Origin of the sequence: Psychrobacter sp. FME13 (genome assembly GCF_014861395.1) — a bacterium.
GTDB lineage: Bacteria > Pseudomonadota > Gammaproteobacteria > Pseudomonadales > Moraxellaceae > Psychrobacter.
Window position 1 is genome coordinate 1 of sequence record NZ_RRYV01000008.1, and the last position, 50,251, is coordinate 50,251.

The 50,251-nt window shown below is 41.2% G+C and carries 40 protein-coding genes; 34 read left to right on the forward strand and 6 right to left on the reverse strand.

All coding sequences use genetic code 11. The features are described from left to right. The first annotated feature begins 158 nt into the window (after positions 1-158). From EI164_RS02205 to EI164_RS02225, 5 genes are all read left to right on the forward strand, one after another. Complete coding sequence (locus EI164_RS02205; protein ID WP_192518369.1) at positions 159-896, forward strand: LytR/AlgR family response regulator transcription factor; 738 nt, start codon at positions 159-161, stop codon at positions 894-896. A gap of 324 nt (positions 897-1,220) precedes the next feature. Then, the gene (gene hemC, locus EI164_RS02210) at positions 1,221-2,255 is read left to right on the forward strand and encodes a hydroxymethylbilane synthase (RefSeq protein ID WP_192518370.1); all 1,035 of its coding nucleotides are present in this window, start codon (positions 1,221-1,223) and stop codon (positions 2,253-2,255) included. 96 nt (positions 2,256-2,351) lie between these two features. Next, positions 2,352-3,305, forward strand: a complete 954-nt coding sequence (locus EI164_RS02215; protein ID WP_225739069.1) for a uroporphyrinogen-III synthase — start codon at positions 2,352-2,354, stop codon at positions 3,303-3,305. 180 nt (positions 3,306-3,485) lie between these two features. After that, positions 3,486-4,421, forward strand: a complete 936-nt coding sequence (locus EI164_RS02220; RefSeq protein WP_192518371.1) for a hypothetical protein — start codon at positions 3,486-3,488, stop codon at positions 4,419-4,421. 68 nt (positions 4,422-4,489) lie between these two features. Beyond that, positions 4,490-4,981, forward strand: coding sequence for an acyl-CoA thioesterase (locus EI164_RS02225; protein ID WP_192518372.1), 492 nt, complete (start codon positions 4,490-4,492; stop codon positions 4,979-4,981). Between the two features lie 142 nt (positions 4,982-5,123). On the opposite strand, the gene ribBA is transcribed toward EI164_RS02225, so the two are convergent. Next, the gene (gene ribBA, locus EI164_RS02230; protein ID WP_192518373.1) at positions 5,124-6,236 is read right to left on the reverse strand and encodes a bifunctional 3,4-dihydroxy-2-butanone-4-phosphate synthase/GTP cyclohydrolase II; all 1,113 of its coding nucleotides are present in this window, start codon (positions 6,234-6,236) and stop codon (positions 5,124-5,126) included. A 328-nt stretch (positions 6,237-6,564) separates the two neighbouring features. Continuing rightward, the gene (locus tag EI164_RS02235; protein WP_192518374.1) at positions 6,565-7,854 is read right to left on the reverse strand and encodes a replication-associated recombination protein A; all 1,290 of its coding nucleotides are present in this window, start codon (positions 7,852-7,854) and stop codon (positions 6,565-6,567) included. 290 nt (positions 7,855-8,144) lie between these two features. On the opposite strand from EI164_RS02235, the gene EI164_RS02240 reads away from it, so the two are divergent. After that, complete coding sequence (locus tag EI164_RS02240) at positions 8,145-8,675, forward strand: type IV secretion protein Rhs (RefSeq protein WP_192518407.1); 531 nt, start codon at positions 8,145-8,147, stop codon at positions 8,673-8,675. Positions 8,676-8,712: 37 nt separating this feature from the next. Beyond that, positions 8,713-9,627, forward strand: a complete 915-nt coding sequence (locus EI164_RS02245; protein WP_192518375.1) for a hypothetical protein — start codon at positions 8,713-8,715, stop codon at positions 9,625-9,627. 85 nt (positions 9,628-9,712) lie between these two features. Here EI164_RS02245 and gltA read toward each other — a convergent pair whose 3' ends face one another. Next, positions 9,713-10,993, reverse strand: a complete 1,281-nt coding sequence (gene gltA / locus EI164_RS02250) for a citrate synthase (protein ID WP_192518376.1) — start codon at positions 10,991-10,993, stop codon at positions 9,713-9,715. Between the two features lie 1,051 nt (positions 10,994-12,044). On the opposite strand from gltA, the gene sdhC reads away from it, so the two are divergent. From sdhC to EI164_RS02325, 15 genes are all read left to right on the forward strand, one after another. Then, entirely contained in the window at positions 12,045-12,431 is a 387-nt protein-coding gene (gene sdhC, locus EI164_RS02255) for a succinate dehydrogenase, cytochrome b556 subunit (protein WP_075101402.1), read from the forward strand. Positions 12,432-12,433: 2 nt separating this feature from the next. Then, entirely contained in the window at positions 12,434-12,838 is a 405-nt protein-coding gene (gene sdhD, locus EI164_RS02260) for a succinate dehydrogenase, hydrophobic membrane anchor protein (protein ID WP_318779507.1), read from the forward strand. Positions 12,839-13,189: 351 nt separating this feature from the next. After that, positions 13,190-15,040: a succinate dehydrogenase flavoprotein subunit gene (gene sdhA, locus EI164_RS02265; protein WP_192518378.1), complete on the forward strand. Its 1,851-nt coding sequence runs from the start codon at positions 13,190-13,192 to the stop codon at positions 15,038-15,040. Positions 15,041-15,252: 212 nt separating this feature from the next. Then, on the forward strand, positions 15,253-15,963 hold the full coding sequence (locus tag EI164_RS02270) for a succinate dehydrogenase iron-sulfur subunit (RefSeq protein ID WP_192518379.1): 711 nt from the start codon (positions 15,253-15,255) through the stop codon (positions 15,961-15,963). Positions 15,964-16,757: 794 nt separating this feature from the next. Next, complete coding sequence (locus tag EI164_RS02275) at positions 16,758-19,634, forward strand: 2-oxoglutarate dehydrogenase E1 component (protein WP_192518380.1); 2,877 nt, start codon at positions 16,758-16,760, stop codon at positions 19,632-19,634. Positions 19,635-19,787: 153 nt separating this feature from the next. Beyond that, positions 19,788-21,017, forward strand: a complete 1,230-nt coding sequence (gene odhB, locus EI164_RS02280) for a 2-oxoglutarate dehydrogenase complex dihydrolipoyllysine-residue succinyltransferase (protein WP_192518381.1) — start codon at positions 19,788-19,790, stop codon at positions 21,015-21,017. A gap of 142 nt (positions 21,018-21,159) precedes the next feature. Next, positions 21,160-22,614 carry a dihydrolipoyl dehydrogenase gene (gene lpdA, locus EI164_RS02285; protein ID WP_192518382.1) on the forward strand — a complete coding sequence of 485 codons (1,455 nt, stop codon included), beginning with the start codon at positions 21,160-21,162 and terminating at the stop codon, positions 22,612-22,614. A gap of 156 nt (positions 22,615-22,770) precedes the next feature. Beyond that, positions 22,771-23,937: an ADP-forming succinate--CoA ligase subunit beta gene (gene sucC / locus EI164_RS02290; RefSeq protein WP_192518383.1), complete on the forward strand. Its 1,167-nt coding sequence runs from the start codon at positions 22,771-22,773 to the stop codon at positions 23,935-23,937. Between the two features lie 147 nt (positions 23,938-24,084). Then, entirely contained in the window at positions 24,085-24,960 is an 876-nt protein-coding gene (sucD, locus tag EI164_RS02295) for a succinate--CoA ligase subunit alpha (protein ID WP_192518384.1), read from the forward strand. Between the two features lie 99 nt (positions 24,961-25,059). Then, positions 25,060-26,082, forward strand: coding sequence for a UDP-glucose 4-epimerase GalE (gene galE / locus EI164_RS02300; protein WP_192518385.1), 1,023 nt, complete (start codon positions 25,060-25,062; stop codon positions 26,080-26,082). A 41-nt stretch (positions 26,083-26,123) separates the two neighbouring features. Further along, a complete protein-coding gene (gene tagD / locus EI164_RS02305; protein WP_192518386.1) occupies positions 26,124-26,519 on the forward strand; it encodes a glycerol-3-phosphate cytidylyltransferase in 396 nt (131 codons plus the stop codon). 129 nt (positions 26,520-26,648) lie between these two features. Then, positions 26,649-30,131 (forward strand): CDP-glycerol glycerophosphotransferase family protein, encoded by a 3,483-nt coding sequence (locus EI164_RS02310; protein WP_192518387.1) that lies wholly within the window; start codon positions 26,649-26,651, stop codon positions 30,129-30,131. Between the two features lie 19 nt (positions 30,132-30,150). Beyond that, positions 30,151-31,191 (forward strand): XcbB/CpsF family capsular polysaccharide biosynthesis protein, encoded by a 1,041-nt coding sequence (locus EI164_RS02315; RefSeq protein WP_192518388.1) that lies wholly within the window; start codon positions 30,151-30,153, stop codon positions 31,189-31,191. Between the two features lie 75 nt (positions 31,192-31,266). Beyond that, on the forward strand, positions 31,267-32,460 hold the full coding sequence (locus EI164_RS02320) for a CDP-glycerol glycerophosphotransferase family protein (protein ID WP_192518389.1): 1,194 nt from the start codon (positions 31,267-31,269) through the stop codon (positions 32,458-32,460). 31 nt (positions 32,461-32,491) lie between these two features. After that, positions 32,492-33,214: a DUF6270 domain-containing protein gene (locus EI164_RS02325; protein WP_192518390.1), complete on the forward strand. Its 723-nt coding sequence runs from the start codon at positions 32,492-32,494 to the stop codon at positions 33,212-33,214. Between the two features lie 23 nt (positions 33,215-33,237). Here EI164_RS02325 and EI164_RS02330 read toward each other — a convergent pair whose 3' ends face one another. Then, on the reverse strand, positions 33,238-34,221 hold the full coding sequence (locus tag EI164_RS02330; protein WP_192518391.1) for a capsular polysaccharide biosynthesis protein: 984 nt from the start codon (positions 34,219-34,221) through the stop codon (positions 33,238-33,240). A 201-nt stretch (positions 34,222-34,422) separates the two neighbouring features. Here EI164_RS02330 and galE (EI164_RS02335) point away from each other — a divergent pair, with 201 nt between their 5' ends. From galE (EI164_RS02335) to EI164_RS02350, 4 genes are all read left to right on the forward strand, one after another. Then, positions 34,423-35,511, forward strand: a complete 1,089-nt coding sequence (gene galE, locus EI164_RS02335; protein ID WP_192518392.1) for a UDP-glucose 4-epimerase GalE — start codon at positions 34,423-34,425, stop codon at positions 35,509-35,511. A gap of 83 nt (positions 35,512-35,594) precedes the next feature. After that, a complete protein-coding gene (locus tag EI164_RS02340) occupies positions 35,595-36,476 on the forward strand; it encodes a UTP--glucose-1-phosphate uridylyltransferase (protein ID WP_192518393.1) in 882 nt (293 codons plus the stop codon). A gap of 3 nt (positions 36,477-36,479) precedes the next feature. Further along, entirely contained in the window at positions 36,480-38,141 is a 1,662-nt protein-coding gene (gene pgi / locus EI164_RS02345; protein WP_192518394.1) for a glucose-6-phosphate isomerase, read from the forward strand. Positions 38,142-38,221: 80 nt separating this feature from the next. After that, positions 38,222-39,568, forward strand: coding sequence for a UDP-glucose/GDP-mannose dehydrogenase family protein (locus tag EI164_RS02350; protein ID WP_413038423.1), 1,347 nt, complete (start codon positions 38,222-38,224; stop codon positions 39,566-39,568). A 294-nt stretch (positions 39,569-39,862) separates the two neighbouring features. Here the strand turns inward: EI164_RS02350 and EI164_RS02355 are convergent, their stop codons facing one another. Beyond that, complete coding sequence (locus tag EI164_RS02355; RefSeq protein ID WP_192518396.1) at positions 39,863-41,353, reverse strand: phosphomannomutase CpsG; 1,491 nt, start codon at positions 41,351-41,353, stop codon at positions 39,863-39,865. A 139-nt stretch (positions 41,354-41,492) separates the two neighbouring features. On the opposite strand from EI164_RS02355, the gene mazG reads away from it, so the two are divergent. From mazG to yjgA, 8 genes are all read left to right on the forward strand, one after another. Then, the gene (mazG, locus tag EI164_RS02360) at positions 41,493-42,359 is read left to right on the forward strand and encodes a nucleoside triphosphate pyrophosphohydrolase (protein WP_192518397.1); all 867 of its coding nucleotides are present in this window, start codon (positions 41,493-41,495) and stop codon (positions 42,357-42,359) included. After that, positions 42,343-42,732: a ComEA family DNA-binding protein gene (locus EI164_RS02365; protein WP_192518398.1), complete on the forward strand. Its 390-nt coding sequence runs from the start codon at positions 42,343-42,345 to the stop codon at positions 42,730-42,732. The genes mazG and EI164_RS02365 overlap by 17 nt, the downstream gene beginning before the upstream one ends. Positions 42,733-42,898: 166 nt before the next feature. After that, positions 42,899-45,061 (forward strand): polynucleotide adenylyltransferase PcnB, encoded by a 2,163-nt coding sequence (pcnB, locus tag EI164_RS02370; protein ID WP_192518399.1) that lies wholly within the window; start codon positions 42,899-42,901, stop codon positions 45,059-45,061. Between the two features lies 1 nt (position 45,062). Then, positions 45,063-45,587, forward strand: coding sequence for a 2-amino-4-hydroxy-6-hydroxymethyldihydropteridine diphosphokinase (gene folK, locus EI164_RS02375; RefSeq protein ID WP_192518400.1), 525 nt, complete (start codon positions 45,063-45,065; stop codon positions 45,585-45,587). Between the two features lie 217 nt (positions 45,588-45,804). Beyond that, on the forward strand, positions 45,805-46,605 hold the full coding sequence (gene panB / locus EI164_RS02380) for a 3-methyl-2-oxobutanoate hydroxymethyltransferase (protein WP_192518401.1): 801 nt from the start codon (positions 45,805-45,807) through the stop codon (positions 46,603-46,605). A 36-nt stretch (positions 46,606-46,641) separates the two neighbouring features. Beyond that, complete coding sequence (panC, locus tag EI164_RS02385) at positions 46,642-47,541, forward strand: pantoate--beta-alanine ligase (protein WP_192518402.1); 900 nt, start codon at positions 46,642-46,644, stop codon at positions 47,539-47,541. Positions 47,542-47,595: 54 nt separating this feature from the next. Next, complete coding sequence (rapZ, locus tag EI164_RS02390; RefSeq protein WP_192518403.1) at positions 47,596-48,561, forward strand: RNase adapter RapZ; 966 nt, start codon at positions 47,596-47,598, stop codon at positions 48,559-48,561. A 59-nt stretch (positions 48,562-48,620) separates the two neighbouring features. Continuing rightward, positions 48,621-49,133, forward strand: coding sequence for a ribosome biogenesis factor YjgA (yjgA, locus tag EI164_RS02395; RefSeq protein WP_192518404.1), 513 nt, complete (start codon positions 48,621-48,623; stop codon positions 49,131-49,133). 151 nt (positions 49,134-49,284) lie between these two features. Here yjgA and EI164_RS02400 read toward each other — a convergent pair whose 3' ends face one another. After that, the gene (locus EI164_RS02400) at positions 49,285-49,908 is read right to left on the reverse strand and encodes a thiol:disulfide interchange protein DsbA/DsbL (RefSeq protein WP_192518405.1); all 624 of its coding nucleotides are present in this window, start codon (positions 49,906-49,908) and stop codon (positions 49,285-49,287) included. Between the last annotated feature and the right edge of the window lie 343 nt (positions 49,909-50,251).

A 50,251-nucleotide genomic window follows, 5' to 3' on the forward strand; every position in this document is an offset into this window, starting at 1 on the left:
GGTACTACGCTATGCTTTAGGTTGGCAATATATCTCTGGTTTTGCGTAAGTCCTATATAACTGTATTTAATATAATAATGCTAGGTAAGTGACGATGAATGATAATATGTATGTGACATCTATTAAAATATCCAGTTTGTCTCAAGATGGGAGTTTAAATGCGTATTGTAGTTTGTGATGATGAGCCACTAGCACGTGAGCGTTTGGTCCGCATTGTAAAAGAATCAGGTCATCAGGTGGTTGCTCAAGCAACAACAGGTACGGAAGCCATTATCGCCGTCAAAACTGAGCAGCCTGATATTATATTGTTAGATATTCGTATGCCTGAGATGGATGGAGTTCGCTGCGCGCAAGAGCTTGCGAGACTTGAACATCCGCCAGCGATTATATTCGTCACCGCTTATGATCATTATGCGATTGCAGCGCTAAAGGCCAATGCTATTGGTTATTTATTGAAACCAGCCAATAAAGACGAGTTGATAGAGGCGCTCGACAAAGCAAAAAATCTAAATGCGGCCCAATTGAATGAAATTCGTAAGCTCGAAGACCCAACTACGCGGCCAGTACGTGAGCATATCGCTGCTCGTACCCACCGAGGCGTTGAACTGATCAAAATCAAAGATATTTATTATTTTACTGCTGACCAAAAGTATGTCAAAGTACGCCACAAGGGCGGTATTGTACTTATTGATGAGACACTCAAAGAGCTGGAACAAGAGTTTGAAGATCGTTTATTTCGGGTGCATCGTAATGCCATTATCAACCTTAGCTATTTAGACTACTTAGAAACCTTGGATGCGGGGCAGTATCAGATACGCTTTAAAGGTATCGATGAAACATTGGCAGTGGGCCGTCGTCACTTGCCAGCGTTACGTGACAAGATTCAAAGTATGTAATTTATAAAAAAGTAAAATCGCAAGTTGGACTGGTACAGAGATGAAACCTATGTAAATCAAACCACTTGGCGCTAATGGCAAACCTTAGCTATTTTAGGCTATTTAGATCACTATTGATCGAATTGAGAACACAGCTTAATCACACCATATCATCAAACCCTTATTTATGCTTAAATAGGGGTGTTTTTTTGCGTCAGCAATTACTATAACTGGTTTATACCGTTCATCTTTGGTAGGAAATCTGCAGTAGGGTTTAGCACCGACATGGTTGGAACTAATATAAACAGCACCAAGATTATAGTATCTAACTTATTGAGGCCTTTTATGAGCAATTCACAGAAACCTGCATTGACCACATTAAATATTGCCACACGTCAGAGCCCTTTAGCACTATGGCAGGCTGAGCATATTCGTGATCGTCTATTAGAGATGTATCCTAATTTGACTGTTAACTTGCTAAAAATTGTCACTAAAGGTGATAAAATTTTGGATACACCATTGGCCAAAATTGGTGGCAAAGGTTTGTTTGTTAAAGAGCTTGAGCAAGCACTGTATAATAAACAAGCCGATATTGCTGTACATTCATTAAAAGACGTACCGATGCAACTTCCTGAAGGCTTGACACTCGGGGTTTATTGTAAACGAGCCTCACCAACGGACGCTTTTGTTTCTAATACTTATCATAATATTGATGAGTTACCACAAGGTGCTATTGTTGGTACATCAAGTTTGCGTCGTCAGTGTCAAATTAAAGCTTATCGCCCAGATTTGCAGATCAAAACCTTACGCGGTAACGTGGGTACTCGCCTGGGTAAACTAGATGCTGGTGAGTATGATGCTATTATACTCGCGACCAGTGGCTTGCAGCGTATTGAGTTGAACGAGCGCATACGCGGGGAGCTTGAGATTGATGCTTGCTTACCTGCAGTTGGCCAAGGCGCGCTGGCGATTGAGTGTCGTGAAGGCGATGAAGAGGTACTTAAACTACTTGCACCGTTGAATGATGACAAAGCCCGTATTCGCCTCATCGCTGAGCGTGCGTTAAACCGTCACCTAGAAGGTGGTTGCCAAGTTCCGATTGCAGCTTACGCTGTTTTACAGATGGCTGATGAAACCGATGCTAACAACGATGACAACGGTGATGATGGCAATAATGACGATGGTAATGTATTGTGGCTACGTGGTCGAGTAGGTCAAGCAGATGGTAGTGAACTGTTAAGAGCAGAAAAACGGGTCACATTAGTCGGCAGCCAAGAAGCACAAGAAACACAAGCCAATCAACTGGGTATTGATGTTGCAAAGCTATTGCTTGCTGATGGAGCTGGTGACATTTTGTCAGCGATTTATCACCCTGAATAACACGTCAATATTTTATTACCTTCACTATAGTTTCAGCATCAATAATGGTGAAACTATAGTCAGGTAAACTTCTTCACCGTTTGCCATGGTACGTCTATGTCATCAATGTTAAATCACGCCAATCCCACCTCTAATACTCAACCGTATAACAAGTCATCGCTACCGCAAATAATCATCAATACGCGGCCAGTAGAGCGTGCGGCAGCGCTGACGGAGCACCTAAAGACGGCAGGATTTAGTGTGATTGAGATACCAATGTTGGCGCTACAGTCACGGCCGATAACTGACCATGATATGGTACGGATGCGGCAATGGCTAGCAGGTGAGTATCAGGCATTGGTGATTGTCAGTCCAACTGCGGCAGCTTCGGGCCTAGCGGTTTGGCAAGCACTTGAATGTGAATACCATGTTCAGCAATCTCAGGAGAGTGGAGATGAGCGCAAAGAGGCAGAGCTTCAGGATTTAAGAGCGCCAAGCCATTTGATTGCTGTCGGTGAAGCAACTGCGACTGTATTAAATGATACCAATATTCGTGCATCAAATTATCAGGTGTTACAGCCTAGCGTTGCCAATAATGAGGGTATGTTAGCGATGCCTGAGATTGATCGTTTACAAGCAGGTGATAAACTGTTGATATGGCGTGGACTCGGTGGACGACGACTATTGGTGGATACGTTACAAGCGCGTGGTGTGCATATCGATAGTATCGCTTGGTATGAGCGCAAGATGCCTGTTGAGGCAAGCAGACAGTATCAGCAGTGGTTACAAGAATTTTCGACATATTGTTCAAGTCAAAACATAGCTCTATCGGAGCCGCCCAAGCCAATCGTTGTGATTAGCAGTGGCGCTGCTTTTGAGCATTGGACCGGTATTGTGCAAGATGCTCGCGACGAAGCGATCACGCTAGAGCTATCAGACTTTGAGTATGTCGTATTAGGTGAGCGCTTAGCCAATATGGTCGCAGCACAACAATTAAGCTATTGGCGTGTGGAAAACTTGGCGCCAGAAACTATTCTCGCTGCTATCAAGGTGCAGCCTCAATTTACTTAATGGTGACCTAAATTGCGAATTTTTTCAAATAGTTGGTTAATATTGCAATATTATCGACACTGTTTATCTGCTTTGGCTGTCATTTATCACTATCTTTAAAAGAAGATCACGGCTTAACAACAACATTTTATATTTATTTGCTTCACATGTATTTGAATTTATCAATAAAGGCACTGCCTGATGTCATTTAATCCTCAATCGTTACCTGATGAACCCTCCGCCACTCAACAGCGACAACAAGCGAACATGTTGTTGGTACGATTACAATGGCTGCTGATTTTGTTGCTTATCGCTGCATCATTTTGGTTATATATCAGTCAACAGCGTTTTCAGCAGAACATTAATGAGCGCCTACAAAGCAATGAGCAAATCGTTAGCCGTCTAAATGAGATGGATGATCGCTTATTTTCGATGAGTCAGCAGACGTTGCCAGAGGTTAGTAACAACGGTAGCAACCAAGCTCAAAATCAGTTGGATTTACTACGTATTCAACTCCGAGCTGTTGATAGACTATTGGTAGATAGTAACGATAGTGCCGCAATTGAGTTATTGCGAGGTCTACATTGGCAGCTCTCACAAAGCAGTAATGAAATTGCGCCAGCATTGACCATCGTTATCAAGCAAAACTTGATGAAAGATATCGAGCGTTTACAGGCAAGCAGTGCTCAACCCAACCCTTGGCAGCTACAAAACTTAGCCATCCAAAATATTCAAGATTTTTTGCAAAGCCGTGAACGTGTATCTAATACCTCCATGCAGACGAAGATTACCGATAATAATATAGGTCTCACGCGTACGCAGCTTACGATTCATGAAGTGATTATGACCCTGAATTTAGCGACTCAAGCCAGCAATATGCGTGAGCATGATCAACTTATAAGTTATTTGACGCAAGCGCGAACGCAGTTGCAGTTTTTAGTTCCTAGAAAACCAGCCGCACAAACTTCAGCCGTGCAAGGGTCAATAGATACAATAAAAACACCTAACGAAAATGATTTACAAACCAAATCAGCTCCTACGGATATTTCAGAAGTTTTAGACTGGTTGGATCAATTGATTGCCAAAGCACCGAAACCAACACCATTATTGACCACGCAAGTTTTGGACAACCCTTAGCACCGATAGGCGTTGTGTCCTTTTAAAAAGATGTATGGCTAATAATATAGAATTAAAAGTGAGCTATTATGACCAATACTAAAGAAACAGTGCCATCAACAGTCAGTAAGCGAGCAAAAAACATCCCTGCTGAGTTGGCACATTATTCGATTATTCATCATCAACCCATTCATTGGGGTGAAATGGATGCCTTTAATCATTTAAATAATGTCACTTATTATCGTTACTCTGAGTCAGCACGTATTGCTTATTTACAGGCATTGGGCATGTTTGACGGCAGTATGGTCACAGTATTAGCTCAGTCTAGCTGTCAATACTTGCGTCCAGTGACTTATCCAGATACTTTGCTCTTAGGCGTACGTTGTCAGCGCTTGGGTAGAACCAGTATCGTAATGGAATACAGCTATTACAGCACAGCCCAACAGGCAATCGTTGCCATTGCTGAAGCAGTTGTGGTACGTCTAGATAGTAATGGAAAGGATAAGTTGCCATGGACAGCCGAGGAGCGTGCGCGGCTATTAGCCTTAGAAGAAAAGGTGGGCCATACACCTGAGACTTAAAAGCATTAAAATATTGCTCTGTATAAGTACATGAGTTGAAATAATAAATAAAATCATCGAATACGAAAAAGGCATGCTAACGTTGGAGTAGCATGCCTTTTTATTTAAGCTTAAATGCTTGCATCAATGATGCAAACACATATTAGTCTTGCTGCGGTGCATGAACAAAATCAACCACATTTAAATCAAAACCTGATAATGCAAAAAACTTCATTGGTGATGACAATAGACGCATGTCACGAACACCTAAATGACGCAGTATCTGAGCGCCAACACCGATACTACGGTATGGTTGTTGCGTGATGGTAGATTGCGACTCATTGTCTGCAGCTTTATCTAATGCATCGCCGAGATCAACGGGTTGATTGTTACCAATCCAAACTAACACACCGCGCTCTGATGCATTAATCTCTTTTAGTGCCGACTGTACGCTCCAGCCACTACGACCAGTCATGTCATTTTTAGCGGCGAATAAATCACGCAATGGATGGAAGCCATGAACACGTACGGTGCTGACGCCTTCGCTGACATCGCCTTTTACCAACGCTAAATGTGTCTCTTCAGCACCAAACTCACGGAAACGATGCAAGGTAAAAGTACCGTGCTCAGTTTCAAACGGATATGACTCTACTTCTTCTACGGTTTGTTCATTTGCGATACGGTAGTTGATGAGTTCAGCAATTGTACCTATTTTGATGTCGTGTTCTTTTGCAAATACCTCTAGATCGTCACGGCGTGCCATCGTACCGTCGGCATTGATAATTTCTACAATAACTGCTGCTGGTTCAAGACCTGCCAATCGTGCCAAATCACAACCTGCTTCTGTGTGGCCAGCACGATGCAGAACGCCACCATTTTGTGCCATGATTGGAAAGATATGACCAGGTTGGACGATGTCTTCAGGTTTTGCTGAAGAAGAAACAGCCGCTTGAACCGTACGAGCACGGTCACCTGCCGAAATACCTGTGGTAACACCTTCTGCGGCCTCAATTGAGACGGTAAAGTTGGTGCTAAATTTTGCTTCATTGCGATCTGACATCAATGGCAGTGCCAACTGTTGGCAACGTGCTTGTGATAAGGTTAAGCAAACTAAGCCACGCGCATGGGTAATCATAAAGTTGATATCTTCAGGACGAACATGGGTCGCTGCCATGATGATATCGCCTTCATTTTCGCGGTCTTCATCATCCATCAAGATGACCATTTTTCCAGCACGAATATCTTCGATAATCTCAGGAATCGTATTTAAACTCATAGTAAATCTCAATATTTTATTATTTATAGATAGGTGTGATTTGGAATCTAAAGCATTATCTATCTATTAGAGCAGTAGATAATACAAAGCGCTGTTACGGTCAAGCAAAGCGCGCTATAAGCAATATCATTTGATATAAAGGTGACTCACTTAATTGCTTGTATAGTTCATTATGAGGTTATTTTAACGCTTTTCATCACAACGTGCTGAGGCATCTTCCCACTATATCGTTCAGTCTATCAAAAATAGTCATAAGTATTATCAATAATCACTACTATTCAGGCATTAAAGAGCACGTTACATAATAAGATGGCACGTCTATACGTGGTTAGTCATTACTTGCTGCTTGGCTTTTTAGCCAATCCATAAATTGTTTGCTATGTTGTTCTCGCTGATTGTCTGCAAACTCGTAAAAGCTTGTGCCCATTAATTTCTCTGGCAAATAAGATTGCGGATAATAATGATGGGGATAGTCATGGGGATAGACGTAATCTTGACCATAGCCTTGATTACGCATCAGCTTGGTCACACCATTGCGTAGATGGAGCGGCACAGGAGAGGAATCATTTTCTGCCAACGCCATCGCTGCATTGATAGCTTTATAAGTGCTATTGCTTTTGGCACTGGTTGCCAGATAAACCACCACTTGGCCCAATATAATACGTGATTCTGGCATACCAATTGATTGCACACTGCGCAATGCTGCATCAGCAAGGAGGAGGGCATTAGGATTGGCATTACCGATATCTTCACTGGCCAAAATAACTAAGCGCCGTGCGATAAAGTCAGCAGGCTCGCCACCTACCAGCATCCGCGCCATCCAGTATAAGGCAGCATCTGGATCTGAGCCGCGTATAGATTTTATCATCGCTGAGACGATATCGTAATGTTGCTCGCCATCTTTGTCGTAGCGTACTAGCGCGGTCTGAGCGACACGAGCGACCAACTCATCATCGATGATGACGGTTGACTGATTGGTATCCGCTGTTTGAGTGGCAAGCTCTAATAAGTTTAATGCCTTTCGAGCATCACCATGTGCCAGTTGGCTGATCGTATCTTGTGCCCGCAAATCAATCGTTAGTTCTTTAAGGATAGTATCTTCTGAAATAGCCCGCTGTAATACCGCACTTATTTGCTCTGGTGTCAGTGGTTCCAAACGATACACTTGGCAACGTGATAACAGCGCATTATTGACACTGAACGAGGGGTTTTCAGTGGTAGCGCCAATCAAGGTGATGTCACCGGCCTCTACGGCACCTAGCAATGCATCTTGTTGAGCTTTATTAAAACGATGAATTTCATCAATAAATACTACAGGAGACTCAAAGCCGAGCGAGTCTTTGTTATCTAATACCTCACGTAACTGTTTAACACCAGTATTTAGCGCAGATAATGCATGAAAAGGTCTACCTACAGCATTCGCCAATAGCATGGCAATAGTAGTTTTACCAATACCTGCTTCGCCATGCAAAATAATCGATGGCAGATGTCCTTGTTCGACCAAACATCGTAATGGTGCCCCTACCGCTAGTAAATGCTCTTGACCAATAATAGCAGTAAGGCGACTAGGACGCATGCGCTGGGCAAGTGGTGTGTCGGCGTGAAAGTTAGGTGGCATAAGGCTCTCTATTACAAAGGAATGTTTGAATGACTATATAACGATCGGTTTTTCAAGATGCTAGCGGTTTGGAAAATGATATTTGGCACGTATCGTGCACGCTACAAGCTATCATAGGCTAATGTTAATGAAAGCTCGCTAAGTGTACAGCTTATGTCCCAAACGCTTTGGTTTTTAGAGTTTATCCCTATTAACAGCTTAGCCACATTGATGAGCAGAATTAATAAATACTGTTCATCAAGCATAATTTATTAGAAATAGCCTATCAAGCATAAGGTATTAGATTAATGATGTCTCAATCGATATTTAAGCGTTTTTCAAATCGATATTTAGCTAGCAGTGCAAAACAGTCTTCACGTCTATTGACCGTTAGTGAGGTAGCACTGGCCCGTTCGGTTTTTGGTAACAGTATCAATCTCGATGAGGTTCAGCTTAAGACCGCGTGGTGGGTACTAAAGAACTATGCCGTCAGTCCCAATGGCAATATTTATTTTCATCCAGCAGATTGGATTACGGATTTTAGCAAGGCTTCATTGGGTAAGCAAAGCTGGTTGATACACGAGTTAACCCATGTATGGCAGTTACAGCAAGGTATAAAAGTAGTGCGTGGAGCGCTTATTGATCGTCGTTATGATTATGTACTTGAGATAGGCAAGCCTTTTTTTAAGTATGGTATCGAACAGCAGGCGCGTATGGTGCAGGATTATTTTATTCGTCATCAGCGTAAACAGGACTGCCAAGCATTAGAAGCCTGTATTCCATTTTTGACCGTAAACCCTATCGCACAAAAACCTCGTACCGATAGTTCATTGATAGTTTAGCTTTTAATATTTTGTGCTAATAAGGATGTCTCATCTCATGATCAATTTTTTTCCAGCAAAGCTTGCTATTAATGCTCGCCCTCCTACGACTTTACTTATGGCGACACTAACGGGAATGCTGTTTTTGGCAGGTTGTCAGCAGCAGTCGGAAACTCAGCCTATATTGGAGGACGGTCAGACCAGTGCACAGGAAAATGCCAAAGACAATGAACCCATGCCGCAGAGTGAGTCAGCTGCTGCCAGAATAGCGCAATATCAGCCCATTTACGTGACACAAATGCAGGGGTTACAGCGCCGCTTACAGGCGGAGTATGAGTCATTACAAGCGGCTGATGCCTCAGAAAATCCAGACTCGCTACTAAATCCTGACACCAGTTCTGCTAAGGCCAACGATACCGTTGATGATAGTAAAAATAAAGTGGCCAGTGTAGATATAGTAGAGACAACACCTACTAAGTCGGTAGATTCTACTGTAGGAGATAGCGAGACTGCGCCGCTTGCTGATATTAATACCAGTACCGAGGTGGGTGAGCGTGACTTAACGGTTTTAAAGCGTATCAGTCTCGAACCGCGCAAGCCTGTATTGCTAACAGAAGAGCAAATCATTGAAAGCTATCAACAAGCGATGGATACGCTTTACCAACCTGTGACCACATCACTGAACGCAGAAGATGTGAATACACTCATCAATATTGCGACATTGGTGCCACAGTTGTTTGAAAGCGCAGAAATTGCGGGGCGAGTCAGTGCAAAGAGTCCTGCGTTGGCACGTCTGATCATTCAGCATCAGGTGTGGGAACAGATAGAGGCCCAGCAGGTCATTGATATGCAGCAGATGAAAGCTGATCAGCAAGAGGAGTTTGAAACACTCATGACCAAATTCAACGAAACGATTGAAGGCTATGATGAGCAAATTGCCAAATATGAGCAAACATTAGAATCATTTAAATAAAAGTTGCTAGCCATTCAGAAAAGTCCTAAAGCATAAAAAATCCCGCACGATGGCGGGATTTTTTATGCAATAAAGAGGCCTTTACTTATTTACGGTCTGCAACTTCAACGAAGTCACGATGCGTTTCACCAGTGTATAACTGACGTGGACGACCGATTTTGAACGGAGTGCTGTGCATCTCTAACCAATGGCTGATCCAACCAGAAGTACGAGCTAGTGAGAAGATCACTGTAAACATTGACGTTGGAATACCAATGGCTTTTAAGATAATGCCAGAGTAAAAATCAACGTTTGGATATAGGTTACGCTCAACGAAGAACGGATCTTCTAATGCAATTTTTTCAAGCGCCATTGCTAGTTCAAGCTTAGGATCGTTGATACCAAGCGCGCCTAATACTTCATCACAAGTCTCTTTCATAACCTGTGCACGTGGATCAAAGTTTTTGTAGACACGATGGCCAAAGCCCATAAGCTTCACTTCACGGCTCTTCACTTTTTCCATGAATGCAGGTACATTTTCAACAGTACCGATTTCATCTAGCATCTCAAGAACAGCTTCGTTGGCGCCGCCATGTGATGGTCCCCAAAGAGCAGCGATACCAGCAGCGATACAAGCATAAGGGTTTGCACCAGTAGAACCTGCTAGACGTACAGTAGATGTTGACGCATTTTGTTCGTGGTCAGCATGCAATGTAAAGATCTTGTCCATGGCGCGAGTGATGACATCGTTGGTTTGATAGTCAACATCCGCAGGTGTTGCAAACATCATGTACAAGAAGTTTTCAGCGTAGTTAAAGTCGTTACGCGGATACATAAACGGTTCGCCCTGTGAGTATTTATAACTCATTGCGGCAAGCGTTGGCATCTTAGCGATTAGACGGATAGCTGTGATTTCGCGGTGCTCTTCGTTGCTCACGTCTAAGTTGTCGTGATAGAACGCAGATAAGGCACCAACGACACCTACCATAATAGCCATTGGATGCGCATCACGGCGGAAACCTTCAAAGAACTTACGTAGTTGATCGTGAACGCCTGTATGTTTACGGATTTTTTCAAAAAAATCTGCTTTTTGTTCAGCGTTCGGTAGGTCGCCATGAATTAAGGCGTAAGCAACTTCTAGATATTCAGCATTGTTTGCTAACTGATCGATAGGGTAGCCGCGGTGTAATAACTCGCCTTTGCCACCATCAATATAAGTAATCTTTGATTCAACAGGGGCAGTTACTTTAAAACCAGGGTCATAAGACCAAAATTCTGAGCCTTGTAGAGCAGCAATGTCGATAACTGGGCGCCCTAAAGTACCTTTAATAATAGGCAGTTCGTATTCGTCATCATTGACGGTTAGTTTGGCATTGTTGTCAGCCATAAATTGCTCTCCATTGTTTTAGCTTGTTAGAATAAAATTATTACGGACGCATACCCTCGCGTCATCGTCAGTCAAATGCTCAAAATACATCTAACTCATTTAATACGCAGAGTATATTAGCAGTAATTCCCTGTGATTTGAAAAGACTTTTACTATCAATACTGCTCATTCGTACCGTTTAGCCGCGTTTATCCCCTGTAATTTTTGTATCAAAATATGTCCAATAAGTAATTTGGTGTCAAAAACCCTTTTTTATAAAAAGCAATAATTCTCATTAACATTATAATATTAAAGCGTTTTTGGCAAGATTACTGACCAAAAAAATTAGGTCTATTGACTATAAAACAGACAGAGTATGAACGAACGACTATTGAGTTTGAGTTTTTGGTGCATAAGAAGTGAGTAATATTAATGAATTCATATTGCAAATAGCCAGCTTTTTGTTAATTCATCACTAATAATCAGTATTTAGGGGATAAATTTGTAATTAGTGCTCAGGCATTTTATAATTAGAGGGATTTAACTGGCACTAGCTTTGCGCAGATTAAGCGATAATCTTAGTTGAGTAATCTGTAAAGTTTTGCTTTACTCATGCTTTATTACGATTGGATAACCAGCTTATAGACCAAAACCAGCCTGTCGTTTGGATATTTTTGTTAATTGTTCTATCTTTAAACAGCCAATAATAAAGTTTATCTTAACAAAAGTGATACCATAGAGATGACACAATGGCGTTATCTTTTTTTTGTTAATGGCAATCAGTAAAAATAGAATAGTTAATCGATTTATCAAACGCCTCATCTTTACTGTCAGAACGTCAGTAAAAATTTTATTGATGAGGGGATGCATTAGCTCAATGAGCTATGTTGGATCGTCTATATAGTATAAAACGTATTATAGTATAAGACGTATTCGCCTTCTAACTTTAGCGCAAATTAAACTACGTCAGCTAGCCCTTCCTTACTTTATTCGTCTCATGTGTTGCTCGTTGCTTTATATAATATTTATATAAAGCATTGATAGCAGATACAGGAGTATAACCGCAAAAAGGATGCCCGCTGTGAAAAGCAACCGACCTATTGATCTGCCTTTAAGCCAAGTGATTAGCGTTAATCGCTCACCGATCGCAATTGCTTCAATCTTGCATCGTATATCTGGCATTATTTTATTTTTATTGATTCCCGTCATGCTATGGCTCCTGCAGAACTCACTGGCATCGCCTGAGAGTTTTGAGACCGTATTTGACAACGTACTCGTGCGCTTTTTAGCATGGATATTTGTTGCCGCGATTGCTTATCACTTTGTGATGGGCATCAAACACTTATTCGCTGACATGGGCATGAACGAAGAGCTAAAATCTGGCCGTGCCGCTTCTAAGGTCAGTTTTGTGATTGCAGCGATTCTAATTGTCGCGTCATTTGTATGGGTGATGTTCTAATGATTAAAAATGATTCAGGAATAAAAAGTGCTACTGGTCTGACCGGCTCAGGCTCACGTGATTGGATTATCCAGCGTATCAGCGCTGTTGTTTTAGCCGTTTATAGTGTGGTGTTGTTGGGCTTCTTTTTGACCCATGGCGATGTCACTTATCTTGAGTGGTCATCATTTATGACTAGCTTGCCTATGCGTTTATTCAGCTTAGTTGCTGTACTTGCATTGGCTGGTCATGCTTGGGTAGGTATGTGGACAGTATTTACTGACTATATTACCACTGGCAAATTAGGCTCAGGCGCAGCAAGTTTACGTTTAGTGCTACAGTCATTAATGATTATCGCTATTTTAGTCTTTCTATTTTGGGGTATCATGATTTTTTGGGGTAGTGGATTCGGTGTAGTCGCCGTTTAACCCAATAATTTATACCTTTACTATCTATAACAATAGCGGGTGTGCTCAGCAACACTATTGGCTGCTGAATGATTTAAAAGCCATCCGTTATAGCCAATAATAGTCATAGCATTGGGCAGTTTCTGACTTAAGCGGTCATTTAAAGACAGCCAATCAATTTGAAAGTAAAAGAAACTAGCCTAATATAACGATAGATATGCAAATTAAGTGGCCAAAAGTTGTTTGCGTCATCCTATTAAGTAATCGCATTTAATGGCTGAATAAATATGACATTCAGCCCTGTAATAAGATGATGCTTGATACAGCTTTTTTATTTAATTCTAAGCATTAACAGGCATTAGGAAAACCGTAATGGCAACTAGACAAGATAATACCATTAGTAACATTAAGACCCTAAACTACGATGCAGTCATCGTTGGTGGGGGCGGCTCAGGTATGCGTGCTTCACTACATTTGGCTGAAGCAGGTATGAAGGTTGCAGTCTTGACCAAAGTATTCCCAACCCGTTCGCACACTGTTGCGGCTCAGGGCGGTATTGGTGCAAGCTTGGGTAACATGAGCAACGACAACTGGCACTTTCACTTTTATGACACCGTCAAAGGGTCAGATTGGTTAGGTGACCAAGACGCGATTGAGTACATGTGCCGTGAGGCGCCAAAAGTCGTTTATGAGCTTGAGCACATGGGTATGCCGTTTGACCGTAACGAAGATGGCACGATTTATCAGCGTCCATTTGGCGGTCATACGTCGAATTATGGCGAAAAAGCCGTTCAACGTGCATGTGCTGCTGCTGACCGTACAGGTCACGCGCTACTACATACTTTGTATCAAAAAAACCTAGAGCAAGGTACTGAGTTTTTCATTGAGTGGATTGCGCTTGATTTGATCAAAGATGAAGCTGGTAACATCAATGGTGTTATCGCACTTGAGCAAGAAACAGGTACTATCGCTGTATTCCAGTCACCGATTACTGTTCTAGCGACAGGTGGTGCAGGTCGTATCTTTGCCGCTTCTACCAACGCTTATATTAATACTGGCGACGGTATTGGCATGGCGGTTCGTGCAGGTATTCCATTACAAGATATGGAGTTCTGGCAGTTCCATCCAACGGGTGTTCATGGTGCAGGTGTACTATTGACTGAAGGTTGCCGTGGTGAAGGGGCTATCTTGCGTAACAAAGATGGCGAAGCCTTTATGGAGCGTTATGCACCTACTGTAAAAGATTTGGCGCCACGTGATCTCGTATCACGCTCTATGGACCAAGAAATCAAAGAAGGCCGTGGTTGTGGTCCTAATGCTGACCATATCGTCATGGATATGACGCATTTAGGGGTAGATACCATCATGAAACGTCTACCATCTGTATTTGAAATTGGCAGAAACTTCGCCAACGTAGACATCACTAAAGAGCCTATCCCAGTTATTCCAACTATTCACTACATGATGGGCGGTATTCCAACGACGATTCATGGTCAAGTAGTTACACCTGACTTAGAAGCTGGTACTGATGAAGAAGGCTTGTATACGAAAGGCAATGTCGTTAAGGGTCTTTACGCAATCGGTGAGTGTGCTTGTGTGAGTGTGCACGGTGCCAACCGTTTAGGTACTAACTCTTTACTTGATTTAGTTGTATTTGGTCGTGCTGCTGGTAAGCACATCGTTGATGAGTTCCACCATGCAGACCATAACTACAAACCATTAGATCCACGTGTGCTTGATTTCACTATGCGTCGTCTAGACAAGTTGCAGCAATCTACTGAAGGTTATAACGCGCAAGAAGTGGCTGATGAGATTCGTGCAACAATGCAAACACATGCTAGCGTATTCCGTACGCAAGCTATTATGGACGAAGGCGTTAAAAAGATTTTAGCGCTAGGTGATAAAATCGACCAAATTCATTTGGCTGATAAATCACAAGTCTTTAATACCGCTCGTATCGAGGCGTTTGAAGTCGCTAACTTGTATGAAGTAGCAAAAGCAACAATGATATCAGCAGCGATGCGCCACGAAAGCCGCGGTGCTCATAGTGTGTCTGATTATGATCGTCCAGAAGATGATGATTATGCGCCAAATGGTCGTAATGATCATGACTGGATGAAGCATACCTTGTGGTATTCTGAAGGCAATCGTGTTGTTTATAAGCCAGTCCGCAAAGTACCATTAACCGTTGACTATATCGAGCCAAAGGTCCGTGTCTATTAATTTTAGATATGACGTATGATATAACGCAGCAGCGTTAATGTTTTATTCTTTATTAACTTATTAAAAAGGTGACCGCTAGCTACATGCACCTGCCAGCGCTATTAGGCTATTAATCGATATTTGATATTACATATCATTATAGATTGATAGCTAGTGTTATTATGTTGCAACCTATGTATGCCCGCCATCACCTATGTGTGGAGTTTAGCATTATGAGCCGAGGTACTCGCACCATCGAAATCTATCGCTACGATCCTGATGTGGACGCAGCGCCACGCATGCAAACTTATACGATTGAGTTACTAGACTCAGATCGCATGTTGCTTGACGTGTTATTACGTCTTAAAAAGGAAGATGAGACTATTACCTTCCGTCGCTCTTGCCGTGAAGGCATTTGTGGCTCTGATGGCATGAACATCAACGGCAAAAATGGTTTAGCATGTCTAATTAACATGAATACTTTGCCAGAAAAAGTAACGGTTCGTCCTTTACCTGGTTTGCCGGTAGTTCGTGATTTGGTTGTTGATATGAACCAATTCTATGAGCAATATGAAAAAGTACATCCGTACTTAATCAATGATCAGCCAGCACCGCCGACAGAGCGTTTGCAGTCACCTGAACAGCGTGAAAAACTAAACGGCTTATACGAATGTATCCTATGTGCTTGCTGCTCAACCAGTTGCCCATCATTTTGGTGGAATCCTGATAAATTCCTAGGTCCATCAGCACTATTGCATGCTTATCGTTTCGTGGCTGATAGTCGTGATGGTGATACTCAAGCTCGTTTGGCTCGTTTAGATGATCCATTCAGTTTATTCCGTTGCCGTGGCATCATGAACTGTGTGTCAGTTTGTCCAAAAGGATTGAATCCTACCAAAGCAATTGGTCATCTACGTAATATGTTGATTGACCAAGCAGGTTAATCGTTTATAATTGCATGGTTTTTTGCAGATACTGCATAAAAAACACCACCTAATGATTAGGTGGTGTTTTTTATGCGTATAGTTTAGAGATGGTTTGATATTTCATACTCAGATTTAGGGCAGGGCCTAGAGCTGAGAAAATGATAAATTACTAAAGGTAAGGCTGTGCTAACAATACGTTGGCTGTGTGTAAGAAATCATGATATATACATAGGCAAACTATATAATTAGCGTTATCGGTAAGCACTCATTAAGAGATATTGGTTAATTTAGATGTTAGAATAGTGCATGGTTATATACGGACGATATTGTGATGAACAAATATCAGTCATGCATGCTTTCCGGTGCTAGGACAAGCCCTAGTAATAAAGTACCAAAACATCTTAAAAATCATGATAAAGTTATTATCAGGTGGCTGAAGTGATAATAGTTATTCATTACCTAAATACCTAGTATTGAACAAACAAACTATGTCATAAAATACAGTCATGTTACTCTATACAGCAGTGTATGTTGGGCAGAAAATTTGTAATATCTTAGACATAGCGAATAACAGTGGTGAAAATAGCTAGGTGCTGCATTGATGATTTATAGATAACTGGTTATCAATAAATTGGTTATGGCTAGTAGTATATATAAATTAATATTGTGAAACGAGTTGGATAAGAAAACCGGACGTTCACAAATAATTATATTTTTCATATAGATATTATAGGCGTTAGCATCTAACGTACGACAGATTACACAATAATAAGCACGATTCCATTCATTTATCTATCAAATAGACGATTATTATGAATAGTATAACTAAAGAAGCAAAAGGCTCAGGCCATACAGAACTGGCGGCTGATAACGGCCAGTATATAGAAGCTCTTTATGAGCAATACCTTAATGATCCTGATAGCGTTGACAGCGATTGGCAAGCATACTTTGAACAGTACAAATCGCCAAACGATGCTCAACACAATGCTATTAAAGAACAGTTTTTGTTGCTCGCACGCAACCAGACAGCAGGCAAGAGTAGTAGTCAATCAACCACTAATAATACAGTGGACTGTACAAACCCCAAGCAAATGGGTGTGCAGCAGTTGATTTCAGCATATCGTCGCCGTGGTCATCGCCGCGCCAATCTTGACCCATTAAATCTAGAACCACGTGCCGAAGTGGAAGATTTGACCCTCGCTTATCACAACCTTTCAGAAGCCGACCTTGATACCGTATTTCCTACCAATGATTTAAATATTGGCAAAGATGAAGCACCTTTACGCGAAATTATTGAAATCATGGAGCGTGTCTATTGCCGTCACATTGGTGTCGAATATATGCACGTAACCACCAGTGTAGAAAAACGCTGGATGGAAAAGTATCTAGAAAGCAATTTAGGTCATATCGAGTTCGATAAAGAAACACGCATCTCTATTCTTAAGCGTTTGACAGCAGCCGAAGGGTTAGAAAAGTATTTATCACGTAAATATACGGGTGTGAAACGCTTTGGTCTTGAAGGTGGTGAAAGCTTTATCCCTGCTGTCAATGAAATCATCCAGCGTGCTGGTAGTTACGGTACCAAAGAGATGGTCATTGGTATGGCGCACCGTGGACGCCTAAACTTATTGGTCAATATCTTGGGAAAAAATCCTGCAGACTTATTTGATGAGTTCGATGGTAAGGTTCAGCCAGAAAAAGGCTCAGGTGATGTGAAATACCACAACGGTTTCTCATCTAATGTGATGACACCAGGTGGTGAGGCTCATTTGGCCTTAGCATTTAATCCATCGCATCTTGAAATCGTCGCGCCAGTGTTACAAGGCTCAGTACGTGCCCGTCAGATTCGCCGTAGTGATCAATCACTTGGAGACAATCAAGTTGGTAACTCGGTATTGCCAATCGTCGTACATGGTGATGCTGCTTTTGCTGGTCAGGGTGTGGTCCAAGAAACTTTCCAAATGTCACAAACTCGTGCTTATACCACTGGTGGTACAGTACACATTGTCATCAACAACCAAGTAGGCTTTACCACTAGCCGTCAAGAAGATGTTCGTTCAACTGAATACTGTACTGACGTCGCAAAAATGGTACATGCACCTATTTTACATGTGAACGGTGATGATCCTGAAGCTGTAGTGTTTGCTGCCCAATTGGCATTAGATTACCGTCATGAGTTTGATAAAGATATTATTATTGACCTGTTCTGCTATCGCCGTAACGGTCATAACGAAGCAGATGAGCCATCGGCCACTCAGCCTCTCATGTATGCTGTTATCAAAAAGCTACCAACCACTCGCACACTTTATGCACAGAAGCTTATCAAAGCTGGTATTTTAAGTGCCGACGAAGAAAAGCAGTATGAAGATGAGTATCGTGAGTCTTTAGATCGTGGTGACTATGTTGCTAGTTCACTAGTCAATGAGCCAAACGAAGAGCTGTTTGTAGATTGGACGCCTTATTTGGGTCATGATTTGGTTGATGAATGGGACACTAGTGTCGATATCGAAACCCTAAAAGGTTATGGTCGTCGCATGGCACAAATGCCAGAAGGCTATAAGCTACAACGTCAAGTTCAAAAAGTAGTTGACCAACGCTTGGCAATGCAAACAGGCGAAGAGCCATTGAACTGGGGTGCAGCTGAAACATTGGCTTATGCTTCATTGGTTGATAATGATGATGTCTTGGTACGTATTACCGGAGAAGATGTCGGTCGTGGTACATTCTCCCATCGTCATAGTGAGATTTATAACGTCAATGACGGTAGCATGTATGTGCCACTGGCTCATATCAGTGAAAAACAAGCCCGTTTTGCGACTTATAATTCATTACTATCAGAAGAAGCCGTATTGGCTTTTGAGTATGGTTATGCAACAACAGTACCAAACGCTTTGATCGTTTGGGAAGCGCAATTTGGTGATTTTGTTAACGGTGCACAGGTTGTTATCGATCAGTTTATCTCAAGTGGTGAAACCAAGTGGCAGCGCGTCTGTGGTCTAACCATGTTGTTACCACATGGCTTTGAAGGTCAGGGCCCAGAACATTCATCTGCGCGTCTAGAGCGTTTTTTACAGTTATGTGCTGAAGACAACATGCAAGTCATCACACCTACGACGCCTGCGCAAATCTATCATGCCTTACGCCGTCAAGCGATACGCCCAATCCGTAAACCAATGATCGTTATGTCACCGAAGAGCTTGCTACGTCATAAGCTTGCGACTTCAAATCTAGAAGAGCTTGCTAATGGTAAGTTTGAAACTGTAATTTCAGAGATCGACGATCACAACGCTGATAAAGTGACGCGTATGGTGATATGTGGCGGCAAAGTCTATTATGATTTGCTTGAGCAGCGCCGTGCATTAGGTTTAGATCATGTGGCTATCGTTCGTATCGAACAGCTCTACCCATTACCAGAGCAACGCTTGATTGCTGAGATTGAAAAATACAGTAACTTGGCTGAGATCGTATGGACGCAAGAAGAGCCTCTTAACCAAGGCGCTTGGTATTACTTAGCACCGCATATGTTCCGTATCGTGGTACCGCACCCAACCAAGGCAAAAGTCATGGAGCCAGTGGCACGTCCTGCGAGTGCAGCACCTGCAACAGGCTCACCAAAACTGCACGCTCAGCAGCAACAAGCGTTGATCGCTGGTGGTCTTGGTATCAGTGTCGATGAGTTGTCTAAGTAACAGATTATTGAAGATAAATGAATCAGGCGATAACAGTCAGCATGCTGTAACACAATCTAGATAGTATTATCTAAGAAGGCTATCCAAGATGGCGCTGACTGCTTATCACGACTTAATAACAAATATGAATATCCAAATCTAAGGAGTATATCGATGGCTGATATCAAAGCCCCCGTTTTTCCAGAATCTGTTGCTGACGGTACAATCGTTGAGTGGCATGTTGCTGAAGGTCAACAAGTTAGCCGTGATGACCTACTGGCCGAAATCGAAACTGACAAAGTGGTACTAGAAGTTGTGGCACCAGATGATGGTGTTGTCACTCAAATCGTCAAACAAGTTGATGATACTGTTTTGTCTGATGAGCTTATTGCTCAGTTTGAAGCCGGTGCTAGTGCAGCTGCGGCTCCTGCTGCAGAAGAAGCACCAGCTGAATCAGCTCAAGCGGCAGATGGTGGCGAGCCGGCACAAGCGCCTGCTCAAAATGCGAGCAATGATGCGGATCATAAAGATCAGAGCCCAGCCGTTCGTAAAGCAGCGAAAGAGAGTGGTGTAGACCCTAAAGATGTTGAAGGTACTGGTCGTGGCGGTCGTGTGACCAAAACTGACATGGCAAACCCAACATTGAAAGCGGACAGCAGCATCAAGTCTGATAGCGGCCGTCCAGTAGCTGAATCAGTGGGTGAGCGTACTGAAAAACGTGTTCCAATGACACGTCTGCGTAAACGCGTGGCTGAACGTCTGTTGTCAGCATCACAAGACACGGCTATGTTGACTACGTTTAACGAAGTGAACATGAAACCATTGATGGACATGCGTGCTAAGTACAAAGAACAGTTCGAAAAACGTCATGGCGTACGTTTAGGCTTTATGTCATTGTTCGTAAAAGCAGCGACAGAAGCATTGAAACGTTTCCCAGCAGTCAACGCATCACTAGACGGTGATGACATCGTTTATCATGGTTTCTATGATATTGGTGTTGCAGTATCTTCAGACCGTGGTTTGGTAGTTCCAGTATTGCGTGATACCGATCGCATGAGCATGGCTGATGTTGAAAGCCGTATTCGTGAGCTTGGTGGCCTTGCACAGAAAGGTAAGCTGGGTCTAGATGATATGACTGGCGGTACGTTCACTATCTCAAACGGTGGCGTATTTGGTTCATTGATGTCTACACCTATCCTGAATCCACCACAAACTGCGATCTTAGGTATGCACGCTATCAATGAACGCCCAATGGCCGTTAATGGTAAAGTGGAAATCCTACCAATGATGTATCTTGCACTGTCTTATGACCATCGTATGATTGATGGTAAAGAAGCAGTACAGTTCTTAGTTACTATCAAAGAGTTGGTTGAAGATCCAGCCATGTTACTATTAGACCTGTAAGCGCTTAAGCTTGTATCGGCAACCACTGATACAAGCTTTTTAACTTTAGTCTAGACAGTGGTACTAGCTGTTTATTAACGAAATAATCCTCAGTTTAAATGATATTTATAATTAAAATGATAATTAAAAATAGGAACCTACTATGAAAGACAGTTATGATTTAGTCGTCATCGGCGGCGGTCCTGGTGGTTATGAAGCTGCTATCCGTGCAGGTCAGTTAGGTATGAGCGTTGCTTGTATCGAAAAGCGTGTTTATAAAGGTGAGCCAGCACTTGGCGGCACTTGCTTAAACGTTGGTTGCATCCCATCAAAAGCATTACTTGATAGCTCGCATCGTTATGAAGCGACTAAGCATGATCTTGCTGAACATGGTATCAGCACTGGTGACGTTGCCATCGATGTTGAGCAAATGATTGCGCGTAAAGAAGGCATCGTTAAGCAATTGACGGGCGGCGTTGCTGCACTATTAAAAGGCAACGGCGTTGACTGGCTACAAGGCTGGGGTACGTTGGTTGACGGCAAAGGCGCTGATAAGCAAGTTAAATTTATCGCCCTTGCTGATGAAGCAGAAACGACTATCACTGCTAAGAACGTGATTCTTGCGGCGGGTTCTGTGCCGATCGATATCCCAGTGGCTAAAACTGATGGCGATCGTATCGTTGACTCTACTGGTGCTCTTGATTTCACCGAAGTTCCTAAGCGTCTAGGCGTTATTGGTGCCGGTGTTATCGGTCTTGAGCTTGGTTCAGTATGGCGTCGCCTAGGTGCTGAAGTGGTTGTTTATGAAGCATTGCCAAGTTTCTTAGCAGCCGCCGATAAAGACATCGCTAAAGAAGCGGGCAAAATACTGAAGAAGCAAGGTCTTGAGATCCGTGTTGATACCAAAGTAACCAATGCTGAAGTACAAGGTGACCAAGTTGTCGTCACTAGCGAAAGCAAAGGCGAGTCATCTGAAGAAAGCTTTGACAAACTGATCGTTTGTGTCGGTCGCCGTGCTTACTCTGAAAAACTATTGGGCGAAGACAGTGGTATCACATTGACTGAACGTGGTCTTATCGACGTCAACGATCAATGTAAAACCAATCTTGATGGTGTTTATGCCATCGGTGATTTGGTTCGTGGTCCAATGCTTGCGCATAAAGCGATGGAAGAAGGCATGATGGCCGTTGAGCGCATTCATGGCGAAAAAGCCCAAGTTAATTATGACACGATCATTAACGTCATCTATACCCATCCAGAAATCGCATGGGTTGGTTTGACTGAGCAAGAAGCTGAAGCAGCTGGCTACGAAGTTAAAACAGGTTCATTCAATCTAGCAGCCAACGGTCGTGCATTGGCTCAAAGCGAAGCAGAAGGCTCTATCAAAGTCGTGGCTGATGCTAAGACAGATCGCCTATTAGGTATGCATGCTATCTCTGCTGGTGCTGGTGATATCGTCCATCAAGGTATGATCGCGATGGAGTTTGTCTCTAGTATCGAAGATCTGCAATTGATGACCTTTGCACATCCAACCATTTCAGAAGCCGTGCATGAAGCTGCTCTGTCTGCTGATGGTCGTGCTATTCACGCCATTCAGCGTAAAAAGCGTAAGAAATAAGTAGTTAGTTTGATAAGTACCGACTTATAACCTGATCGCGGTGGGGTTGTTATGACTTCCACCACGATCATAAGTGCGCCATATACATATCCAATATGTATATATGTGCCCTTGTTTTCACTTTTTATTAATTGTAAAAAATAAAGGATACAATCAATGAATTTACATGAGTATCAAGCAAAAGAGCTATTAAAAAGCTACGGTTTGCCGATTCAAGAAGGCATCATTGCCCATAACGGCGACGAAGCTGCTGCTGCTTTTGATAAAACGCCAACTGACATTGCGGTTATCAAAGCGCAAGTACATGCTGGTGGTCGCGGTAAAGCGGGTGGCGTAAAGCTGGTTAAAACTCGTGAAGAAGCCAAGCAAGTTGCTGAAGAGCTAATCGGTACCAATTTGGTTACTTTCCAAACTGACGCTGATGGTCAACCAGTTAACTTCGTATTGGTTGCAGAAGATATGTATCCAGTACAAACTGAGTTATATCTTGGTGCGGTCGTTGATCGTGCAACTCGTCGTGTGACTTTTATGGCATCAACCGAAGGTGGTGTTGATATCGAAGAAGTAGCAAACAGCACACCAGAAAAAATCTTTAAAGTACATGTTGATCCTTTAGTTGGTCTAATGCCTTTCCAAGCACGCGATGTGGCGTTCAAACTTGGTCTAGAAGGCAAGCAAATCAACCAGTTCGTTAAATTAATGACTGGTGCTTATAAAGCATTCGTTGAAAACGACTTTGCACTAATGGAAATCAACCCATTAGCCGTTCGTGAAAATGGCGAAATCGTTTGTGTTGATGGCAAAATCGGCATCGATTCAAACGCACTATATCGTCTGCCTAAAATTGCAGCGCTACAAGACAAAACTCAAGAAAACGAGCGTGAGCTTAAAGCGGCTGAGTTTGACCTAAACTATGTTGCGCTAGAAGGTAACATTGGTTGTATGGTTAACGGTGCTGGTCTTGCAATGGCGACCATGGACATCATCAAATTGTATGGCGGCAAACCTGCTAACTTCCTAGACGTTGGCGGCGGCGCAACTAAAGATCGCGTTGTTGAAGCATTCAAGATTATTCTTGAAGACAGCAGCGTTGAAGGTGTTCTAATCAACATCTTCGGTGGTATCGTACGTTGTGACATGATTGCAGAAGCCATCATCGCCGCTATCAAAGAAGTTGACGTACAAGTACCAGTAGTTGTTCGCCTAGAAGGTAACAACGCTGAGTTAGGCGCACAAATCCTAGAAGAATCTGGTCTGAAACTGATTTCAGCACAAGGTCTTTCAAATGCGGCTCAAAAAATTGTCGATGCTGTAAAAGCTTAATATATTTAAGGCATTGTCCTTTAAATATAAGCGTTTATGCATAGTAGTCAACGCGTAATAGTAGCTTGTTGGTATGGTCATAAATAATGAATTATTTATATGCCAATAAGCAACTATTACAAGACAACCGAATACAAGGAATAAATAATGAGTGTATTAATCGATAAAGATACCAAAGTATTGGTACAAGGTTTCACTGGTAAAAATGGTACGTTCCACTCTGAGCAAGCGATCGAATACGGTACTAAAGTAGTCGGCGGCGTAACACCAGGTAAGGGCGGTCAAACGCACCTAGGCCTACCAGTATTCAACACGATGGCGGAAGCCATGGAAGCGACTCAAGCGGACGCTTCTGTTATCTATGTACCTGCACCATTCGTACTAGATTCTATCGTTGAAGCAATCGATGCTGGCGTTAAGTTGATCGTTGTGATCACTGAAGGCGTACCGACTCTAGACATGCTAAAAGCCAAACGCTATCTTGAAGAAGCGGGCGACGTACGTCTGGTTGGTCCTAACTGCCCAGGTGTTATCACGCCAGGTGAATGTAAAATCGGTATCATGCCAGGTCATATCCATCAGCCAGGTAAAGTGGGTATCATCTCACGCTCTGGTACATTGACTTATGAAGCGGTAGCTCAAACCACTAAGCTTGGTTTTGGTCAATCAACTTGTATCGGTATCGGTGGTGATCCTATCCCTGGTATGAACCAGATTGACGCGTTGAAACTGTTTGAAGCGGATCCACAAACTGAAGCGATCATCCTAATCGGTGAGATCGGTGGTACTGCTGAAGAAGAAGCTGCTGCTTATATCAAAGACCATGTGACTAAGCCAGTCGTTGGTTATATTGCTGGTGTTACCGCTCCAGAAGGTAAGCGTATGGGTCATGCCGGCGCTATCATCTCTGGCGGTCAAGGTACTGCTGAAGAGAAATTCAAAGCGTTTGAAGATGCTGGTATCGCGTATACGCGTGACCCATCTAAGCTTGGTGAGAAGTTAAAAGAAGTTACTGGTTGGTAAGATAGGCATAAGTCTACAGTTTAACTACCAAAACTGCATTGCAAAGAAACAAAGACACCCCTACAATGGGGTGTCTTTTTTTGTCTCGAAAATAAATTTATGAAAAACAAAATACTAGTTACGGGCGGTGCGGGCTATATTGGCACACACACCTGTATCGCACTGCATGAAGCTGGCTATGAGATTGTAGTTTACGACAATTTATCTAATAGTAGTCGTGAAGCCATCAATCGTGTCTCGGCTCTCATTGGTCAGCCTATTGAGTTTATCGAAGGCGATATTCGCGATGCTGAATCACTTAGACAAGTGTTTTTATCTCATCAGTTCTTCGGTGTCATTCATTTTGCAGGATTAAAGGCCGTTGGTGAATCTGTTGCCAAGCCACTGCTATACTACAATAACAACGTCAGTGGTACCATTACCTTGCTAGAAGTGATGGCTGAGTATGATGTCAAAAACCTCGTTTTTTCTTCTTCTGCGACTGTTTATGGTGATCCCGAAACGCTACCTATCGATGAGAACTCAAAGCGCTCTTGTACCAATCCCTATGGTCAGAGCAAGCTGGTAGTTGAGCACATATTAGAAGATCTTGCTGTATCGGATGAAAGCTGGAATCTCATCCCTTTGAGATACTTTAATCCAGTAGGGGCGCATCCATCAGGGCAGATTGGTGAAGACCCTAATGATATCCCAAATAATTTGATGCCTTATATCTCGCAAGTCGCTGTTGGTAAGCTTACCAAACTTAATATTTTTGGTAATGACTATCCAACTACTGATGGTACTGGCGTGCGTGATTTTATCCATGTCACTGACTTGGCAACAGGTCATGTCGCTGCGTTAAATTATTTAGAGCGACAAGTGGCACCAGTAGGATTTTTACCGATTAATTTAGGCACTGGTAAAGGGACTTCTGTATTAGAGTTAGTAACGGCATTTTCTAACGTTTCTGGACAACCAATTCCTTATCAATTCGCAGACCGCCGCGCAGGTGACATAGCCAGCTGCTACGCGAGTGCTGATAAAGCGAAAAACCTGTTAGAGTGGCAAGCAAGATTATCAATTACTGAGATGTGCCAAGATAGCTGGCGGTGGCAAAGTACGAATCCGAATGGCTATTAATACTCATATCTAATTTTCGTAAATTTTAAGGCTGTATTGTAATGAAAAAAATTTTAACGTATGGTACTTTTGATCTTCTACATCATGGTCACATCCGACTTTTAGAGCGTTCTAGAGCATTAGGTGATCATCTAACAGTAGCAGTTTCAACAGATCAGTTTAATCTAGGTAAAGGGAAGATATGTGCTTATACCTATGAAGAAAGAATACATATCTTAGAAGCTATCAGATATGTAGATCAAGTAATTCCTGAAACAAACTGGGAACAAAAAATCGAAGATGTAAAAAATCATGACATTGATATTTTCGTGATAGGCGACGATTGGGAAGGCGAATTTGATTTCCTTAAAAAATACTGCCAAGTATTGTATTTACCAAGGACACCTGATATATCTACCACACAAGTTAAAGAGAAGTTGGCTTCAGTTAATAAATAGTAAAGCCGAATTTAGATCATGAAAGGTGTTTTCCAATACTTTAATATATGGAAAATTTGTAGAAGCGAAGAATAATATGTTGATTAAAATGGTGAGGCACTATAAATGAGAGATATAAAGAACAGCGTTATGAAAATAAATAAAAGTGTTTTATCAGAAAAAATATCAAATAGTATAGACAAAGTAAAATTGAATCAATTACAGGGCTTAGATCCAACCTCGCTATCTTTTGTTTTGAAAGCAACCTATTTTTATAGACAAAAAAAATATCAAAAAGCATCTGTTTACTATTCTAAGGCCATAGCATTGCAGCCTGATAATGCATACCTAAATTTTAAGCATGGAATGGCTTTTTACAAATTAAAAAATTGGTCAGAAGCTCATAAGTATATTAAAAAGGCGGTGGAGCTTGATTCAACCAATAAAGATTGGAAAATTCAATTCAATACTACAAAAAAATATCTTAAAAATAAAGGGAGGTTAGATGAGAAAGAGTTAGAAGTAAGTATTCGAAAAGACCCTGAAAATAAACAATTAATTGAACAATATGCTTCACTATTGTTTGAAAACAAGAAGTATTGGCTTTCTCAGCTCTATTTCAAAAAGTTATTAGATGCTAACCCATATTCAGAGGTTGCACTTTTCAAATCGGGATTGATTTTTGAAAAGCTTTCAGATTATGAACGTGCTTTAGAATATTTTAAAAAAGTTGCTAGCCTTTATACTGGCAATATTGTATACAAATATCATATTGGATACTGTTATGAAAGACTAGAGAACTATAAAAAAGCACAAATCTATTATGATATTGTAGAAATATTTGCTCATAGGGAGTCAGAGGTTGCACTATTTGGAGTTGGTGTCTTTCATGCTCGTAATAATCAGTGGGACTGTGCAACTAAAGCGTATGAGTCTTTCCTTCTTGAAAGTCAGTCTTCTAATGAAGGACTTTTCTACCGTATGGGTGTCGCTTATGAACGGTTATATAAGTGGGAAGAAGCAGCCAATTTTTTTGAGAAAGCAATAAAGTCGTCACCAGTTATAAATTCTAGTTGGTGCTATAAGTGTGGACAAGCTTACGAAAAATCAAAGCAATATCGAAAGGCAATTACTTATTATGAAGAGGCTATAAGTCGTTCCAATGATTACAATGCTTATACGTGGTTTAGGCTAGGTTATTCACTAGATAAGCTAGCATTATTTGAAGAATCTTCAAAAGCTTTTAAGGAATCTCGTAGACGAAAATACTTGCATGCGATTTCTCCAAAAGGTGTTATTAAAAATAAATCTCAAGAATATCTCAGTTATTACGCTGAATATTATGAAACACTTGAAGTTAATGAAAAAACTGTCTTAATTGAAAGTTTTTTAGGTGCAACGATCAGTGGGAATCCATATGCTATATTGAGATATATGTTGAAGCAAAATTATGGCTTTAAATATATAGTAATAGTTAACAAAGATACTAGTATCCCTAACAGTTTAAAATCAGTTTCAAATATAATATTTATTAATCGAGGTTCCGATGCATATTTAAGATATTTGTGTACTGCTAAATACCTCATTAATAATGTTAGTTTTCCCTATTATTTTACTCGTAAAGAAGGGCAGGTATATCTGAATACATGGCATGGTACTCCTATGAAAGCGCTTGGTAAGGATATTAAAAATCCATTTCAAGATCATGCTAACGTTGCTCGTAATTTTTTACAATCTACTCATATAATTTCTCAAAATAGATATACATCAGAAGTTCTACTAGATAGATATGATATCAAAAATATGTATAGTGGAAAGATATCTGAAACTGGTTATCCAAGAGTAGACTTTAGCTTAAATTTAACTCAAAATGAAAGAAAGCAAATAGCTGAGCGAGCTGGGGTTCTATTAACCAAACCGATTATCCTTTACGCTCCTACTTGGAGAGGTACGTCTGACTCTAAAAGCTTAGATACGGAAAAGTTAAAAAAGGACTTAACTTATTTGTCGGATAAAAATTATCAGGTTGTATTCAAAGGTCACCATCTAGCAGAAGAACTGATATCTAATCTAAATATTTCTAATATTGTCATAGCTGCAAAAGAGGTTGATACAAATGAGTTTTTAGGTATCACTGATATCTTAATAACGGATTATTCCAGTATTCTCTTTGATTTTTTAAGTTTAAAAAAACCTGTTATTAGTTACATTTATGACTTCGATGACTATAAAGCTGAGAGGGGAATGTATTTAGAAAAAAATGAAATGTTAGGCGATGTCTGTGAAAATATAATACAAGTTAAAAAGTCTATTAATAAGCTTATTAAAGAAGTTAAGCCTAATGTAAGTACTGCCGTGATAGATAAATATGTTCCATACGATGATGGTAACGCCTCTGAAAGAGCTGTTAATTTCATGTTTGATTTAGATGATAGCCGTGTTTGGAGATATGAAAAAAAGAAACAATTACTTTTCTTTAGTGGTCCTTTTATACCAAATGGTATTTCGAGATCTTTTCTCAATCTCATGTCATCTATTCAAGAAAGTGAATATGAAGTTACTGTACTTATAAATCGTGCTGATCTACTGAAAAGTAGGCAGAGATCAGAAGAGATATCAAAATTACCAAAGAATGTTAGGATTATATCAAGAGTTGGGCAGACACCCATGACTTTGGAAGAGATCTGGGTAAGAGATGGTTTTGAGAAAGAATATAAATTTTATTCTCCTGAATACGAAGAGAAGCTTGTCGGCCTATATAAACGTGAAGCAATGAGGTTGCTTGGAGATTCATCATTCGACACCATAGTTAACTTCGAAGGCTATGCGCTATTTTGGGTTTCATTAATATCCCAAATAAATGCTAATAGAAAGATAATTTACCAACATAGTGATAAATATCAAGAGTGGAAAACTAGGTTCCCATATCTAGAAGGAGTGTTCAGATGGTATAAATATTACGATAATATAGCCTCAGTGTCTAAGGCAACCATGGAAAATAATAAATTTAACTTAATTCCTGAATTTAATCTACCTGAGAATAAGTTTATTTATCTAAATAACACCCTTAATATTGAAGCGATTTTGAATGGCTCAGAAGAACAGATAGTGTTAGAAAACTGCTTTACTGACTTTGATGGTACTAAGTTTATAACTATGGGGCGCATGTCCCATGAAAAAGATCAAGCTAAGCTGATTGATGCATTCGCGGCAGTAAAAGAGCTACACCCAAACATTAGATTATTTTTGTTAGGGGATGGACCTTTAAAACAAGAGCTTATTTTAAAGATAAGTGATTTAGGCTTGGTAAAAGATGTCTATCTTTTGGGGCAAAAAGAAAATCCATTTATTTATTTGAAAAAAGCAGATTGCTTTGTCTTATCTTCAAATCATGAAGGACAGCCAATGGTTTTACTTGAAGCTTTAACTCTGGGCTTACCTGTTATTGCAACAGATATTACTGGAAATAGAGGGGTTTTAGGTAATGAGTACGGTTTACTCGTGGAAAATAGTAAAAAAGGGTTGGTAAGGGGTATGGTCGCACACATAGAAGATGGTGCACCGGAAATTAAATTTAATGCTTTTAAGTACCAAAATAACGCTTTAAATAATTTTTATTCTATTATATCTTAAGAAAAAGGTTGTGAGTCTTATGAGTGGTTTGTTAAAGATTGATTTTTATGAAGATACTGTTTTTGAAAATTTAGATATTAATTATGATGTCGATGAGATTTATATTAACAAGTCATCTGTTGGTAAGAGTAAAGATGAGAAGCTAATACATAACTTTTTGGCAGTCGGACGCCAAAATAATGCTGCTAAGAAATTGATTGCAGAGCTTTCTAATCATGCATTTTATCTTGTGAAACATACAAATGGCGTTTCTGTTTTCAAGAAGTTTAAAGATTCAAACGTATTTATAAACTCATTTGAAGATAAAAACATAAAATGTTGGGACGATACTTTTTATACGCTAGATGAGCCTATTTCTAAAGGTGGTAGTAAAAAAAGATTATTAGTTATATTCTCTTCTATCGCTGATCTCCCATTCAATGCTTCTATTTCTAGAAGGGTGTTTTTTAAAAACTTTAGTACCATTGCTAAATATATTCCAAAAAACACCTATATTCTTAGGATTGCTGATCTTGGAGGTGTGTTAGGTGGTTTTTACCTGAATAGTAATGCTGATTCTAATTTTGAAAATAAAGTTCAAAACCTTATTAGAAAAGTTCAAGAAGATGAAAGTATTGCAGATGCTCAAGTTGTTTTCTACGGGGGTTCTAAGGGGGCAACTGGTGCACTATATCATGGACTCAAAATGGGTATTAAAACGCTGGCTGTGGATCCAATAGTATCAGATGAGTTTTACATTAAGACATATAACGACTTACATTTTGTAGAAGGTGCTTTTCCTTGTTACAAACAAGAGAAATTTAGTAATTTAATGCTAGAAAATAATAATAAAAAACTTAACTTTATTAAAGTAATAACTTCACCTAACTCTGAACAGTATAGTTATATTCAAAATATAATACTTTCGAGTAATAGGACTATTAATAATTATATATTTAGTAACCCTAATATTAAAAGTCATCCAGATGTAGGTAAACAGACATTGAATTTCGCTACTGCAATGCTAAATAACCTGCTTTACGATGTATCTATGGATACAAGTTTTATATCTGAATTTTAGTTAAAGTTCATGTTTATCGTAAAAAATCGAGTATTCGAAATTTGTATGAAAACTTAAGCTCTATGGTATTAGTATATGTTCCCAAAAAGATGGCGTAGTCGAGAAAAGAAGTCTCAGCTAGTTCAAAGATTCGATTGGATTTTCCCAAAGAACTCTAAGAAACTAATATTGGTTGTCAAAAAAAATACTGAATTCTCAGGTAATCTTAGGGTCTGTGCTGATCTAATCTTGAAATGTGGAAAGCATAAAGTCTTCGTTTATAAAGATGACTCTATGCCTTCCTCTATTAAAATTGCTTTAAAGAAGCAAGGTATAATTGTATTAGAACCTAACAGTTGGCGTTCTTTTTATCATATCTTAACTAGTGGTACATGTGTTTTTTCTCATGTGCCAAGAGATGCTCATTTAACTAAGAAGCATAAGGACAGAAAGATTTTAGGTTTATGGCATGGAGTAGCTTTTAAGAATATTGAAAGTCAAATGCTGTCTGTAGCTGACTCTAAGATGCAATTAATTAAAAATAATGCCAAGTTATACGACTTATTAATTGCCTCTAGTGAAATAGACAAGCAATATATGGCAAAGTCATTTTTGGTTAATGAAGACATTATTGACGTAATAGGATTACCAAGGTATGAGTTATTAAAATCATCTTATCTGTTTGATGAGCTTTTAGATTGGCAAAAGAAAAAGCTTAACGGTATAAAATCTGACAGAAAATTTATACTATATGCCCCCACCTTTAGAGAAAATGGTAGTTCTGCATTTGACCAAATCGATAATAAGGAATGGTTATTATTAAATAAGTTCTTAGAAGATAATAATAGTGTTTTAGGGCTACGTCCTCACTCTTATGATAACAAGAGGCCACCTCTTATTACTGAGGATATGGATAACATAGTTTGGTTGTCACAAGAGGTTTTCACTGAGTCTAATTTAATATTACAGTTCGTTGATATATTAATAGTAGACTTCTCGAGTATTTGGATAGATTTTCTGTTGCTTGATCGTCCTATTCTAGGTTTTGCCAAAGATTTTGATCACTATTGTAATCAAGAGCGAGGTTTTGCTTATAATTTTGATGATACTTTTCCTGATATATTCGCTCATAATTTCAAGGATCTAATACAGAGTCTTAATCAACTACTGGCAAATGATAGTCAGTTCACAGAGTATTTTCATGCTAAACATAAGTTTCATCGATACTCGTTACAAACCGACTATCTTGATACTTTGGCTGGTTCGCTGAAAAGATTAAAAATAATATAGTTTATCTAAATAGTTATTTTATGGAGTTATTATGAAAATCCGTGTTTATGGAGGCTGTGTTTCCCGTGATATTTTTAATTTTAATGATTCTGAAGAGTTAAAGATAGTAGGTTACAACGCACGATCTTCTTTAGCGACGCTCTCATCTGATAACGTTGCTAAAAAGATACCTGATAAATATTATGAGGCTTTGAGATTTATCGAGTCGGACTTTCAACGAAGTATGGTTGAGTCAGATTTTAATAATAGTATTTTGGAGTCTATTAGTAATAATAACTATGATATTTTATTGATTGATTTAATGGTAGATAGACTTAACTTAGGTATGTTGGATGGTAAGTTAATTACAGTATCGGCTTCTTTTGCACTTTCAAAGATCAAGCCTGAAAGCTTTGTCAAAACTCATTCTGAGCAGTTCTTATCGGAATGGTATAAAGGGGTTGAGAATTTCCTCAGTGTGATAGATAAAACTGTAGGGCGTGAAAAAATTAAACTTAATAAGATCTATTGGGCGGATAGGGCAGCAGATGATCAGCATACAGTTGAGATTAATAGAAGATGGGATATAGCAACACATAACAATAAGTTAGATGTTTTATACGGTTATCTTGAAAAACGTTTGCCTGCGGCAAGCATTATTGAAGTGCCAAAAGAATTATTCATAGCTAATCCTAGTCATCGATGGGGTTTAGCTCCGTTTCATTATATTGATGAGTATTATATTGCAATGGTTGATAGACTTAAGAATGCTTAATACTTTGTTATTTAATCTTGAGACTATGAAAAACTGAGAGAGTAGAGTATGTGTGTAAGATAAAAAACTTTCGAGTAATCTATTCTTTGATAAAGTATTCCATTTTGACACAGAGCTTCATAAAAAGGTCGCCCTAATACGGTGACCTTTTTGCCTCTTAACAACGCCTCAAATCCACCTAACGAGGTAATCGTATAAACATGATCGATGGTCTCTAAGGCATCGACCAAATGAATAGACTGAGTGAGAGTAAGGCAATCTAACTCGGTTAGGGTGTTAACGATAGAAGAATCATTGAGGGTCATCGGATGTGGTTTGACGATGATTTGTGCATTAGGGTTCTCGTTAATAGCTCGATTAACCACATCAAGCAGCGTAATACCAATACCGCCACCGTATTTTAACGAATCATCATGCGGTACTTGACCTAATACCAAAATACGTTTTTTATTCTTAATCCCATATATCGGTACGACATCGACATAAGGTTGATGATTGTATTTGCTCACGCGATGCGCAACGTAATAATCGAGCATCTCTTGTGCTAGCGCCTCATCATAGCCGTCCTGCTCAAAGTCAAAATTGGCGATTAAATCGGTCAAATCGTTTGGACGAGTGGTATCGAAGTAGGGCGCTTGGCTGTCCATTACGATAGATAATGGCGGCGCACTACTATCGTCATCAGGGCCAGAGCGAATAAAGCCATCCTCTAAAAAGAAGATATCCAGTTCTTGCTTGCGTATATAATCAATAAAATAATCAGGTGCTTTATAACCCCAGATATAAATAACCGGATTAATACGCTTAATAAAAGGCTCCAGCCATTTATCAAAATAGTGTTGATCAAAGTGTCGTTGTATCTGAATATGAGACGCTTCAAACACCCAATCGCCCACCATGTCACGCCATGGCTGCATACCGACGACCAAGGCTAAGCGCTGTTTTGGCTGACGATAGTGTTTATAGTAGCCTGATAATAACGGCTTAATGTAAGCTTCAAATTTCATAAGATAATTAACAGCTATGGTTGGTAGCGTATCAGGATGGATAAAGCCTGCTTTAACGATAATAAGACAAATATGATGGCGTAAAGCAGCTTGCTATAGCAATATGGACGTATTTACGTTGGCAATGTTTTATCGTTCCCAGTATAGTTGCATTTACGAGTAAAAACGAATAACTAATTCATAAAGTAACGGATAGATGTTATGAAAAATCAAATATTAGTTACTGGCGGTGCTGGATATATTGGTACACATACCTGTATCGCCTTGCATGAAGCTGGCTATGAGATTGTAATTTACGACAACTTATCTAATAGTAGCCGTGAAGCGATTGACCGTGTCTCTACTCTTATTGGTCAGCCTATTGAGTTTATCGAAGGCGATATTCGCGATGCTGAATCACTTAGACAAGTGTTTTTATCTCATCAGTTCTTCGGTGTCATTCATTTTGCAGGATTAAAGGCCGTTGGTGAATCTGTTGCCAAGCCACTGCTATACTACAATAACAACGTCAGTGGTACCATTACCTTGCTAGAAGTGATGGCTGAGTATGATGTCAAAAACTTTGTTTTTTCGTCTTCTGCAACGGTTTATGGTGACCCTGAAACGTTACCCATCCATGAGCTGTCAAAGCGCTCTTGTACCAACCCGTATGGACAAAGTAAACTGGCAGTTGAGTACATATTAGAGGACTTGGCCATATCGGATAAAAGTTGGAATCTGATTGCTTTGAGGTACTTTAATCCTGTAGGGGCGCATCCATCAGGGCAGATTGGCGAAGACCCTAATGACATTCCGAATAACCTGATGCCTTATATTTCTCAAGTGGCCGTCGGCAAACTTGATAAGCTCAGTATCTTTGGTAATGATTACCCTACCGTAGATGGAACAGGTGTCCGTGACTTTATTCATGTCACTGATTTGGCGCAAGGTCATGTGGCGGCATTGAGTTATTTAGAGCAGCAAATATCTCCAGAAGAGAATTGTTTGAATACAGCTATTGCAAAGCAAACCAGTGCAAAATCTGGTTCAGTTGGTTTTTTACCGATTAACTTAGGCACTGGTAAAGGTACTTCTGTTTTAGAATTGGTTACCGCATTTGCTGAAGTTTCTAAACAGCCGATTGCTTATCAATTCGTTGAACGTCGTACTGGTGATATTGCTAGTTGTTATGCCAGTGCTGATAAAGCGCAAGCATTATTGGGGTGGCAAGCTAAGCTATCTATCACCGACATGTGTCAAGATACTTGGCGATGGCAAAATATGAACCCAAATGGTTATCAGGCCTCTTGATTTTTATCGAGTCATGGTTGTCTCGCTATGTTTAATTATGGTCATCTTTATACTACCTTTACTTTTAATACAGTTTGAATATTATGAAAAAAATCACTCACGCCGTTATCCCTGTCGCAGGCTTTGGTACACGTATGCTGCCGCTGTCTAAGTCTGTGCCAAAAGAGCTATTACCACTTGGCAATCGTCCTGCCATTCACTACGTAGTCGAAGAGGCCATCGCTGCAGGTATTAAGCATATTGTCTTGGTCGGTCATGCGCAAAAAAGCGCGATAGAAAACTACTTTGATACCAATGCTGAGCTAGACAATCAACTACGTGCTAAAGGCAAAGATACGCTTGCTGACAGCCTAAACTGGCTACCCGAAGGTGTGACGGTATCGATGATACGTCAGGGTAAACCATTGGGGTTGGGTCATGCAGTATTGGCAGCGCGTCCTGTCATTGGTGATAATGATTTTGCCGTATTACTACCAGATGTGGTGTTAGATCCCTTTACCGGTGATATGACTACTGATAACTTAGCGTTTATGATTGACGCTTTTAACCAAGACAAGCATTCACAGATATTGGTCGATAAAGTTGCAGACGAAGATGTTCATAAGTACGGCATTGCTAAGTTGAGTGACTCGAGTGAAATAAATAATGAGGCAGGTGGTAACGATGGTAATGCCAGCTTTAAAGTGGCTGGATTTGTAGAAAAGCCCAATTTAGCCGATGCGCCATCGCGATTGGCCGTCGTTGGTCGTTATGTCTTTAGTAATCAAATCTTTGATTACTTGAGCAAGACCAAAGCTTCAGTTGGTGGTGAGATTCAACTGACCGATGCCATTGATGCCTTGATTAGTGAGTATGGAGTCAATGTCACAACCATGCGTGGTAAGAGCTATGATGCCGGTGATATGCGCTCTTATATGCAGGCGTTTATCTATTTTGCGCAGCAGCAATTAGTAGATGATGAGTAGCTGATGGATGAGATAAAGAACAACACCGCCTACAACAATGCTCGTAGCTCTCACTATTGGCAGCAATTGCAATCGCTTGCCAAACAGCCATGGTCACTGGCAGCTTTGTTTGCACAAGATGACAGTCGTGCAACGCGCTTTAGCATGCAAGCTGGAGCGCTATATATGGACTATAGCAAGCAATGTATTGACGAGCAGGTACTGGCAAGTCTTTTGCAGTTAGCAGAAAGCTGTGAATTGTCCACACGAATTGATGCACTGATGCAAGGTGCGATGGTCAATACCAGCGAGGAGCGTGCTGCCTTGCATACAGCACTACGATTGCCAGAGTCTGCCAAACTAGACGTTGATGGGCAAAATGTCGTCGCTGATGTGCATGATAGTCTGTCGCAAGTAGCACGTTTATCTGAACGTGTCCGTAGTGGTACATGGCGCGGATTTTCTGGTCAAGCCATCACGGATGTGGTTAATATTGGCGTTGGTGGCTCTGACCTTGGGCCACTGATGGCGACGACGGCACTGGATGAGTGGGCAGATACCGACATTGAAGTACATTTCGTCTCTAATATGGACGGTACTCAGCTTGATAACTTGCTCAAGCACCTCAATCCTGAGACCACCTTGTTTATTATTTCATCTAAATCCTTTGGTACGGTTGATACGTTATCTAATGCTAAGACAGCATTGTCATGGCTGCTTGCCACTGCCAAGCTGCGCGCGGGCACTGAAGATAGTGTGCTACGTCGCCACTTTATTGGTATTTCGACCAATAGTGAGAAAATGGGTGCGTGGGGTATTCATCCTGAAAACCAGTTACAGTTTTGGGAATGGGTCGGCGGTCGTTTTTCCTTATGGTCGGCGATTGGGCTAGCGATTGCTATACGTATAGGTATGTCTGGGTTTAAAGCGCTATTGGCTGGCGCTCATAGTATGGATGAGCATTTTTCTCAAGCTGACTTTTCAGAGAACTTACCAGTGTTATTAGGGCTGCTGGCAGTATGGAACAGTACGTTTTTACAAGTAAATGCGCATACGGTACTGCCTTATGATGGTCGTCTCAGCTATTTGCCAAGTTACTTAACTCAGCTAGAAATGGAAAGTAATGGTAAGTCCGTCACTCAACATGGCGAGCGTATTGATTACGATACTTGCCCGATTTTGTGGGGTGAAATTGGCTCAAATGCGCAGCATGCATTTTATCAATTATTGCATCAAGGTACGCAGCAGGTCTCTTGTGATTTCATTGCTTGTGTACGCCGTTATAGTGACGAAACAAAAAAATCATCGTTACAACAGCAGCATGAGCTGTCTTTAGCCAATTGTTTGGCACAAAGTCGGGTATTGGCGTTTGGTAATGCCGCTGTTGCGGATACCAACACGGTCTCTGATGCAGACAAATACAAATACTACCGTGGTAACCAACCGTCAACCACTTTGCTGATGGATGAACTCACACCGCATAGTTTGGGCGCACTGATCGCTCTCTATGAGCATAAAGTCTATGTCATGGCCAGTATCTGGGATATCAACCCTTTTGATCAATGGGGTGTTGAGATGGGTAAGCAAATGGCAGAGTCGGTGCATCACGCTATGCAACAAGAGATTACTGGTCAGTTTGATACTTCTACTGACCAGTTACTGCATCATATCAAACAGATGTCTTGATGGTTCTGAGGATACGACAATGAAGCTAAAAAGGTAAGCTTATGAGCGCTGATTCTATAAATGACAATACACCTAAATATATGCACGCGGATAAGCTACAAGGCGCTAATAATAGTGACGTTTGTGTGCTGATTGGTCACAGCATTGAAGCCATTGCCAGTGCCGTGGTGCTAGCAAGCTTAGGTCAGCGCATTCATCTATATGCGGATATGGGTTTATTGACGCAGCAGCTACAGCAATATGGTTTTGAGCATCATTTGCAAGCGCTTTGGCAAATGTATGAGCAGCAGCAGGTTATTGTTTGTGAAGGTTTGCCAGATAGTGCTGATACCTTAATAAAATACTATGAATCGGCTAGTTATCATGCTGCTGAGGAACAAAGCGCTGTGGCGCTGTACTGGTTGTTTTTAGACAGTATTAAGTCAATATGGACAGAAGACAGTTGGGTTACGGCTTTTAACCATAGTCATCAGCAGTCTTTGCCCGTTATTATGAGCGGTATTGAACCGCTAGGAAAAGTATCAGCATTGGCTCAACGTTTGCAGCGTGCCTGGGTATACTATGTGCCGTTTGTATTTTTAAAAGATGGTGATGCATATAGCTCGATGTTAAGTCCCTCATTGTGGTTACTGGGTGAAAAAACAGCAGATAGTAGCCAACATTTAGAGATACTAAAATCTATCATGCAGCATGCAAGCGCGTCTCATCATGCTGATATCGCAACGATAGAGTTTGCACGTAGTAGTATCATGGCGATGCTCGCGACTAGAGTGAGCTTTATGAATGAGATGTCACGCTTGGCTGACAGTCAGCAGGTTGATATCAAACAAGTCAGTCGTATCATGGGCTTGGACGAGCGTGTCGGTAGCAGTTATTTGCAAGCAGGTTGGGGGTTTGGTGGTAATACGTTACCGACTGAATTGGCTAAGTTGCAGCAATCAAGCCAAACGCACAGCTTAGATATGCCACTGTTACAGTCTATAATGCATATTAATGAAGACCAAAAAGAGCTAGTTTTCCGTAAATTTTGGCAGTATTTTGATGGTTTTATTGATAATAAAACCGTGATGATATGGGGTGGTAGTTATAAGGCAGGATCTGGGCGTACGGCCGGTTCAGCCATCCATCCCTTGTTAGCGCTATTGTGGTCTTATAATATTCGTACATTGGTTTATAGTGACAATGCACAGGCTGAACTGGCGGCGCTTTATAAACAGCAGCCGTTGTTAGAGTTGATCAACAGTCCATATCAGCAGTTAGATCAGGCTCAAGCAATCTTTATCATTAGTTGGTCGCCGCGAGACCAGTTAGATGTTGCCAAAATCAATCAGCAAGCCATGCCAGTATTTGATGCGCAAAACGCACTGACAAGGATACAAATTAACGGTTTAGTCGGTGACTATATGGGGATTGGGCGTACTAAGTAAACTTGCTAAAAGTTCTTTTCAAAACAAGCTTCTTAAAAGTGCTTTTAAAAAAAGCTCGTTAGGGCGTGTCCTCATTTAAAAAATGGTGATAAAAATGAGATAAATTGTCGTCAAACAAGGAAAATAGCGCAGATAATATCGAGATATTAGTCAGTTATTTGACGCTGTTTGGCAAGATTTAGCCATTTAGATGTCTATCGATTGAATTGAGGACATGCCCTAATATCATTAGCGAGCTCTTTTTGGTTTTTGACTACAAGTATCACTACTTAATACTGGTGTAATAGACACTTTTCAGGCTAGCACAGCACCTTGCTCACTTAGCCATGTTTTTATTTCTTGTATTTTTTTATTTAATAAAGGCTTATCACCACGAGTTTCAATATTTAATCTGATCAGTGGTTCGGTATTTGATGCACGTATATTAAAGCGCCAATCACCAAAATTCAGACTGAGACCGTCAAGCATCGATTTAGTTGGATTGTCGCTGCTAAATTTTTCCTCAATCGCGCTAATAATCGTCGGCGCATCATGGGTGGTGAGACGGAAGTTTAGCTCACCTGAGCTTGGATAGGCTGCAATATAGCCTGTGACCAATTCTGACAAAGTTTTACCCGTAATAGATAATAGCTCAATAGTGAGCAGCCAAGGAATCATGCCGCTATCACAGTAGCAAAAATCGCGAAAATAATGATGGGCAGACATCTCACCACCATAAACTGCGCCTGAGTCGCGCATTACTTGCTTGATAAAAGAGTGTCCAGATTTACTAATGACTGCTTTACCATTATGTTCTTTGATAACCGCTTCAGTGTTGTATAGTACTCGTGGATCGTAGACGATAGATTCGTTGGGATATTTATTCAAAAATGCTTGAGCGAGCATGCCAACCACATAGCTGCCATCAATAAACTCACCGTTTTCATCAAACAAAAAGCAGCGATCGAAATCACCATCAAAGGCAATACCAAGGTCGGCTTTATTTTCTAACACCGCTTGCTGGGTAGCCACTCTATTGGCTTCAATCATGGGGTTGGGGATGCCATTGGGAAAGCTGCCATCAGGAGTGTGATGCAATTTAATGACTTCAATCGGTGTAGCTGCTTGTTTCAGCTTATCAATTAATAGGTCAACCACAGGTCCTGCGCTACCATTGCCTGAGTTAATGACTAGCTTGAGCGGCTTTAACTTATCAGTATCGATAAAGGTCATGACATGGTCGATATACGCGCCTTTATCTGTCAATAATTGTAAGTTTCCTGATTGACTGTCAGTGGTGAATTGCCCTGATTCTGCGAGTGCTTGAATTTCTGCCAGACCATCATCAGCACTGATAGGTTTTGAGTATTCTTTGACCAGTTTTAAGCCATTATAATTGATGGGGTTGTGACTGGCAGTGACTTCGATACCGCCCAGTGCTTGATAGTGACTGGTGGCAAAGTAAACCTCTTCAGTGCCTGTCATGCCCAAATCAATCACATCGACACCTGCGTCTATCATGCCTTTGATAGCAGCCTGTTTTAACTGCTCGCTTGAATGACGAATATCGCTACCAATGACAATCTTAGGTTTTAGTGCTGCCAGTTCATGCGCTTGATTGCTCGCAAGGACAGCATTATAACGCTGGAACAAAATTTGCGCAAAGGCACGGCCGATACGATAAGCGATGGTTTCATCTAGGTTTACGCCAAGCTCACCGCGAATATCATAAGCTTTGAATGAGCTAATCGTAATAGGATTGAATTCAGTTTTTGGCTGATAGCTAATGGTCGCAGAAGTAGACATAATGGTAAAAATTCCTTGCGCGTGAGCGGTGGCAACATAATAAAATAGATAGCACAATTATAGGCCAATTAGCTTTCAATGATACACTGACTATGAGATGAATCGGTAAACATCACATAAAATGATAAGAGCAGCCCTTATGAGTATTTCAAATAACACCACCACCATGCCTACACCTGTACAAGGAACACCAGAAGCCACAGGCCAGCTTCATGATTTGTTGGCATTGATGGCACGGTTACGCATCGACTGCCCGTGGGATAAAAAACAAAGCAATCATAGCCTCATTCCGTATGCTATTGAAGAAGCGTATGAGCTGGGTGAGGCGGTACAAAGTGATGATGATGAAGACATCAAAGGTGAGCTTGGTGATGTACTGCTGCAAGTTGTCTTTCATTGCCAAATGTATGCCGAACAAGGTCGCTTTGATATGAGTGATGTGATCACCACTTTGCAAGAGAAGTTGATTCGCCGTCACCCACATGTGTTTGAGGCCGAAACGCTTACAGATGATGCAGCGGTAAAAACACGCTGGGATGAAATCAAGGCAGAAGAAAAGCAAGCACGAGAGGCACGCGGCAAACCTAAGCATCGGTTGGATAATATCAAGGCGGGCAGTGCGTTAATGCAGGCACAAGATGTACAGAAACAGGCGTCAAAACTGGGATTTGATTGGGAAGGCATAGCAGGGGCATTTGAAAAACTGGATGAAGAAGTTGCTGAGTTAAAGGCTGAGACTGTTGCTAAGTCCAAAGAACAAATGAAAAACAATATTAAAGATATTGAAAAAGAAATGGGGGATTGTATGTTTGCCCTAGTCAATGTCGCACGAAAATTGAACCTTGATGCAGAAACAGCAGCTTTGACGTGTGTGCATAAATTTAAGTCACGGTTTGGCTATATTGAGGATCAGTTAGCTATCGCTGGTAAACGTCTAGAAGACAGTGACATAACCGAAATGGACGCATTATGGGAAGCGGCGAAACAACATGAACGCTCATCATAACGCTGCTTTTATGCATTTAGATTTTGTTGGCTTATTCAAGGCTGCTGTTTTAGGCTGCGCTTTGGCTATTGTAATGCCCAATAGTGTGCATGCAGCGCCCTGTTTTGATGACCCTCAACGTGCCTATGAATATCTATTGGCACAAGAGGATGCCAAAATGCAGTCCCGTGAGCAAGCTATCGTCAATATCAATCGTGCTAGCGAAGGCGAGTTGGTGTCGCTAGATGGTATCGGTAGTAGTAAAGCGCAGGCGATAATTTTATATCGTGAGATGTTTGGTGGTTTTATCACTATCGATGAATTATCGAAAGTTAAAGGCATCGGTGAAAAAACAGTTGAAAAGAATAGAGAGCGTTTAAGTGTACAGGATTAATGACCCTATTCTGTATTAATTAACCCCGATATTGACAAAATAGCACGTAAGTAACTGTCATAACACACCTACCACGTGCAAAATTTGTTAAACTAGTGAGTACATCCGCCTGATAAACGCTGTGTTCATCAGGGGTGGTCAAAGAATACCGGCGAGGAGTAGATGCATGGCCGAGCGTGCCGCCAAGCAGTTAGAACTGAATAAATCTGAATTACCCAATTCCATTACTGAAGTAATTGCCACTTTAACCCGAGCTGGGTTTGACGCTTATATCGTCGGTGGTGGTGTGCGCGATACCTTATTGGGTCTGCGTCCAAAAGACTTTGACGCTGTCACCGATGCCAAGCCGCATGAAATAAAAGACGTTTTTGGTAAGCGCTGCCGCATTATCGGCCGTCGCTTTCAGTTGGCACATGTGTATTCAGGTCGTGAGTTAATAGAGGTTGCAACCTTTCGTGGCCCACCAACCAATGATGCCAATACCAACCAAGATGGTATGATTTTACGCGACAATGTTTGGGGTGACATCAAACAAGATTTCTCTCGTCGTGATTTTTCTATCAACGCGCTCTATTATCAACCACTTAAAGGTGTGGTTCATGATTTTTGTGGTGCGCTTGATGATATTGATAACAAAATCATTCGTCTATTGGGTAATGCGCCCGTGCGTATTGAAGAAGATCCAGTACGTTTGTTACGTGCGTTGCGTTTTAAGGCCAAACTTGGTTTTGAGTTTGATGATGCATTGGCTGACCAGTTTCATGATGGTAATTGGGCATTACTTGAGCAAATATCTCCGCATCGTCTTTATGATGAAACACAGAAGATGTTTACGGGTGGCTATTTAGTACCATTGTTACCGTTATTATTTGAGTCAGGTGCGATAGATAGCTTAATCGTCTATCCGCCAGCTGAGCCAAGTGCGCTCGTCAAGCAAGTGGCGATCAATACGGATAAACGTATTGCGGCGGGTAAAAGTATTAACCCTGCATTCTTTTATGCGGCGCTATTATGGGAAAATTACCTGCATCAGTTGGCAAAAGCCAAAAAGCGCAATATGCCATTTGCTGAAGCGCAGATGAATGCTGCTGTTAAAGTCATTGATCGTCAACGTATTAAGACGGCGATTCCTAAGTTTGCTGAGCAGTTTATCCGAGATATTTGGATATTGCAGCCGAAACTTGCAGCCCCGCGTAGCAAGCAAATCGCGCAGTTATCTGAACATCCACGTTTCCGCGCAGGTTTTGATTTCTTGCTATTGCGTGAACAGTGCGGTGATGCTGAACATCCATTATCAGAGTCAACCAATGGTATGGGTGAGTGGTGGCAGACGTATCAGGCATTGTCTGTACAAGAACAGCAGCAAGCGGTTGATGAGTTTGATGAAAATATTCGCCGCGGTGCTTACAAACAACCACAGCGTGGTCGCGGGCGAAATCGCCAAAAGTCAGAGTCAAATATGACTGACAACGCAGCATCTCAGCAAAGTAAAGCACAGACAAATAAAGCCAATGACAGTACTAAGCAAGGTGGCAATGATCAATTGGTGGTAAATGATCCGTCTAATATCCCATCGCGTCGCCGCCGTGCGGCCAGTCAATCTACGGTGACTAAACAGGCTGTTGGCAATCAAGACTACAACAAACAGCAAGTAAAACAAGACAGCAATGAGCTTGCCCAGCTACAGCAGTTATCTCTTGCCAATAGTAATCAAGGTTCTAGTAAAAAGCATCACTCTAAACCTGCACCATTATTTGTCATCGAACACGAAAGTGTGGTGCCACCATTACAAAAGCAGCTATCAGTTGATGATAAGCCTAAGCGTACTAAGCGCGCGGCTGAAAAAACTGTACAGAAGCAAGAGGTGACGCTGGATACTGAACACTCAAGTCGTGTTCGTTCAAATAGTAAACAGCAGAATAAGACTGCGCCATCAGAGGAGAATTCATCACCTACCAAAGCAAATATAACTCGTTCGATAGCCAGATCGCCTGCGCTAGTCAGTATGAACAACGAGCCAATTCCGTATAAGCGTCGCCGTCGTGAGCCTACTGTAGAGCTGGCAAGCAATGATGAAAGCGTAGAAATACCGACTGTAGAAAAAGCGCCAAAAGTCGCTAAGACGTACGCGAAAAAAGTGCCGAAATCTACCGATTCGTCTACTGATACAGCAGTTTCTGACGCTAAAAAACCTACTCAAGCAGTGAAAAGAAAATCAGCGAGTAGTAAAGCTGGTAGTAGCCAAGCGATCTCTGGTGTATTGAGCAATGATAAAGGCCCTGTACCATCGAAGCGCCGTCGTCGTCAGCCCAGTACGGAAAATGTGTAATATGAATCACAGTGCTGATAATACTCATTGGATAACCTGCTACGTCGGTTTGGGTAGTAATTTGACCAATGAGTTAGGCTCACCTATAGAGCATTTGCAGCAAGCGATTACAAGTATGCAGATGCATCAGGACATACGGAATGTGCGTGTTTCGTCATATTATGCATCCGCTCCTATGGGGCCACAAGATCAGCCTGATTTTGTCAATGCGGTTGCTGGTTTTGAGACGAGGTTACCCGCGTTTGAGTTACTCGCATTTTGCCAACAGCTAGAAGCAGAGGCCAAGCGGACCCGCCTACGACATTGGGGCGAGCGTAGTCTTGATGTCGATATTTTGTTATATGGCGACGCCAAAATTGTAGAGCCACAGCTAACCATACCGCATGTTGGATTGACTGAGCGTAATTTTGTACTGATACCGCTACAAGAGTTGGATCCAAACTTGGTTATTACAGGTACGTCGATCGGCGATTATCCGCAGAGTTCCGATTGGACAGGCTTAAAATCATTATCAAGCGGTAGCTGATTTTTCTAACTCTATATAGGCGATCCACTATAAAAAAACAGCGATACGGGTTACATTTTGCGCGGCATCTGTCTGCGTAGGCACAGCAAGCAAGAAAAATGTATCTCTGTATCGCGTGGCCGTATTTGTATCTCTTTTATTTAGGACTGACTATACAGCTGTTAGAGCTATTGATCGGTAAAAGCCTTAATCATTAAAAGTATTAATTGAGGGTCATATGACGACGTTATCTACGTTAAACAAATTCAAAAAAGACGGTACCAAGTTTACTTGTTTAACCTGCTATGACTCTATGTTTGCGCGGATGATGAATAAGGCAGAAATTGATACTATCTTAGTTGGTGATAGTTTGGGTATGGTCGTGCAAGGGCATGACTCAACACTACCTGTGACAGTTGACGATATGGCTTATCATACGGCCAATATTGCTCGCAGCAATAACCATGCACTCATCTTATCTGATCTACCATTTATGAGTTATGTGACGTTATCAGAAGCGGTTTCTAATAGTCGAAAGCTGATGCAAGCAGGTGCGCATGTGATCAAAATTGAAGGTGGTAGCGAGCTTTGTGAATTGGTTACGACTTTAGCGCAAGCGGGTACGCCAACTTGTGTACATCTTGGCTTAACACCGCAGTCGGTCAACGTGTTTGGTGGTTACAAAATCCAAGGCCGTGGTGACGAAGCAGCGGACAAACTGCTTGCTGATGCCGAAGCAGTGGTGGCTGCAGGTGCTGCATTGTTAGTGTTGGAATGTGTGCCTGCTGAGCTTGCTAAAGCAGTAACGCAAGCCGTTGCCGTGCCCGTTATAGGTATTGGCGCAGGTGCAGATACTGACGGTCAAGTGTTGGTCATGCATGACATGCTCGGTATGGTTCACGGGCGTGTGCCGCGCTTTGTCCATGACTTCCTAACCGATGAGCGCAATAGTGCGCACAGTATCGAGGGTGCTTTTGCGCTTTACCAGCAGTCAGTACGTGATGGCAGTTTCCCACAGGAGCAGCATCAGTTTAGCTAACTTTATTTAAGATTATAGATAAAAGAATACTTCATCATGCCAATTATTTATCACCAAATCTCAGAACTGCGTGCCGCTTTACGGCCTTATCGTGGTCAAAAACACGACAACCAAAATAGCCAACAACGTATTGCTTTAGTACCTACGATGGGCAATCTGCATGATGGTCATCTTGAGCTGGTAAAAATTGCCAAACAGCATGCTGATATCGTAGTGGTGAGTGTTTTTGTCAATCCGACTCAGTTTGGAGAAGGAGAGGACTTTGACAGCTACCCTCGTACGCTAGATAAAGATGTTGCAAAACTATCAACGGTGGGAGCCGACTATGTTTTTGCTCCTAGTGTCGAAGAGATGTATCCAGTCATGCCACCACCAACTTCTGTGCTCGCTGGCGCTATTACCACTCAGTTATGCGGTCAGTCACGTCCGGGGCATTTTGACGGTGTCGGTATTGTCGTTTCTAAATTGTTTAATATCGTACAACCTGACACTGCTGTTTTTGGACAAAAAGACTATCAACAGTTAGCAATTATTAAGCAATTGGTACGTGACTTAAGTTATCCGATTGAAATCATTGGTGCGCCCATTGTTCGTGCTGTTGACGGCTTGGCACTATCGTCGCGTAATCAATACTTAAGCGTGACTGAGCGTCAAGTAGCACCAGTATTACACCAAGCATTGCAAGCGTTAGCAAAGCAGCTACAGCAGGGCAAACATAGCCAACAAGCTGTTCAGACATTGTTAGCAGAAACTCAGCAAGATATCACTGATGCTGGTTTTACGATTGATTATTTAGAAATAAAAACGGATACGTTAGAGCCAGTTGTGAGTGAGTCTGCTATTTTTAATGTAGAAAACAAGAATTTGATTATCTTGGTGGCAGCTTGGCTAGGGCGTGCTCGTTTGTTAGACAATCAATTGGTAACGTTGGGTTAGCTGTTGTGACATAGTAGTTTACTAAATGCGATGAACTAATGGGGTGGGTGGAGCATGGATGTCAATCAAAGTGATAGTACAGCTCAGCCTGAGCAGGCGGCACATAAAGTAGCGACCGAGAAGCTCAGTATTTTAGTCGTATCAGGTCGTTCAGGATCGGGTAAGACCTCCGTCTTAAATATTTTGGAAGATCTGGGATATTACTCTATTGATAATTTACCGTTATCGCTACTGCCAGTAACTGCGCATAAGCTAGTGAACGAAAGTGATATTCGCCGTATTGCGCTCGGTGTTGATATCCGAACGCCGCGTGCCGATCTCTCTAATTTTGCAGAGACGTATGCGTCGTTGAAGGCAATTTATGGAGCAAGCGTAGTAAAAGTTGTTTATGTGACTGCGCAAGAAAATACCTTGATAGCACGTTTTAATGCGACTCGCCGTGTACATCCTTTGATGTCACAGGATGTTGACAGTGATAATGCTAGGCACATTGCTTTTAATCTGCCTGCCGCGATCAAAAAAGAGATTGAACTATTAGAGCCAATTGCGAGCCATGCTGATATCAGAATTGACACAAGCACGCTAAATATTCATCAATTAAAAGATCGCTTGCGTGAACATATTGGTGTGGATAATCAGATTGTCATTAATTTGCTGTCCTTTGGTTTTAAATATGGCAGTCCTATTGATGCCGATTTTATCTTTGATGTGAGGATTTTGCCCAATCCGCATTGGAACCCTGAGCTACGTGGTTCGACAGGTTTAGATGCAGAGGTTGCAGCATTTTTTGCGGATTATCCAGAAGTAGCTGAAATGACGGATGATCTTGAGAAATTCTTAACACGTTGGCTGCCAGATTTTTTACACAATAATAGGCATACGGTGACAGTGGCGATTGGTTGCACAGGTGGTAAGCATCGCTCTGTATTTATCACTAATACATTACAGCGTCGTCTGACAGATACGATGCCGAAAGGCGTAAAAATACTGGCGAAGCATCGCGAAAAAAACCGTTGGTAGTCATTGGTTGTTATTACTATGATTATTGATTTTATTACTCATTATTTTGGAAAGCTTTTATGATTGACTGGAAAGAACAGGACATGCGTGTTTCGCGCACAGAGCTCAAAAAAGCCCATGAGCGCTTGCAACAGTTATCGATACCACTTGCTAGCTTATCAAAAAAACAGCTAAAAACCCTGCCTGCCAGTGATTATTTTATGGCAGAGTTGATGGCACTAGCGGATATTACCAGTGCCAATGCACGCAATCGCCAAACCAAACGAGTTGGTAAGCTGATTAGCGAAGAAAATCGCCATGAGTTGGTCAAAGCATTGTTTGATGCATTTTTTCCGAAAGAACAAATCTCTAAGATAGAAAGTTGGTATGAACGTTTGAATATCAATGACGAAGGGACGCTCAAGCAGTTCGTCAAGCAATACAAAGCTTCTGAACATAATAGTATGTATCAGCTGCTATTATGGATTGAATACGCCAAGCATATACAAGATGATGAGCTGATGGCAGAGTCGGAAGAAGATTTGGCCAGTTATATTCGTGAAGTCGCTATTTTATCGCAATTAAAAAAATAATAAGCACACAAGCTTGATGAGTTAGGTGTGTAGTTGGGTCAAATGTGTAACTGATTCACATATCGATTAAAAGAGTTAGTCAGTGTAACCGACATAAAAAAAGCCAATCATGTGATTGGCTTTTTTTATGTCATTTAACCTAATATATCTATTATTTCTTTTTATCAGCGCGTACTTTATCAACTAAATAGTCAACGATTTTAGGCACAGTAGCATCTTGACCGCTGATTACGTATTTTCCTTGTACCACGACAGTTGGGACACCTGTAACTTGATAACGTTTAGCACCTGCTTGTGAGCGACCAATTTTTGTGCCAACCGCGAACGAATTATAAAGACTGTTGAACTTCTTCTCGTCCACGCCTTGTGAGGCATACCATTTGCTTAATGATTGTTGGTCAAACAGTTTTTGACCATCTTTTTGAATAGCATCAAATAGTGCATCATGAGTTTTGTCTTCAAAACCTAGTAGTTGCGCTGCATAGAACCCGCGAGCATTGGTTTCCCAAACATCATTCATTGCTGCTGGCGTTTTGAAAAATGCGACATCTTTATCTTTTGATGCAGCCCATTTTTCCATATGTGGGTTAAGCACGTTACAATGCGGGCAGCCATACCAGAAGAATTCACGAACAATGATAGCATCACCGCTAATTTTTTCTGGATTGTCTAGCACGCGATAGTCTTTTCCAGCGACATAGTCGGCAGCTTGAGCACCAGTAGTGGCGAGTCCAATAGCCATGGCCAGACCAGTCAATGTGATGAGACGTTTCATACTTTATCCTTGAGATGTAGAGACTTAGGGTGTGTTAGAGTGCTTTGATAGCTATCGTTTTAGAGTGATAAACGTATAGTGTCAATTATAATCTAACTATAATAGCGTATCGACCATGATAATGTAAAACATGTGTACTTGTGAGTCTGATTCTTAACTGAGAGTTGTAAAGCTGTTAGCTATTATTTAAGCTATATTGCTTGTTGGGGTGTGTCCTCAATTCAATCGATAGCCCTCTAAATGGGTTGAAAATGGCTAAATCTTGCCAAACGGCATCAAATAGCTGACTAGGGCGTGTCCCTAATTCAGTTTGCAATGAATCATAGTACAAGCTAGATACAGC

Coding starts and splice junctions, on each gene's coding strand:
- EI164_RS02205 (WP_192518369.1), top strand. CDS start 159: ATGCGTATTGTAGTTTGTGATGATGAGCCACTAGCACGTGAGCGTTTG.
- hemC (WP_192518370.1), top strand. CDS start 1,221: ATGAGCAATTCACAGAAACCTGCATTGACCACATTAAATATTGCCACA.
- EI164_RS02215 (WP_225739069.1), top strand. CDS start 2,352: ATGTCATCAATGTTAAATCACGCCAATCCCACCTCTAATACTCAACCG.
- EI164_RS02220 (WP_192518371.1), top strand. CDS start 3,486: ATGTCATTTAATCCTCAATCGTTACCTGATGAACCCTCCGCCACTCAA.
- EI164_RS02225 (WP_192518372.1), top strand. CDS start 4,490: ATGACCAATACTAAAGAAACAGTGCCATCAACAGTCAGTAAGCGAGCA.
- ribBA (WP_192518373.1), bottom strand. CDS start 6,236: ATGAGTTTAAATACGATTCCTGAGATTATCGAAGATATTCGTGCTGGA.
- EI164_RS02235 (WP_192518374.1), bottom strand. CDS start 7,854: ATGCCACCTAACTTTCACGCCGACACACCACTTGCCCAGCGCATGCGT.
- EI164_RS02240 (WP_192518407.1), top strand. CDS start 8,145: ATGTCTCAATCGATATTTAAGCGTTTTTCAAATCGATATTTAGCTAGC.
- EI164_RS02245 (WP_192518375.1), top strand. CDS start 8,713: ATGATCAATTTTTTTCCAGCAAAGCTTGCTATTAATGCTCGCCCTCCT.
- gltA (WP_192518376.1), bottom strand. CDS start 10,993: ATGGCTGACAACAATGCCAAACTAACCGTCAATGATGACGAATACGAA.
- sdhC (WP_075101402.1), top strand. CDS start 12,045: ATGCCCGCTGTGAAAAGCAACCGACCTATTGATCTGCCTTTAAGCCAA.
- sdhA (WP_192518378.1), top strand. CDS start 13,190: ATGGCAACTAGACAAGATAATACCATTAGTAACATTAAGACCCTAAAC.
- EI164_RS02270 (WP_192518379.1), top strand. CDS start 15,253: ATGAGCCGAGGTACTCGCACCATCGAAATCTATCGCTACGATCCTGAT.
- EI164_RS02275 (WP_192518380.1), top strand. CDS start 16,758: ATGAATAGTATAACTAAAGAAGCAAAAGGCTCAGGCCATACAGAACTG.
- odhB (WP_192518381.1), top strand. CDS start 19,788: ATGGCTGATATCAAAGCCCCCGTTTTTCCAGAATCTGTTGCTGACGGT.
- lpdA (WP_192518382.1), top strand. CDS start 21,160: ATGAAAGACAGTTATGATTTAGTCGTCATCGGCGGCGGTCCTGGTGGT.
- sucC (WP_192518383.1), top strand. CDS start 22,771: ATGAATTTACATGAGTATCAAGCAAAAGAGCTATTAAAAAGCTACGGT.
- sucD (WP_192518384.1), top strand. CDS start 24,085: ATGAGTGTATTAATCGATAAAGATACCAAAGTATTGGTACAAGGTTTC.
- galE (WP_192518385.1), top strand. CDS start 25,060: ATGAAAAACAAAATACTAGTTACGGGCGGTGCGGGCTATATTGGCACA.
- tagD (WP_192518386.1), top strand. CDS start 26,124: ATGAAAAAAATTTTAACGTATGGTACTTTTGATCTTCTACATCATGGT.
- EI164_RS02310 (WP_192518387.1), top strand. CDS start 26,649: ATGAAAATAAATAAAAGTGTTTTATCAGAAAAAATATCAAATAGTATA.
- EI164_RS02315 (WP_192518388.1), top strand. CDS start 30,151: ATGAGTGGTTTGTTAAAGATTGATTTTTATGAAGATACTGTTTTTGAA.
- EI164_RS02320 (WP_192518389.1), top strand. CDS start 31,267: ATGTTCCCAAAAAGATGGCGTAGTCGAGAAAAGAAGTCTCAGCTAGTT.
- EI164_RS02325 (WP_192518390.1), top strand. CDS start 32,492: ATGAAAATCCGTGTTTATGGAGGCTGTGTTTCCCGTGATATTTTTAAT.
- EI164_RS02330 (WP_192518391.1), bottom strand. CDS start 34,221: ATGAAATTTGAAGCTTACATTAAGCCGTTATTATCAGGCTACTATAAA.
- galE (WP_192518392.1), top strand. CDS start 34,423: ATGAAAAATCAAATATTAGTTACTGGCGGTGCTGGATATATTGGTACA.
- EI164_RS02340 (WP_192518393.1), top strand. CDS start 35,595: ATGAAAAAAATCACTCACGCCGTTATCCCTGTCGCAGGCTTTGGTACA.
- pgi (WP_192518394.1), top strand. CDS start 36,480: ATGGATGAGATAAAGAACAACACCGCCTACAACAATGCTCGTAGCTCT.
- EI164_RS02350 (WP_413038423.1), top strand. CDS start 38,222: ATGCACGCGGATAAGCTACAAGGCGCTAATAATAGTGACGTTTGTGTG.
- EI164_RS02355 (WP_192518396.1), bottom strand. CDS start 41,353: ATGTCTACTTCTGCGACCATTAGCTATCAGCCAAAAACTGAATTCAAT.
- mazG (WP_192518397.1), top strand. CDS start 41,493: ATGAGTATTTCAAATAACACCACCACCATGCCTACACCTGTACAAGGA.
- EI164_RS02365 (WP_192518398.1), top strand. CDS start 42,343: ATGAACGCTCATCATAACGCTGCTTTTATGCATTTAGATTTTGTTGGC.
- pcnB (WP_192518399.1), top strand. CDS start 42,899: ATGGCCGAGCGTGCCGCCAAGCAGTTAGAACTGAATAAATCTGAATTA.
- folK (WP_192518400.1), top strand. CDS start 45,063: ATGAATCACAGTGCTGATAATACTCATTGGATAACCTGCTACGTCGGT.
- panB (WP_192518401.1), top strand. CDS start 45,805: ATGACGACGTTATCTACGTTAAACAAATTCAAAAAAGACGGTACCAAG.
- panC (WP_192518402.1), top strand. CDS start 46,642: ATGCCAATTATTTATCACCAAATCTCAGAACTGCGTGCCGCTTTACGG.
- rapZ (WP_192518403.1), top strand. CDS start 47,596: ATGGATGTCAATCAAAGTGATAGTACAGCTCAGCCTGAGCAGGCGGCA.
- yjgA (WP_192518404.1), top strand. CDS start 48,621: ATGATTGACTGGAAAGAACAGGACATGCGTGTTTCGCGCACAGAGCTC.
- EI164_RS02400 (WP_192518405.1), bottom strand. CDS start 49,908: ATGAAACGTCTCATCACATTGACTGGTCTGGCCATGGCTATTGGACTC.